Origin of the sequence: Natronobacterium haloterrestre (genome assembly GCF_900112205.1) — an archaeon.
Taxonomy (GTDB): Archaea; Halobacteriota; Halobacteria; order Halobacteriales; family Natrialbaceae; genus Natronobacterium; species Natronobacterium haloterrestre.
This window is the reverse complement of sequence record NZ_FOKW01000006.1, coordinates 169652-225552: the sequence shown is the minus strand read 5'-3', so window position 1 is coordinate 225552 and position 55901 is coordinate 169652. Positions and strand designations below refer to the sequence as shown.

53 protein-coding genes and 1 tRNA gene (2 of these 54 running past the window's edge) are annotated in these 55901 nt (G+C 67.3%); 34 read left to right on the top strand and 20 right to left on the bottom strand.

Annotation, left to right across the window (positions count from 1 at the left end):
- Both BM113_RS13250 and BM113_RS13245 read left to right on the top strand, forming a co-directional pair.
- A protein-coding gene (locus tag BM113_RS13250; protein ID WP_177209168.1) for a SagB/ThcOx family dehydrogenase crosses the window boundary here: on the top strand, positions 1-1586 show its 3' portion. Its footprint begins 100 nt before the window's first position; only the last 1586 of its 1686 coding nucleotides appear in the window; its start codon lies off the left edge, out of view; it ends in the stop codon at positions 1584-1586.
- 124 nt (positions 1587-1710) lie between these two features.
- Positions 1711-1938: a hypothetical protein gene (locus BM113_RS13245; protein WP_089788542.1), complete on the top strand. Its 228-nt coding sequence runs from the start codon at positions 1711-1713 to the stop codon at positions 1936-1938.
- A 387-nt stretch (positions 1939-2325) separates the two neighbouring features.
- Here BM113_RS13245 and BM113_RS13235 read toward each other — a convergent pair whose 3' ends face one another.
- Positions 2326-3870 carry an amidase family protein gene (locus BM113_RS13235; RefSeq protein WP_089788541.1) on the bottom strand — a complete coding sequence of 515 codons (1545 nt, stop codon included), beginning with the start codon at positions 3868-3870 and terminating at the stop codon, positions 2326-2328.
- A 184-nt stretch (positions 3871-4054) separates the two neighbouring features.
- Here BM113_RS13235 and BM113_RS13230 point away from each other — a divergent pair, with 184 nt between their 5' ends.
- From BM113_RS13230 to BM113_RS13215, 4 genes are all read left to right on the top strand, one after another.
- The gene (locus tag BM113_RS13230; RefSeq protein WP_089788540.1) at positions 4055-4405 is read left to right on the top strand and encodes a DUF5789 family protein; all 351 of its coding nucleotides are present in this window, start codon (positions 4055-4057) and stop codon (positions 4403-4405) included.
- Between the two features lie 22 nt (positions 4406-4427).
- Positions 4428-5036, top strand: coding sequence for a YciE/YciF ferroxidase family protein (locus BM113_RS13225; protein ID WP_089788618.1), 609 nt, complete (start codon positions 4428-4430; stop codon positions 5034-5036).
- A 67-nt stretch (positions 5037-5103) separates the two neighbouring features.
- Positions 5104-5619, top strand: a complete 516-nt coding sequence (locus BM113_RS13220; RefSeq protein ID WP_089788539.1) for a YciE/YciF ferroxidase family protein — start codon at positions 5104-5106, stop codon at positions 5617-5619.
- Between the two features lie 123 nt (positions 5620-5742).
- Positions 5743-7017 (top strand): hypothetical protein, encoded by a 1275-nt coding sequence (locus BM113_RS13215; protein ID WP_089788538.1) that lies wholly within the window; start codon positions 5743-5745, stop codon positions 7015-7017.
- Between the two features lie 10 nt (positions 7018-7027).
- On the opposite strand, the gene BM113_RS13210 is transcribed toward BM113_RS13215, so the two are convergent.
- Both BM113_RS13210 and BM113_RS13205 read right to left on the bottom strand, forming a co-directional pair.
- Entirely contained in the window at positions 7028-7870 is an 843-nt protein-coding gene (locus BM113_RS13210) for an ABC transporter permease (RefSeq protein WP_089788537.1), read from the bottom strand.
- A gap of 115 nt (positions 7871-7985) precedes the next feature.
- Positions 7986-8573, bottom strand: coding sequence for a DUF6789 family protein (locus tag BM113_RS13205; protein ID WP_089788536.1), 588 nt, complete (start codon positions 8571-8573; stop codon positions 7986-7988).
- A 149-nt stretch (positions 8574-8722) separates the two neighbouring features.
- On the opposite strand from BM113_RS13205, the gene larE reads away from it, so the two are divergent.
- From larE to BM113_RS13190, 3 genes are all read left to right on the top strand, one after another.
- Positions 8723-9592: an ATP-dependent sacrificial sulfur transferase LarE gene (gene larE, locus BM113_RS13200; RefSeq protein ID WP_177209167.1), complete on the top strand. Its 870-nt coding sequence runs from the start codon at positions 8723-8725 to the stop codon at positions 9590-9592.
- 189 nt (positions 9593-9781) lie between these two features.
- Positions 9782-10144, top strand: a complete 363-nt coding sequence (locus BM113_RS13195) for a hypothetical protein (protein WP_089788617.1) — start codon at positions 9782-9784, stop codon at positions 10142-10144.
- Positions 10145-10254: 110 nt separating this feature from the next.
- Positions 10255-10614: a hypothetical protein gene (locus tag BM113_RS13190; protein WP_089788534.1), complete on the top strand. Its 360-nt coding sequence runs from the start codon at positions 10255-10257 to the stop codon at positions 10612-10614.
- Between the two features lie 211 nt (positions 10615-10825).
- On the opposite strand, the gene BM113_RS13185 is transcribed toward BM113_RS13190, so the two are convergent.
- Positions 10826-11263 carry an SRPBCC family protein gene (locus BM113_RS13185; RefSeq protein WP_089788533.1) on the bottom strand — a complete coding sequence of 146 codons (438 nt, stop codon included), beginning with the start codon at positions 11261-11263 and terminating at the stop codon, positions 10826-10828.
- Positions 11264-11526: 263 nt separating this feature from the next.
- Positions 11527-12480, bottom strand: a complete 954-nt coding sequence (gene tatC / locus BM113_RS13180) for a twin-arginine translocase subunit TatC (RefSeq protein ID WP_089788532.1) — start codon at positions 12478-12480, stop codon at positions 11527-11529.
- Between the two features lie 142 nt (positions 12481-12622).
- On the opposite strand from tatC, the gene BM113_RS13175 reads away from it, so the two are divergent.
- Positions 12623-14968, top strand: a complete 2346-nt coding sequence (locus tag BM113_RS13175; RefSeq protein WP_089788531.1) for a twin-arginine translocase subunit TatC — start codon at positions 12623-12625, stop codon at positions 14966-14968.
- A gap of 169 nt (positions 14969-15137) precedes the next feature.
- A complete protein-coding gene (locus BM113_RS13170; protein ID WP_007141129.1) occupies positions 15138-15314 on the top strand; it encodes a ribbon-helix-helix domain-containing protein in 177 nt (58 codons plus the stop codon).
- 79 nt (positions 15315-15393) lie between these two features.
- On the opposite strand, the gene BM113_RS13165 is transcribed toward BM113_RS13170, so the two are convergent.
- Positions 15394-16170 (bottom strand): 23S rRNA (uridine(2552)-2'-O)-methyltransferase, encoded by a 777-nt coding sequence (locus BM113_RS13165; RefSeq protein WP_089788530.1) that lies wholly within the window; start codon positions 16168-16170, stop codon positions 15394-15396.
- Between the two features lie 286 nt (positions 16171-16456).
- Here BM113_RS13165 and BM113_RS13160 point away from each other — a divergent pair, with 286 nt between their 5' ends.
- The gene (locus BM113_RS13160; RefSeq protein ID WP_245758053.1) at positions 16457-18301 is read left to right on the top strand and encodes a C69 family dipeptidase; all 1845 of its coding nucleotides are present in this window, start codon (positions 16457-16459) and stop codon (positions 18299-18301) included.
- A gap of 138 nt (positions 18302-18439) precedes the next feature.
- Positions 18440-18691 carry a DUF7127 family protein gene (locus BM113_RS13155; RefSeq protein ID WP_089788528.1) on the top strand — a complete coding sequence of 84 codons (252 nt, stop codon included), beginning with the start codon at positions 18440-18442 and terminating at the stop codon, positions 18689-18691.
- Between the two features lie 121 nt (positions 18692-18812).
- Here BM113_RS13155 and BM113_RS13150 read toward each other — a convergent pair whose 3' ends face one another.
- Both BM113_RS13150 and BM113_RS13145 read right to left on the bottom strand, forming a co-directional pair.
- Positions 18813-19625 (bottom strand): hypothetical protein, encoded by an 813-nt coding sequence (locus BM113_RS13150; protein WP_245758052.1) that lies wholly within the window; start codon positions 19623-19625, stop codon positions 18813-18815.
- Between the two features lie 72 nt (positions 19626-19697).
- Positions 19698-20273 (bottom strand): uracil-DNA glycosylase, encoded by a 576-nt coding sequence (locus BM113_RS13145; RefSeq protein ID WP_089788527.1) that lies wholly within the window; start codon positions 20271-20273, stop codon positions 19698-19700.
- Between the two features lie 223 nt (positions 20274-20496).
- Between BM113_RS13145 and BM113_RS13140 the strand changes: the two genes are divergently transcribed.
- Positions 20497-21240, top strand: coding sequence for a DNA polymerase sliding clamp (locus BM113_RS13140; protein ID WP_007141134.1), 744 nt, complete (start codon positions 20497-20499; stop codon positions 21238-21240).
- 195 nt (positions 21241-21435) lie between these two features.
- Positions 21436-21795 carry a HalOD1 output domain-containing protein gene (locus BM113_RS13135; RefSeq protein ID WP_089788526.1) on the top strand — a complete coding sequence of 120 codons (360 nt, stop codon included), beginning with the start codon at positions 21436-21438 and terminating at the stop codon, positions 21793-21795.
- A 107-nt stretch (positions 21796-21902) separates the two neighbouring features.
- Here the strand turns inward: BM113_RS13135 and BM113_RS13130 are convergent, their stop codons facing one another.
- Complete coding sequence (locus BM113_RS13130; protein ID WP_089788525.1) at positions 21903-22766, bottom strand: alpha/beta fold hydrolase; 864 nt, start codon at positions 22764-22766, stop codon at positions 21903-21905.
- Positions 22767-22946: 180 nt separating this feature from the next.
- Between BM113_RS13130 and priL the strand changes: the two genes are divergently transcribed.
- Positions 22947-24059: a DNA primase regulatory subunit PriL gene (priL, locus tag BM113_RS13125; protein ID WP_089788524.1), complete on the top strand. Its 1113-nt coding sequence runs from the start codon at positions 22947-22949 to the stop codon at positions 24057-24059.
- 35 nt (positions 24060-24094) lie between these two features.
- On the opposite strand, the gene BM113_RS13120 is transcribed toward priL, so the two are convergent.
- The 3 genes from BM113_RS13120 to htpX form a co-directional block, all read right to left on the bottom strand.
- A complete protein-coding gene (locus BM113_RS13120) occupies positions 24095-24631 on the bottom strand; it encodes a hypothetical protein (RefSeq protein WP_245758051.1) in 537 nt (178 codons plus the stop codon).
- Positions 24632-24691: 60 nt separating this feature from the next.
- Positions 24692-24946, bottom strand: coding sequence for a DUF7472 family protein (locus BM113_RS13115; protein WP_089788523.1), 255 nt, complete (start codon positions 24944-24946; stop codon positions 24692-24694).
- 105 nt (positions 24947-25051) lie between these two features.
- Positions 25052-25939 (bottom strand): zinc metalloprotease HtpX, encoded by an 888-nt coding sequence (gene htpX, locus BM113_RS13110; RefSeq protein WP_089788522.1) that lies wholly within the window; start codon positions 25937-25939, stop codon positions 25052-25054.
- A 278-nt stretch (positions 25940-26217) separates the two neighbouring features.
- On the opposite strand from htpX, the gene BM113_RS13105 reads away from it, so the two are divergent.
- The 4 genes from BM113_RS13105 to BM113_RS13090 all read left to right on the top strand — a co-directional run bounded on the left by BM113_RS13105 (position 26218) and on the right by BM113_RS13090 (position 33578).
- Positions 26218-27414: a 60S ribosomal export protein NMD3 gene (locus BM113_RS13105; protein ID WP_089788521.1), complete on the top strand. Its 1197-nt coding sequence runs from the start codon at positions 26218-26220 to the stop codon at positions 27412-27414.
- Positions 27407-28606 carry a class I SAM-dependent methyltransferase gene (locus BM113_RS13100; RefSeq protein WP_089788520.1) on the top strand — a complete coding sequence of 400 codons (1200 nt, stop codon included), beginning with the start codon at positions 27407-27409 and terminating at the stop codon, positions 28604-28606. The genes BM113_RS13105 and BM113_RS13100 overlap by 8 nt, the downstream gene beginning before the upstream one ends.
- 396 nt (positions 28607-29002) lie before the next feature.
- A complete protein-coding gene (locus BM113_RS13095; protein WP_089788519.1) occupies positions 29003-32476 on the top strand; it encodes a S8 family serine peptidase in 3474 nt (1157 codons plus the stop codon).
- A gap of 145 nt (positions 32477-32621) precedes the next feature.
- Positions 32622-33578 carry a hypothetical protein gene (locus tag BM113_RS13090; RefSeq protein WP_089788518.1) on the top strand — a complete coding sequence of 319 codons (957 nt, stop codon included), beginning with the start codon at positions 32622-32624 and terminating at the stop codon, positions 33576-33578.
- A gap of 405 nt (positions 33579-33983) precedes the next feature.
- Here BM113_RS13090 and BM113_RS13085 read toward each other — a convergent pair whose 3' ends face one another.
- The gene (locus BM113_RS13085; protein WP_089788517.1) at positions 33984-35942 is read right to left on the bottom strand and encodes an ATP-dependent DNA helicase; all 1959 of its coding nucleotides are present in this window, start codon (positions 35940-35942) and stop codon (positions 33984-33986) included.
- Positions 35943-36164: 222 nt separating this feature from the next.
- Between BM113_RS13085 and BM113_RS13080 the strand changes: the two genes are divergently transcribed.
- Both BM113_RS13080 and BM113_RS13075 read left to right on the top strand, forming a co-directional pair.
- Complete coding sequence (locus tag BM113_RS13080) at positions 36165-37412, top strand: DUF418 domain-containing protein (RefSeq protein WP_089788516.1); 1248 nt, start codon at positions 36165-36167, stop codon at positions 37410-37412.
- A gap of 148 nt (positions 37413-37560) precedes the next feature.
- Positions 37561-37648, top strand: a tRNA-OTHER gene (locus tag BM113_RS13075).
- 298 nt (positions 37649-37946) lie between these two features.
- On the opposite strand, the gene BM113_RS13070 is transcribed toward BM113_RS13075, so the two are convergent.
- Complete coding sequence (locus BM113_RS13070) at positions 37947-38189, bottom strand: DUF7561 family protein (protein ID WP_089788515.1); 243 nt, start codon at positions 38187-38189, stop codon at positions 37947-37949.
- A gap of 104 nt (positions 38190-38293) precedes the next feature.
- Between BM113_RS13070 and BM113_RS13065 the strand changes: the two genes are divergently transcribed.
- Genes BM113_RS13065 through BM113_RS13055 form a run of 3 tightly spaced genes read left to right on the top strand, consistent with a single transcriptional unit; the run spans position 38294 to position 41025 of the window.
- Positions 38294-39274: a YkgJ family cysteine cluster protein gene (locus BM113_RS13065; RefSeq protein ID WP_089788514.1), complete on the top strand. Its 981-nt coding sequence runs from the start codon at positions 38294-38296 to the stop codon at positions 39272-39274.
- Positions 39275-39331: 57 nt separating this feature from the next.
- Complete coding sequence (locus BM113_RS13060) at positions 39332-40315, top strand: NAD(P)H-binding protein (RefSeq protein WP_089788513.1); 984 nt, start codon at positions 39332-39334, stop codon at positions 40313-40315.
- Positions 40312-41025, top strand: a complete 714-nt coding sequence (locus tag BM113_RS13055) for a DUF7530 family protein (protein ID WP_089788512.1) — start codon at positions 40312-40314, stop codon at positions 41023-41025. Before BM113_RS13060 ends, BM113_RS13055 begins: the two co-directional genes overlap by 4 nt.
- Before the next feature lie 23 nt (positions 41026-41048).
- Here BM113_RS13055 and BM113_RS22340 read toward each other — a convergent pair whose 3' ends face one another.
- Positions 41049-41222, bottom strand: coding sequence for a DUF5786 family protein (locus tag BM113_RS22340; RefSeq protein WP_177209166.1), 174 nt, complete (start codon positions 41220-41222; stop codon positions 41049-41051).
- Positions 41223-41339: 117 nt separating this feature from the next.
- Here BM113_RS22340 and BM113_RS13050 point away from each other — a divergent pair, with 117 nt between their 5' ends.
- Together BM113_RS13050 and BM113_RS13045 are read left to right on the top strand one after the other, a co-directional pair.
- A complete protein-coding gene (locus BM113_RS13050) occupies positions 41340-42353 on the top strand; it encodes a DUF5784 family protein (RefSeq protein WP_089788511.1) in 1014 nt (337 codons plus the stop codon).
- A gap of 181 nt (positions 42354-42534) precedes the next feature.
- The gene (locus BM113_RS13045; RefSeq protein ID WP_089788510.1) at positions 42535-43797 is read left to right on the top strand and encodes a chemotaxis protein CheC; all 1263 of its coding nucleotides are present in this window, start codon (positions 42535-42537) and stop codon (positions 43795-43797) included.
- Here BM113_RS13045 and BM113_RS13040 read toward each other — a convergent pair.
- Both BM113_RS13040 and BM113_RS13035 read right to left on the bottom strand, forming a co-directional pair.
- Positions 43794-44279, bottom strand: a complete 486-nt coding sequence (locus BM113_RS13040; protein WP_177209165.1) for a chemotaxis protein CheD — start codon at positions 44277-44279, stop codon at positions 43794-43796. The genes BM113_RS13045 and BM113_RS13040 overlap by 4 nt on opposite strands.
- Before the next feature lie 290 nt (positions 44280-44569).
- Entirely contained in the window at positions 44570-44857 is a 288-nt protein-coding gene (locus BM113_RS13035) for a DUF5789 family protein (RefSeq protein WP_089788509.1), read from the bottom strand.
- A 159-nt stretch (positions 44858-45016) separates the two neighbouring features.
- On the opposite strand from BM113_RS13035, the gene BM113_RS13030 reads away from it, so the two are divergent.
- Complete coding sequence (locus BM113_RS13030) at positions 45017-45877, top strand: PHP domain-containing protein (RefSeq protein ID WP_089788508.1); 861 nt, start codon at positions 45017-45019, stop codon at positions 45875-45877.
- Between the two features lie 37 nt (positions 45878-45914).
- Positions 45915-46079, top strand: coding sequence for a DUF6757 family protein (locus tag BM113_RS22335; protein ID WP_007141157.1), 165 nt, complete (start codon positions 45915-45917; stop codon positions 46077-46079).
- A gap of 151 nt (positions 46080-46230) precedes the next feature.
- Here the strand turns inward: BM113_RS22335 and BM113_RS13025 are convergent, their stop codons facing one another.
- The 3 genes from BM113_RS13025 to BM113_RS13010 form a co-directional block, all read right to left on the bottom strand.
- On the bottom strand, positions 46231-46554 hold the full coding sequence (locus BM113_RS13025) for a 4Fe-4S dicluster domain-containing protein (RefSeq protein WP_007141158.1): 324 nt from the start codon (positions 46552-46554) through the stop codon (positions 46231-46233).
- A 127-nt stretch (positions 46555-46681) separates the two neighbouring features.
- The gene (locus tag BM113_RS13020) at positions 46682-47470 is read right to left on the bottom strand and encodes a TrmB family transcriptional regulator (protein ID WP_089788507.1); all 789 of its coding nucleotides are present in this window, start codon (positions 47468-47470) and stop codon (positions 46682-46684) included.
- Between the two features lie 378 nt (positions 47471-47848).
- Entirely contained in the window at positions 47849-49021 is a 1173-nt protein-coding gene (locus BM113_RS13010) for an MFS transporter (protein ID WP_089788506.1), read from the bottom strand.
- A 303-nt stretch (positions 49022-49324) separates the two neighbouring features.
- On the opposite strand from BM113_RS13010, the gene BM113_RS13005 reads away from it, so the two are divergent.
- From BM113_RS13005 to hemL, 5 genes are all read left to right on the top strand, one after another.
- On the top strand, positions 49325-50773 hold the full coding sequence (locus tag BM113_RS13005) for a sodium:solute symporter family protein (RefSeq protein WP_245758050.1): 1449 nt from the start codon (positions 49325-49327) through the stop codon (positions 50771-50773).
- A gap of 96 nt (positions 50774-50869) precedes the next feature.
- A complete protein-coding gene (gene hemB / locus BM113_RS13000) occupies positions 50870-51958 on the top strand; it encodes a porphobilinogen synthase (RefSeq protein WP_089788504.1) in 1089 nt (362 codons plus the stop codon).
- A 492-nt stretch (positions 51959-52450) separates the two neighbouring features.
- The gene (locus tag BM113_RS12995) at positions 52451-54109 is read left to right on the top strand and encodes an ammonium transporter (protein ID WP_089788503.1); all 1659 of its coding nucleotides are present in this window, start codon (positions 52451-52453) and stop codon (positions 54107-54109) included.
- 110 nt (positions 54110-54219) lie between these two features.
- Positions 54220-54810: a PH domain-containing protein gene (locus tag BM113_RS12990; protein WP_089788502.1), complete on the top strand. Its 591-nt coding sequence runs from the start codon at positions 54220-54222 to the stop codon at positions 54808-54810.
- Between the two features lie 92 nt (positions 54811-54902).
- On the top strand, positions 54903-55901 hold the 5' portion of the coding sequence (hemL, locus tag BM113_RS12985; protein WP_089788501.1) for a glutamate-1-semialdehyde 2,1-aminomutase. It continues 348 nt past the right edge of the window; 999 of the gene's 1347 nt are visible here — the first part of the coding sequence; the start codon lies at positions 54903-54905; its stop codon lies beyond the right edge, outside the window.

Sequence of the window (55901 nt, the reverse complement as noted above, 5' to 3'; positions counted from 1 at the left end):
CGTACAAGGTCTACACGGACCGCCCGACGGAGCCGCTCGCCGAGCGGATTCGACCGCCCCAACAGCCCGCGCTCGCGGCGATCGCGGAGCCGACGCCGGACGGGTGGCGGGCGGTCGTCGACGACCCTGCTGACGACGCTCGAGTCGGCCCGGACCGCGAGACGGTCACGACCTGCTGTTACTACGCGGCCGGGATCACCAAGGAGATCGCGCTCCGCGACCGGACGAAACCCTTCCGCGCGGCGGCGACGACGGGCGCGCTGTATCACGTCGACCTGTACGTCGTCTGTGGCGACCTCGAGGGAACCGGGCGCGCGGGCGCGGTCCCGCGGGGCCTCCCGGCCGGCGTCTACCACTTCGACCCGCGGACGTGCTCGCTGGACGTCCTCCGCGAGGGCGACTATCGGGGCGCCCTCGCCGCGGCGAGCGGGGACGACGCCGTCGCCGACGCCCCGCTGTCGGTCGTCGCGACGTCGACCTGGTGGCGCAACGCCTGGAAGTACGAGGACCGGACCTTCCGCCACGCGTTCTGGGACTCGGGGACGACGCTCGCGAACCTGCTTGCCGTCGCCCACGCGCTGGACTACCGCGCCGAGGTCGTCACGGGCTTCGCCGACCGACCCGTCGCCGAGTTGCTCGGCGTCGATCCGGCCCGGGAGGCACCGCTCGAGATCGTGCCGATCGGAGCCGGCGGCCCCGCGCCCGACGCGCCCGACCTCGAGCCGATCGACCACGAGACGAAACCGCTCTCACCGAACGAGCGGGAGTTCCCGCTGATCCAGGAGGCCTGGCGGGCCGGAACGCTCGAGGACGGCGACGAGGCCCAGGCGTGGCGCAACACCCGGCCAGCGGGGCCGATCGGCACCCGCGACCCCGGCGACGGCGAGCGGGTCCCGCTCGAGCCCGTCGACCCCGAGACGGCCTCGAGCCGGCCCCTCCACCGGACGATCCGCCGGCGCGGCTCCTGTCGCGAGTACGAGCGCGAGCCGATCAGTTTCCGCAAGCTCTCGACGGTCCTCGATCGGGCCGTTCGCGGCGTGCCGATGGACGTGCGCCGCGAGTCCTCGACCCCCCGAGCGGGAACGGCGAGAGCCGAGCGGAGCGAGGATCCCGACGAAGCGAGCGGTGGCACCGCGAGCGGAGAGCGACACGCGCGCCGCGAGGACGAGCCGTCGCTGTCGTTCGTCGACGCCTACCTGGTCGTCAACGCCGTCGACGGCCTCGAGTCCGGCGCGTACCACTACCACCCCGAGGCGGGCGAACTCGAGTCCCTCCGGGCCGGCGAATTCCGCCGAGAGGCGGCCCACCTCGCGCTGGATCAGCCCCTCGGCGGCGACGCCGCGGTCTGTCTCGCCTTCCTGACCGATCTCGAGGCGGTCGTCGACGCCTTCGGGGACCGTGGCTACCGGGTGGCCCAACTCGAGGCCGCCCTGACCGCCGGACGGCTCTACCTCGCTACCTACGCGCATCGCAGCCTCGGCGGAACGGGCCTGACGTTCTACGACGACGTGGTCTCGGACTTCTTCGCGCCGCGGGCGGCGGGACAGACGCCGGCGTTCTTCTACACGATGGGGCGGCCGGCCTGAGCCCGACCGCCTGTCGGACAGTTTTCCCGGCGTTCGGACCGGTGAGGACTCGAGACCCGGCGCACCCGAGCCGCCTTGCGCGCTCCGGGCACGGCGTTATCATCCCGACCCGGCAAGGACGGGTATGCCACTCAAGAAACTCCTCGGTTCGAAAGCGACGCGCTCGCTGACGGTCGTCTCGGTGCTCAACGAGGCCAAACGCGCGTTCACCCGTGGCAATCGAACGCGGGGGATCCTGTTGCTCGGGGTCGCCGTACTCGCCTGGAAGTGGACGATACTCGGCCTGGCGGCCCAGGGGATCATCAAACTGCTCCGGGGCGGAGGCTCCTCGAGCGCGTCACCGGCGTCGTAACGGCGTCAGTCGCCGAACTCCCCGTGGTCGAAGTTTTCGCTGGTGAGGTCGTCGATGAGGTCCTCGACCTCGTCGGCGTCCCCATCGTCCAGACCCTCGAGCGCGCCCGCCGATCTTGACCGTGCGGAGCGTGTCCTGTTCGACCACCGGAAGCATCAGGTCCGTGAAGTTCTCAGTCGGGAACCCCGACGCCGACAGCAGGAAGGGGTCCGTGACTTCGCCCAGGAGGTCCGTGTCGAAGTCCTCGAGTCGTTGATCGTCCCACTCCTCGGTCGTAGTCCCCGAGAACTCGGGGTCGTGGAGTTCGTAGTCGGGCACGGGTGGAGCCAGTACGGCGCGGGAGATTTCGGTTTAGCCTGCGTTCGCAACGGACGATCCGCCAGCAGGTCAGTCCGCCACGGCCGCCTCGAGCGCGGCCGCCCCCTCGAGCACCGTCGCGTCGTCGAACCGCGACCCGACGAGCATGAGGCCGACGGGAAGCCCGTCGACCGTCCCGACCGGCACGCTGATCGCCGGGTGGCCGGACCGGTTGAACGGCGCAGTGTTGGCGACGACGAGGTCCTGGCGCATCCGATCGTACTGGTCGCGGTCCGGATCCAGTTCGGGAGCCGTCCGCAGCGTCGTCGGCATCGCGAGCAGGTCCCGCTCCTCGAGCAGAGCGTCGTACCGCTCGGTGAGTTCCACCGTGAGGTTCATCCCGGCCGCGTAGTACCGCGAGTGGTAGGCGTCGTTGGCGTAGGCACCCATCAGCAGGATGAGCTTCAACTGCGCCGGGAAGTCGTCGGCCTGCGCCCGGCGGAACTTCCCGAAGGCGTCGATCCAGGAGGTGTTGTACCAGCCCTTCCAGCCGTGGCCCAGCCCCTCGCCGATCATCGCGTCGAGCAGCCCCTCGCCCGTACAGACGGTGTGGATGTCGTCGGCGTCGAGGTGCATCGGTTCGGAGACGGTCTCGACGGCGGCCCCCTCGTCCTCGAGCGCGTCGATCCCGGCCCGGACCCGCTCGAGCACGCCCTCGTCGGCTCCGGGGCGGTCGAACCCCTCCTCGAGGACGCCGATCGAGAGGTCCGCGGCGTCGCCGGGAAGCCCCTCGTGGTACTCCTCGACGGGGACCGACGACGGCTCGCGGAGGTGGCTCTCGTTGCTGCCGGCGATGGCCGAGAGCACGCGCGCGACGGTCTCGACGTCCGATCCCATCGGTCCCGGGTGGTCGATCGCGTGCTCGAGGCCGATACACCCCGTGTAAGGGACGAGTTCGTAGGTCGGTTTGTGGCCGACGACGCCACAGAGTGCGGCCGGGATCCGGACGCTGCCGCCCTGGTCGGAGCCGATCGCGGCGTCGGCCTCGCCGGTCGCGACGACGACCGCGCTGCCGCCGCTGGAGCCGCCGGCGAGGTACTTGCCTTCGCCTTCGCCTTCGCCCTCGTCCGCATCCCCGTCGCCGTGCGGATTGGTGATCGGGCCGAAGGTGCTGTGCCCCGTCCGGGTCACGGCCATGTCGTCCATGTTCGTCTTCCCGACGATCGTCGCCCCGGCCTCGAGCAGTCGCGTGACGACGGTCGCGTCGACGTCGGGGACGTAGCCCTCGACGACGGCGGAGCCACAGGTCAGTTCGACGCCCGCGACGCAGACGTTGTCCTTGATCGCGACGTCCAGATCCGACAGCGGGCCGTCCGCGTCGCCGGCGACGTAACAGCGCGTCACCCAGGCGTTGTAGGGGTCCTCCCCGTCTGCCGGTCGCGTCCCCGTCGTCCGCTCGCGACGCTCCTGGCCGCCGAGACGGGGCTCCGGGTCGTACGAGCGTACCGTCTCGTAGGCCTCGACTCGCTTCTCGGTCATCTCCCGGAAAAATTCGAGTTCTTCGTCGGTCAACTCGAGGTGCATGGCGGCACCGAGTTCGCGAAGGTCGTCCGTCGTCGGCGGTCGGATCGGCATGTCGGAACCGTCACGACGTCACGGGAAGTCGTTATTCGACGGAATCGTGACGGTCTCTGCGGTTGATGGGTATTCGAAGACCGGCGTTCCGAACCGAAAGCGCCCGAGTCGGCCGGGATTCCTTATAAACGGTAGTCGACGGCAGGCTCCACCGCTTTGTCGCCCATCGAGGTAGGGTCGGCTGATGAGCCACATCGACGACGCCGAGGCCGACGCTGACGCCGACACCGACGAGATCAGATCCCTCGAGATGCGGGCAGTCACGGACCTCTTCGAGGAGATGGAGTTCCCGGTCGCAACCGAGGACGTGATCGCGGAGTTCGGCGACGTCGAGGTCAGCTATCCGCGTGAATCGGACTCGCTGCGGACGATCCTCGAGACGTCGGGGTTCGAGACCTACGCGACGCCCGACGACCTGCGGCTCGCGGTCCTCAACGGCGTCAGGCGGGACGCGGTCGGGCGACCCCGGTACAGCGACCGCGGCGACAGCCCCCACGACACGGACGAGTTCGTCCGGATGCAACAGTCGTTCTGAACCGAGAGAGACCCGCATGAGCATGAACACGAGCACGACGCCGCACGACGCGCTCGCGACACGCCTCGAACGGCTCTACTACGTCGAACGGACGCTCCGCTCGGAGCTCGAGACGCTGTCGACCGACGTCGCGATCGACTCGCTGGACGACCTGCGCGAGCTGGAGTGTCGCGAGCAACTCCAGTACGCGATCGACCAGCACCGCGAGGAGACCGAGCGCCACATCGATCGGATCGAGCGCGCGTTCGACGCCCTCGGGGTCGAGCCCGACACGCGGCCCGTTCCCGAACTGGACGGCCTGCTCGCGGACAAGGAGAAGTTCAACAACGTCGTCCTGAACGACGAAGTCCGGCCGCTGTACTACGTCGAGACGACGCTGAAACTCGAGGCGATCGAGTGTACCGCCTACGAGTCGGCGCTCGCGGCCGCAAACGCCATCGAGAGCGATGCGGACGGTGAGGGCGACGTCGACGTCGGGGCCATCGTCGACGCGCTCGGGGAGAACTACCGTGACGAGTGCGAGGTCCGCGCGGAGATCGAAGCGATCGCCGAGAGCGACGCCCACGAGGCGCTGCTCGAGGCGAGCGTGATCTCGGGCGGCGATCCGGCCTCGCTCGATCGTCCGCGGTGATCGACGTCGACGACAGCGACGACGACCGCACCACCGAGACCGACCACGTCACGCCACGCGATCCATCATGAACGTCGAGACCATCGAGGACCTGTTCGGATACCAGCTACAGCACGCCTACTACGCCGAGCGGACCCAGCTCGAACTGCTCGAGGAACTCGCCGCCGACTGCGACGGCGACCTCGAGTCGTCCCTCCGCGAGCACCGCGAGGAGACCCGCGACCACGTCGACCGCCTCGAGGGCGTCTTTGCGGCCCTTGGCCGCCAGCCCAGGGCGAGTCGGTCCCGGGCCGTCGACGGGTTCGCGGAGGCCCACCGGAACCGGGGCGACGGGCCGAACGAAGTAGGCGGGCATGGGGACGGATCCGCCCCGTCCGTCCTCGAGACCGCGCTGCTCGCCGAACGGTTCGAGGTCCGGACCTACGAGACGCTGGTGACGCTGGCCGGCCGACTCGCCTACGCGGACGACGTCGTCGAACCCCTCGAGGCGACCCTGGCCGAGGAACGGGAGACGCGACGGACGCTGGAAGAACGCGAGCGGGTACCGTCGGTCGCGGACCCGTCGAGCCCAGAGGAAGCCTGACCAGCGCCGCTGACGGCCCCCACACGCGACGACCGGAGCCGTGGACCGACGGGCGGCGAATCGCCGCCGCAGACGACCGACGAACGAGCCGACCGAACGGCGGTCGGACGCCACATCCCACCGATGAAAACGAGCCTCGAGGCCGAGTACTGGGTCGTCGACGCCGACGGGAACCTCGCGTCGGCCGACGGCCTCGTCGAGTCGCCACGGGAACTGGAACGGGAACGGGGACAGGAGCGGGAGCGCCGCCGATCAGCTGCCAGCGCCAGCGCCGGCGCCGCTGCCGGCGCTGGGGCGCCACGCATCACGGTGACGACGCCCCTCGAGTCGCCGTCGGACCTGGGCGCGACGTTCGCCGCCGAACTCGAGGCCGTCCGTTCGCGCGCCGCCGACCGCGAGCGCCGACTCGTCCCGCTGGGGACGACGATCAACGCCGCGGACGACGCCGTCGGGGAGTCGAGCGAGCGCGACCGGATACGGCGGGCCGTCGCCGGTCGGGACATCTGCGGGAATCGCTGTGCCGGCACACGGGTCCTGATCGACCCCGGGCGGGAACCGGGGCGGGCCGTCGACCGGCTCAACGCGCTCGTCGCCCTCGAGCCGGCGCTGGCGCTGGTCAACTCCGCGCCGTACGTGCGCGGCGAGCGCGTCGCAAGCGGCGCCCGTACCTCCTGTCAGCGGACCGCGTTCTACGACGCGTGGTCGCCGGACGATCCCGAGCGAGAACGGGATCGGAGACGACGGCGAGGACGCCCCTGGGGGTACGTCGACACCCTCGAGGAGTGGCGGGAGCGACTCGAGGGCTGGGGCGACTCCCTCGCGGCCGCGGCGACGGCGAACGGCGTCGACGAACGGACCCTCGGGGCGTACTCCCCGGCCGATCTCCTCCCGTCGCCGATCCGTCTGCGCGACGCTACGGGGCCGCTTGCGCTCCCGCTCTCGGTCCCGCTCCCGCTCCTCGAGTGGCGCGCCCCCGACACCGCGTTGCCGAGCCAGCTCCTCCGGCTGGTTCGCGACCTCGAGGAGGCGATGACACAGGTCGACCGGGCGGCCGTCCGAACCCGCGGCAACCGCGAGATCGCCGACGGTGACGGCCGCGGGTTTGCGGACGACGAGCGGATCGCGCTTCCAGGGCCCAGGACGCTCGCCGACCTCGCGGAGGCGGCGGTCCGGGACGGCCTCGCGAACCGAGGCGTCGCGGACTACCTCGAGTGGGCCGGCTTCTCGGTCGACGACTATCACCCGATCTCGCGTCGCATCGACGGCCGGCAGTACGTGACGGCGGGCGATGCACGGGATCTGCGTCTCGAGTACGCGGCCCGGCTCGAGGAGGATCTCGATAGTCTTCTCGAGTCTGGATCGGGGTCAGGGTCGGGATCGGAGTCGATCGATCCCTGACTCGAGTCGCTCAGACGAGGCCGGTGAGGAAGGCCAGGCCCATCCCGACGAGCGCGACGGCCGTGATCGCCGGCAGGTGCGGCGTGATCCGCTCGACACGCTCGCGGTGGCGTTCGTAGCCGGCGATCAACAGCAGGGTGGGAACGACGATCGCGACGATGACCGCGAGCGAGTAGAGTAGCATCAACTCGAGGCAAAACGGGGTGCCGACACAGATCGCCAGGATCTGGATCGGCTCCTCGTGAGCGAACCCGAGCAAGAGTGCGGTGGTGCCAAGTGCCGCGAGGCCGCGTTCGGCGTGTTCCTCGCTCAGGTGCTGGTGGCCGCCGCCTGGGAAGGGAGCGCGGAGGCGCTCGAGGACGCCGGAGCGGGAAGTGGAGTCGGCTGTGTCCATGGTTGGCGCGTCGCTTCCGCCGTCGGTGTGGTGATCGGTCTCGTGGTCGTGAGTGTGACGGTGGTAGTGCGTGTGATCGTCGCCGTGCGAGTGCTCTCCGTCGTGATCGCCGTGGTCGTGGTCCTCGTGCCCATAGTCCTCGTGGTCGTGGCCGTGCCCACCGTGCCCACCGTGGCGGTACTCGTGAATCCCCAGCAGGATCAGCAACACGCCGGCGACGTGTTCGAGCCACGGCCCCTCGGCAAACGCGGCGAACGAACTGAACCCGTAGTACGCCGCCACGAGGACGACGCTGCTGATCAGGTGGCCGACGCCGAGGACCAGTGCCGCGAGGAGGCCATACAGCAGCCGCCGGTTCCGGTTCAGCGCGTACATCGCCGCGATCGGCCACCCGTGGTCGGGCAACACGCCGTGGACGAAACCGATAGCGATCACGCCGATGACGACGCCGATCTCCATGTTCGTTCGGGAGGACGCCCGCGGTAAACAGGTTGTTATGAACGCACTCGAGCCACCGTATTACTGGTATAGTCCTTACTAGCTCCGGGGTGTGAATTCCTAGCTCCCGCACCGATCAGTTCCCGTCACCGTACTCGTATTCCGCCTCGGGATCGTCGACGCCCTCGGTTCGCGAGCCGACCCAGGCCCCGAGCGCGAGGCCGTAGACGAGATGCCCCGCGTGAAACAGCGCGAGTTCGTCGTTCTCGAGACGGATCTCGAGCAGTTCCCGCAGCATGACCTGCGATCCGAACGCCGACAGGGCCATCCCGTAGACCGACCCCCAGACGATCCCCCGCTGCTCGGGTTCGATCGATCGTTCGGCGTCCTGCAGGGCGAAGAGTCCGCCGAAGAGTGCGCCGGCCTGCATCCCGTAGGCGAAGTGGAGGACGAGCCCGATAACCGGGTGATCGTCGGGATCCTCGCCGGAGACGTACTGTGACCAGAAGTTCGCCGACGGCGGCAGCGACCGCAGGATTGGGAGTCGAAACGCGGTCATGATCAGCGTCGCGACGAACCCCGCCTGGAGGCCGCGCCCGGCAGCGTAGACGGCGTGCTCGAGTCGCGATCGGTCGTCGGTTTCCTCGGTCCGGCCGCTCGTCTCTTCGGCCGGACGGAACTGGCGTATTCGATCGGAGACGGACGACGAAAGGGAACTCGACATAGTGGTCTCGAGGCGGGCTACTATCGGCGGCGACTTAACGGACTGGCAGGAGGGTGACTGCAGTTCGTGACCGGCGCCTCGAGCGGGGCACCGACGTCGGCCACCTCGACGACAACGCGTTTTTGCCCGTCCGGTGCGAACGCGGGGCCATGACACTCGAGGCCGCGGTCGAAGCGAAACTCGAGGCCGCGCGGGACGACCTCGCGAGCCGCGACGGGGTCCTGATCGCCTTCTCGGGCGGCGTCGACTCGAGCGTGGTGGCCGCGATCGCCAACGACGCCGTAGGCGAGGACGCCGTCGCCTGCACCGCCCGCAGCGAAACGCTTCCCGAGGCCGAACTCGAGGAGGCCCGGCGAGTCGCCGACGAGATCGGGATCCGCCACGAGGTCGTCTCCTTCTCGGAACTCGAGAGCGAGGACTTCGTCGAGAACGACGACGACCGGTGCTACCACTGCCGGACGATGCGGCTGGGCGAGATGGAGGCGACGGCCCGGAAACTGGGGCTGGGCACGGTCTGTGACGGCACCAACGCCGACGATCCCGGTGCCGGCCACCGGCCGGGACTGCAGGCCGTGGAAGAACTCGACGTCCACTCCCCCCTGCTGGCACACGACATCGGGAAAGCGGAGGTGCGGGCGATCGCCGACCACTACGGTCTGTCGGTCGCCGACAAGCCCTCGATGGCCTGTCTCTCCTCCCGGATCCCGACCGGCCTCGAGGTCACCGAGGAACGGCTCACCCGGGTCGAGCGGGCCGAGGCCCTGCTGCGACAGTGGGGATTCGAACAGTTCCGCGTGCGCGACCACGACGGCCTCGCCCGGATCGAGGTCTCACCGGACGAACTCGAGCGCGCGCTCACCGTGGAGTTCGCCGAGACCGTCCGCGAGGAACTGTCCGAGATCGGATTCGACCACGTCACGCTCGACCTCCACGGCTACCGGACCGGCAGCGTCAGCCCGGACGGTGACGACCCGGTCGTCGAGGACGTCTTCGCGGCGGAGTCCGAAGGGGACGACTGACCTGCGGGCGGGACGATCCGAGGGTGCTCGCGTCGAATCGGAGGGAACGCGCAGAATAATCGAACGAACGTCTACTAACTCCGGAAGATTGGGCCGAGAAGAACGTAATAACGAGTGTTTTACGATTCCTGTCGGGTAATATTGCGCAATCCGATACGAACGTATCACTATCGCTGGTAGGAGATGTCGATGGACGCCACCGGCGATGCACCGGACGGCTGGACGGTGGAAACCCGACGAACCTACACGCCGGCCGAAACCGACCGCGAACTCACCTACCTGACCTATCGCCACGACTCCGGCGACCTCCGGGTGAAGGTCGCGCCCGCCGCGCTCGACGGCGACGACCACCCCGGCTACGCACTCCGCGCGACGCAGTACCCCGGCCTCGAGTTCGCCGAGACGATGCGCGTCCGGACCGTCCTCACGTTCGACCGCTGTGACCGGATCGCCAGCCAGTTCATGCAACTGTTCTCCGCGCGGTACGACGGCCCGGGAACGCTCGAAGACGCGCTCGAGTACGCGAGCGAACGGACGCGACCCCACCGCTGATCGCCCGGCAGTCGCCACAGTCGAGACAGTCGTCGAACACTGAGAGTCCGGATAACCGTCGGTTTCCAATACCAAGAGGTTTTTACTCGGGGCTGAGTTAAGATTATTCGATGATGTGGCAAGACCTCGTCTTTCTGGCAGGCAGCACGCTCTCGATCGTCTTTCTCGCGCCGACGATCCGCAACGCGACCGCTCGGGTCCCGCTGGGCTCGAGCGTTCCCTCGATGACGATCGGGGCGATCTACGCGGTTACCTACGCGACCATGGGAATGACCTTCTCGGCGGCCGGGTCGATCGGCGTCGCGGTCATGTGGTCACTAATCGCCAGTTACCGCGCCCCCGGCGAGGAGACCGGCCTTCGGAACATCGCGTACTTTTACGCCGGACAGCTCCGGCGAGGGAAGCGACTCGCGAGCGACGCGGTCGATTCGAACGACGCTCGCATCGACTACGAACAGTCGGCCGACTGATTTTCCTCGAGAGGCGACACGGTATCCCTCGAGCGGCAGGACGGTTGCCGTTAGTCCGGGTAACAATTCGTTTCTCGTTTCTCGTTCCCCGTTCCCCGTTCCCCGTTCCATCCCCGATGTCGGTTCTCCGACAGTACGGACCAGTCGAAATCGCCACCGGTTCACCCGCAGGACAGACCGTGACACCCGTCGGTCGGTACGGCAGACCGGATCACCCCTCGAGTTCGAGCCGCGCCTTTACGTTCTCGAGCATCGTTCGCAGTTCGCGTTCGTTGTACCGTCGAACGAACGGTTCGGCGACCTTCGAGAGGACGGCACCCGGAACGTCGTAGCGACCGGTGTAGGTCAACCGCGTCCCGTCCTCCGTCGATTCGAACTCGAGATCGATCTCGCCGTCGAGGGGACCGTGCATGTCGAAGGTCATGCGTTCGTTCCGCTCCGCGACGGTCTGGACCAGTTCGCCGTCGACGCCGACCCCCGCCATCTCGTAGGTGAACGCGAGCCGCTTGCCGCCGTTCTCGAGCGGTTCGACCTCCCGAACGTCCGAGAGGCTCGGCGTTACCTCGGCGTGGTTGTACGGGTCGTCGAGGTAGTCGTACACGCGTTCGACGTCGACTTCGATCTCGATCGAGTCACTCGCCGTGGTCATATGCGTCCGCTCGAGAGCCGGATAGTAAAGAACGAGTCCTACCTAGTTAGCCATCCGACTCGTCGACCGACGTTGGCCCACTCCGCTCCGTTCCGTTCCGTTCCGTTCCGTTCCGTTCCGTTCCGCGTTCGAACCCGTCGCGGTGTCGCCGACGACGACCGTCGTAGAGGACTGCGCGAATTCAGACAAATACTGGCTACGATGGGGTCAGTCGTACCCAACGGCACTCGGGACGGACACGATCCGGGCGAATCGAGGACCGTTCACTCCCGGCCGACCCACTTCAGGATCGCGAGCGTCCCCTCGAACAGCAGGATCATCGTGACGGCCACGAGCACCGGAGCCATCATCGTCGGGTCCACGGTGAACATGAACGAGAGCCCCGCGAACGCCGCCCAGAAGTAGAGACGTTTCTGGGCCAGCCATCGGCGTGTCGTCACGCCCATCATGATCCCGAGCATAATGAACAGGGGGATCTGGAAGACGATCGCGAGGAACCCGGTCAGCGTGATGATCAGGTTGAACGTGTCGCCGAGGGCGTACGCGATGTCCGCGCTCCCCTCGGCGTAGAACGTGAAGTACTCGAACAGGACCGGGAGGACCAGCACGTACGAGAACAACATCCCGACGGCCGCGAGGATGACGCTCGTCGGCACCGCCGCCAGGTAGTACTTGCGCTCGTGGGGGTACAGCCCCGGCTTCATGAACTTGTAGCACTCGTAGACGAAGGCCGGGAGCGCGACCATGATCCCGAGCAGCGCCGACACCTTGATCCGGGTCAGCCACAGCTCGAGCGGGTGGTAGACGTGCGGCGGCGGCACCTGCTCGATCTCGTAGGGGAAGATATTGAACCAGATGTGTTCGATGGCCTGGGAGGCCCACAGGAGCCCGACGGCGGTCCCGGCCGCGCCGAACAGGAGAACGATCGCCAGCCGCAGGATCATCTCCTCGATGTGATCGGCCAGCGGCATCTCCTCGTCGTCCGGCGGGGTCGAGATACCGCCGACGTCGTCGTCCGGGTAGTCCGGGTCGGGATAGGACGGTTCGTGGCGATCCCCGACGACGCCCTCGCCGTCGGTTTCGACCGGCTGCTCGTCGTCGTCCCGGTCGACGATCGGATCGAACTCGGCATCCGAGTCGGGATCGGTTTCGGAACGAGCCTCTGGCTCCGGACCCTCGGACCGGTGAGCGTCGTCGTCCGCCGGCTCCTCCGACATCTAGGGAGATATAGATAGGCCGCCAGTTATAGGCCTTTTTCTTACGTCCATCGAACGAAAGCGATCGAGGCCGAACGCGGGCCCGAACCGATAGCCCACTCGAAAGGTTGATAACTGGATGTAAGTTACCCACAGCCAGCAAATGAGTTCTGCCGTCGACGAGGACACCGCCCGGGCGATCAACTCCGGGCGCGAGACCCTCGGCGCGATGCTCTCGACCGCTCAGACGCACCTCCAGAAGGTGTTCATCGTCTTCGTCGTCGGCTTCATGGGCGCGTTCTACGCCCTCCGGGTCTACATCTGGGACTTCCTCGAGGAAACGGCCCAGGCCGAGATGAGCCCGTACGTCGCCCAGTCGACCGACGTCATTACGCGGACGCCGTTCGAGGTGATACTGTTACAGGCGAAGATCGGCATGTTCGTGGGGGCCATCGTCGCCCTTCCCGCGCTCCTGTACTTCGCGCGCGAACCGCTTCGGGAGCGGGGGTACGACAGCGTCGTCCCGATCTCGAAGGGGTACCTGGCCGGCTTCGGTCTCACCGCCTTCGTCCTGTTCTGGGGCGGCATCTTCTACGCCTACGGCATCTTCTTCCCGTACGCGTTCGACTTCCTCGCGAGCAACGCCGTCAGCGCCGGCGTCAAACCGAGCTTCGGGATCACCGAGTTCACGCAGTTCATGGCGCTGCTGACGCTTTCCTTCGGCCTCGCGGCCCAGCTCCCGCTCTTTATGGGAGTGCTCTCCTACACCGAGATCGTTCCCTACGAGACGTTCCGCGACAAGTGGCGCCACGCTATCGTCGGTGTCACCGTCTTCGGGGCCCTGTTCTCCCCGCCGGACCCGTTCACGCTGATCATGTGGGCGATGCCGATGGTCGGCCTCTACGTCTTCAGTCTCGGGCTCGCGAAGGTCGTCTCGAACGTCCGGCGGCGCGGGGCCGCCGAAGCGCCCGGATCCGGTCGTGGCACCGACCACATCAAGCGAGTCGTCCTCCGGTTCGTCGGCATGCTGGTCGCCCTTGCGATCGCGACGGCCGCCGCAGTGAACCAGGGCGGCTTCGACCTCCTTCGGACGAACGTCTACCCGACCCTGCCGGAGTACCTCCGGCCCGAGAACGGCCAGGTCGGCGCCCTCGAGTCGATCGCCGTCGAGTACGGACTTCTGGGCGACGTCGCGGTCGGACTGATCGTCGCGCTCGTCGTCGGCTTCCTCCTCCTCTTCGGCTACACGCTGAAAGTGCTGCAGGGCCCGGTCTATCCCCGCGAGGACGACCTCCGGAACGCAGACGATCCCGACGACGTCGACTTCGAGACGCTCGAGGCGGCGGACATCGAGGACGTCCCCCCGCAGGTGTTCCTCGCGATGTCCGAAGACGACGCCCTGGAGTACTCCCGACAGGCGATGTACGACGACGACCGGGAGAAGGCCGAGGCGATCCTGAACCGGTTCGACAACCTCGAGGGGGCAAGCGACGGAACGGCCGACGGTGACGCCGCCGAGAGCGGTTCGTCCGGGGCGGCCGGCGGTGCGGACGCCGGCGCGGGCGACGGACAGGAGGAAAGCGTCGTCGCAAGCACCGCCGCCGGCATGCTCGACCCGTTCACGGAAGACGAGACGACCGAGGACGACATCGGCGGCTACGCCTACGACATCGCCTTCGTCCTGAACAGCCTCACCTCGAAGATGTTCCGTATCGTGGCCGTGTTCATGCTCGTCATGGGCGGGACCTTCTTCTGGCTCTACCAGGGCGGCCTCGGCGGGGTGCTCGCGACGTTCCTCGACCGCGTGCCCGAAGAAGTCCTCCAGGAGGTGGCCGTCCGCAACGACGTCGATCCGAGCGGGATGCCCCTCGAGCAACTCATCACCCAGATGGACATCGTCATCGCGCTTCACCCCGTCGAAGTGCTGATCTTCGAAGTGAAAGTGAGCGTGCTGGCGGCGGCCGTCGCCGTGCTCCCGATGGTGCTGTACTACGCCTGGCCCGCCCTGAAAGAGCGCGGTCTGGTCTACGGCGACCGGCGCGTGTTCATCCTTTGGGGTGGCGGCCTGGCCGGCGGGTTCGCCCTCGGTACCTACCTCGGGTTCTTCTGGGTCGCGCCGGCTGTCATCTCGTACCTGGTCTCGGACGCCATCACCAACGGGATGGTCGTCTCCTACCGGATCAGCAGCTTCTTCTGGCTGGTGATCTTCACGACCCTCGGCATCGGCTTCCTGTTCAACATCGTCGTCACGATGGCGCTGTTCCACGTCGGCGGGATCGTCAGCTACCGGACGATGCTGCGGGGCTGGCGGCCGGTCGTCGTCGGCATCTTCGCCGTCGCCGCCATCGCGAGCCCGAAGGGGATCCTCACCATGTTGATGGTCGCGATCCCGATCGCGCTCACGTACATGCTCGGACTCGCCGTCCTCTATCTCCTGACCGGCGGCGGACGGCTGTTCGGCGGCGAAGGCGGCGGTCCAGACCTCGAGACGGGGCTTCTCGGCCGGTAACGTCCCTCGGCACTCGCACTCTCACCCGTACTCGTACTCGTACTTGTACCCGTACCCGTACTCGCACCCGCATCCGTCCCCCTCCGCTCGCTGTTCGTCTGACCGATAGCCAGCGGCGACCCACGAGAAACACCCAACGTATATTGGCCGGCTATTCGCTAGCGAGGATATGCCGAAGATCAGCGTCGAAATCCCGGAGGAACTGCTCGAGGACCTCGACGATCACGTCGGCGACGACGGGAAGTTCGTCAATCGCAGCGACGCGATCCGGGCGTCGATCCGCAAAACCCTCGACATCCTGGACGAGATCGACGAGCGACACGATCGACTCGAGACCGACGAATAGGTATCCGGATCGCCGAAACGGCTTCGGTCGATCGCGATCTCGCTGCGATCGACCGGACGACGACCTTCGGCGATCCGTATCACTCGCGCTCGAGCGGCTGAGCGAACCCGAAGTTCGGCTTGACGTCGTCGACTCGCACCGTCACGACGTCGCCCGGCTCCGTCGACGGGACGAACAGCCGGTAGCCGTCGACGGAGGCGATCCCGTCGCCCTCGCCCCCGACGTCCTCGATCTCGACCTCGAGTTCGTCGCCCGGCCGGACGGGGGCGGTGATCCGACCCTTCCCGATGAAGTAGATCTCCGAGGATTCGTCGCGGGAGGCCTTCGGACTCGTCGCGCGGACGTACTGGAACTCCTCTTCGACCTCCGCGCGGAAGTCGTCGACGTCGGGCCCCTCGAAGACCTTCACGACGAAGTCCCCGCCGGCGTCGAGCAGTTCGAGCGCCGTCTCGAACGCCTGCCGGGCGAGATGCAGCGAGCGGGCCTGGTCGAGCGAGTACTCGCCGGACATGTTGGGTGCCATGTCGGATACCACGGCGTCGACCTCGCCGCCTGCGGCGTCGATGACCCGCTCCCGCGTTCGGTCTTCGGTCATGTCGCCGCGGATCGTCTCGACGTTGTCGTGGTCCTCGAGGTCGTCGATCCGCTGGAGGTCGACGCCGATAACTTTCCCTTCGGGGCCGACCGTCTCGGCGGCGACCTGCAGCCAGCCGCCCGGCGCAGCGCCGAGGTCGACGACGGTGTCGCCCCGAGAGATGACGCCCTCGAGTTCGTCGAGCTGTTTGAGCTTGTACGCCGCGCGACTCCGGTAACCTTCCTGTTTCGCCTTGTTGTAGTAGTGATCGCGTCCTGTCATGGTCTTTTCACCGAGTTCTCCACAGTCTCCCGAACGGGGAACGCGGACAGGTCGTCATTCATACGGGGAGAAGGCGACCGACTCGGAAAGGGTCATCGGATAGGGCCGCTCGAAAGAGCGATTCCGCTCGGACGGTTGAGTGCGACAGGAGCCTATCGGGTCGGTCGTCGTGACGCCGGTCAGTCGAGCGATTTCGGGTGGGACATCGCCGAAAGCCGCTCGGAAAAGGGCATGAACTTCATAATTAAGAACAATATTTTCTCCGACTTTGAACGACGTATGACGTGTGAGACATAAGACAATCACCGTGCTGATGGCAGTGGTAATGGTGGCATCGGTACTCGTTCCGATCACTGCAGCTACGCCGGGCGCTGCAGCGGAATCCACAGGGGACGCCCCATCGGCAACGGAGCCAGCGGCGGAGGCCCCTCCACACGTCCACCCCGATCACGACGAGGATCGCGGGTGTACGATGATACTCGTCGGTAAAGACGCCAGTGCGAGCGATTCGGTATTCATGGCCAGAACCGAAGACTACGACGGCAACTGGGCGAAGCACCTACAGCACGTCCCCGCCCAAACGCACGAGGACGGAGAGACATACGAGGCGTTCAACGGTCTCGAGTGGCCGCTCCCTGAAGAGACGTACTCGTACAATTCCGCGAAGGACTGGAACACCGAGTACGGTCAGTTCGAACAGTTCGCCATTAATTCTCAGGGTGTCGGCGTAACCGCGACGACGACGCTCAGCCTGAACAAGGACGCCGAGGAAGCCGACCCGCTCGTCGACGCCGGCATTCACGAGGCGAGCGTAGCCACGCTCGTAGCCCAGCAGGCCGATACGCCTGAAGAGGGTGTCGAACTGGTCGGCGATATCATCGAAGAAGAGGGCGTCTCGCAGCCGTTCGGGATGGCGATCGGGAACGGAACGGAAGTCTGGCTCCTCGAAACCGCGAGCGGACACCACTGGGCCGCGCACAAGATTCCCGACGACGAGTACTTCGTCGGGGCCAACGCGATGCGGATCGGCGAAGTCGACCTCGACAGTCCGAACTACAAGGGATCCGATGGATTGATCGAGTTCGCGGCGGAGAACGACCTCTACGATCCGGAAACTGAAGAATTCCACCTCGCCAAGGCGTATGGGACGGCAGACGACTACGCCTCCTATAATTACAACCGCGTCTGGGGCGGCCTCAATTACTTCGGCGTCGCCGACGCGGCGTGGGACACCGACGACGTTCCCGGTCCGGACGGGCGGGATTACCCGCTGACGGCCGAGCCGGAGACAGAGATCGCCGTCGAAGACGTCATGGAGTTTACCCGGTACCGGTACCAGGGTACTGACCAGGATCCGATGGAGATGGACGAGCCGCCGCTGCCACGAACGGTCGGGACGACTGCGACGATCGAGTCCCATGTGCTCCAGCTGACCGACGACGGCCCAACGCCGATTTCCGACGTCGCGTGGGTCTCGATGGGGACGCCGCTTGCCAGTCCGTACGTGCCGTACTATCCCGCGCTCGAAGAGTTCCCCGAGCCGTATACGAAGGGGACGGACACGTACAGCGAGGACTCCGCGTTCTGGCAGTTCAAGTCCCTCAGTAACCTGCAGTTCCTCGCGTACGACCACGTCGCACCGATGATGTCCGAAGAGATCGAGTCGTTCGAAGACGCGGCGCTGGAACGCCAGGCCGAGAAAGAGCAGACGGCCGCCGAGCTGTGGGAAGAAAACGAAACGGAGGCCAGAGAGTACCTCGCTAACTACTCGGAAACGCAGGCTCTGGAGGCCCTGGAGCTCGCGTCCGATCTCGAGAAGGAGATCCACACGACCCTCGCAAACACCGAGGGCTGGGAACTTGCGAACCCCGCGGTCGATGCCGAGCCGGAAGGCTGGGAGCTGCCTGACGAGGGCGACGAGGCAACCGAAAGCGAGAACGAAGCCGAAAACGACGAAGGCGGCGAAACCGACGCCGAAAGCGCAGAAAGTGCCGAAACAGAAACGAACGCTGGAAGCGGCAGCGAAGAGGACGGCGACGCGACAGGCCCCGTGATCGGCGTCAGTAGTATCGTGACGCTCGCCGCGCTGGTCGCCCTCGCTGTCCTGGCAGTCCGCCGCCGAGACAACTAACCCGACGGTCCCTCGACGAACCTGGCCGCGAAGCGTTCGGTTCCACGACCGACGCCGCGGACCCTCCGTCACACCGCCGCCGACCGGGCGGCAGTTTCGTGCACACCCCTTACGGGCAGCGGCCCCCGACCCTCGAGTATGGAAACGCCACCCGAACTCGAGGACGCGGCCGGCGACCGCTCGGACGTTACGATCACCGACCGCGAGTACGACGAGGAGTACGTGATCGCCGTCGACTTCGGCCGTGACACCGGCGAGGTGTCGCTCGACGTCGTCGACGACACGGCGATCGTCGTCGCGGACGACGACCAGTTCGAGTTCGACGTGCCGGCCGACGCGAGCGAGGTGACGGTCAACGACGGTATCCTCACGATTCGCGAGGAACTGTAGCGGACGCGTTTCCCGTTTCGCCCGTTTTGCTACTCCTTCTCGATCCGTTCAGTCCCGGCATTCCCCATGAACCGAATCGCAGGCGACCTGGAGCACCACCGCGCCCGCACCGCCTCGACGGTTACCGGCCCTCGTCGAGGTCGTGATCCTCGCCGCCGGAATCGGTCGCCCCGGGCTCGTCGGTTTCCGTCCCGTCACCCTCCGTTTCGTCGACTTCTCCGGTTTCCTCGCCCGCCTCGCCGTCCCCGGGGCCGCGTTCGGACGCCGCCGGCATCTCGGCGTCGATGTTCCCCGCGTCCCCGGTCGTCGATCCCGAATGCTCGTCGGCTCCGTCGGTCCCCCCGGTCCCTCCGGTCCCGCCGTCCTCCGGCCGAGCGCCCCCCGCGTTCGCGTCTGCGTCTGTTCGATCGCCGACGTCTTCGCCCGCCCGAATGGTGGGTTCGGGATCTCCATCCGTCAGTTCGGTCGGGTCGACCTCGAGCTCGCGGCTCGCCGCCGTTTCGACCGCATCACGGTCGGCCTCGATCGGGGTTCGGTCGACCCTTTCTCGGTCGTCGGGTTCCTCCATCCGGTCCGACGGGTCCACCCGCGGCCCCTCGGCCGGGTCGTCGTAGAACCCGTCGTCTGCCCTCGTCGGCTCCGACGCGTCCGGATCGTCGATCCCGCCCCCCGCGTCCGTCGGCTCGAGGCTCCCTTCCGGGAACGATGCCTCGAGCCGGACCGCGTCTGCGGTGATCTCCGTGACGGCGGAGTCGGCAAGCGGGATCGGTTCGTGGCTGCCCTCCCAGTCGAGGGCGGCCTTCAGCGAGTCCGTTACGTCGGGGTCGGGTTCGACGTACGCGGTCTCGTCGTCGACCTCGACGATCGCCCCGAGCGGGTCGCCGCTCGCGCTCTCGACGGTCTTGCCGACGTCGTCGGTCGTGAAGGTCGTCATACGCCGCGGTAGCGTCGGCGTCGGGAAGCCCTCGGTGCCTGCACAACCCGGGGGCTTCTGACACGCGGCGGACTATGCCCGCTCGAGCGCCGCTTCCAGATCCGACTCGATCGCGTCGACCTTGCTCCGGTCGTACAGCGCCGCAGCGGGGTGGAAGACGGGGACGACGGTCCGCCCCTCGCGTTCGAACTCCCGGCCGTGGAGGTCGGTGATCGTCTCGTCCGTCTCGAGGAGTTGCGTCGTCGCGAAGCTCCCCATCGGGACGACGACGGCGGGGTCGACGCGCTCGAGTTCCGCCTCGAGCACCGGCCACCAGGCCTCGATCTCGGCGACGTGCGGGTCCCGGTTCTCGGGCGGCCGCACCTTGACGAGGTTGGTGATGTAGCAGTCCCGCCGGTCGTAGCCGATCGCCTCGAGGGCACGATCCAGCTGGCTCCCGGCCTGGCCGACGAACGGTTCGCCCTGCTGTACCTCCTGTGTGCCGGGTGCCTCGCCCACGAGGACGACGTCGGCCGAGAGCGGTCCGACGCCGGGGACGAACCGCTCCCTGTCGACGTGTTCGTCGGGGACCAACTCGAGGGCGTCGGCGAAGACGTCGGTGAACTCCCAGTCGGGATCCGACGACGGCGACGGGTCGGAGTCGCTCATGGGCATGGCTACGGGTGCGACGGAAAACGTCGTTGCCTTGCGTACGCACCGCCTCCACGGGGAGTGCGCCGAACGACTCGGGAGGTCACCGGCGGACTCGAGAGCCGACCGTGCGAAGAATACGCACAGGGCCGCCGGAGCCGGCTACGATCCGTGACCGATTCGCCTCCCGCCCGCGCGTAAAGGGTGGCTTTTTATGTCGACCGTTCGTACCTCGGCGTATATGTTCAAGGCCATCGTGAGCGCGGAAACGCTCACCAGCGCGCTCGACTCGGTGAGCGTGCTGGTCGACGAGTGTAAAATCCACCTCGAGGAAGACGGGCTCGAAATCCGGGCCGTCGACCCCGCCAACGTCGGGATGGTCGACCTCTCGCTCGACGCGGCCGCGTTCGAATCCTACGAGGCCGACGGCGGGCTGATCGGCGTCGACCTCTCCCGGCTCGAGGACATCGCGGGCATGGCCGAATCCGGCCAGCTCATCCAGCTCGAACTCGACGAGGAGACCCGGAAGCTGCAGATCCAGATCGACGGGCTCGAGTACACGCTCGCGCTGATCGACCCCGACTCGATCCGCCAGGAACCCGACATCCCGGACCTCGACCTGCCGGCGGAGGTCGTCCTCGAGGGGAAAGACGTCAACCGCTCGGTGACCGCCGCGGACATGGTCTCCGACCACATCGCGCTGGGCGTCGAGGAAGGCGACGAGTACTTTTACGTCGACGCGGAGGGTGACACCGACGACGTCCACCTCGAACTCACCGGGGAGGACCTGATCGACCTGCAGGTCGGCCCGGCCCACTCGCTGTTCTCGCTGGACTACCTCAAGGACATGAACAAGGCGATCCCGAAAGACACCGAGGTCACGCTGCACCTCGGCGAGGAGTTCCCCGTCAAGATCTACTTCGGGTTCGCCGAAGGCCAGGGACAGGTTACCTACATGCTCGCGCCGCGGATCCAGAGCGAGTAATCGACGCGAGCCAACCCGCGCTTTCCTCGCTTCTCGGTCCGCCGGACCGACGGTTACCGGATCTTCTCTTCCTCGAGTCCCCGCCGTCTACCGACGCCGCGACCGGCACCCGTTGCGGTCGACGATCCCGTCGAATACTTAAAACTGACATATGGGAAGGGGAGTGCCTACCCCCACGTCGCCTGTAGTGAGTGTATGCCCTCCAGCGACGAATCGACCGATCCCGCCGAGTCGGACGCCAGTTACGCGACGACGTTCGATCCCCACGCCGGCGACGGACCGAGCGAGCGGATTATCGACGCGGTCGCCGCGCTCACGAACGAGGACCCGCTCGAGTTGACCCCCCTGTACGAGGCCGTGGATCCGGACGCACTCGACGCACTGTTCGTCCACAGTCGCGGCCGGAGCGGGCTGTCCGCCGCCAGCGGGGACCCGGACGTCGACGGCGGCATCGACGAACTGTGGTTCACTTACGAAGGGTTCGACGTCGGCGTCCACAGCGACGGCGAGATTCTGATCCAGGAGGCCACGCAGGGATCGAGCGCGAGCGCCTGATACGGATTGCGGGCACAGCACAACCGTCGCCGGATCGCGGTTGTGCGGGAACTGACGGCCAGTAACCCGTGGAGTTCCGGCCCCTCCGCCCCGGCCACAGCGGCCGGTCAGCCCCGTTCCTCGAGGAATTCGAGCAACGCCCCGTTGACGCGTTCGGCCGCTTCGATGAAAAAGCAGTGTGACCCGCCCTCGACGAGTTCGAGTCGGGCGTCCGGAAGCCTCTCCGCCAGTAGTTCGCCGTTCGCGGCCGGGACGACCCGGTCGTCGGTGCCGTGCATGACCAGCGTCGGCACGCGGAGCCGTTCGAGGCGGTCGCTGACGTCGAACCCCAGGACGGCCGCGGCCTGGGCCTCGCGGGCCGGCTCGTCGGCGTCCTGCTCGAGTCGCCACTCGATGATCCGGTCCATCAGGTGCGGGTTCCGGTTGGTGAACCGTTCGGTGAAAGCGGGTCGCATCCGGTGGCGGATCGTCTCGCGCTCGTTCGCCCCGTCGGGAACGTCGAAGATGTGTTCCTGGGTTTCCTCCGGAACGGGGACCGCGTCCGGCCCGCCGTGACTCGTACAGCACAGGGTCAGCGTCTTCGTCCGGGAGTAGTCGAGTGCGTACTGCTGGGCGATCATCCCGCCCATGCTCGCCCCGACGAGGTGGACGTCGTAGAGGCCGGCGTCGTCGAGCACCGCCTCGAGGTCGGCGGCCAGCCCTTCGATCGAGTAGCCCGCCAGTTTGCTGAGGATCGGCGCGCGCAAGAGCCGAGGGAGTCGGGGAACGAGCGGCGGCAGGCCGGCGTCCGAGCGGCCGGTACCGCGGTTGTCGGGCGCGATCACCTGGTACTCGTCGGCGACTGCCTCGCGTTGCCAGCGCCACATCCAGCGACCGTACCCCAGTCCCTGGAGGAAGACGACCGGATCGCCGTTCTCCGCTCCGTCGCGCTCGTAGTAGATCGACACGCCGTCCCGCGTCGCCCGTGGCATACCCGAAATGACGTATCGGATCCCCTTTAAATCGATCCTCGACGTCGCCGTTCGAATCCGGGACGGGGCTCCGGGACCTGTCGAAGTAATCCAGTTTTACCCCGCCCAAAACGGGTTTACCGCCCCGGGCGACAATCAGGGCGTTTATCCCGACGCAGTAATATCCTTTTACCGATCACGATGCAGGCACTGCACGCCCGGTACCCGTTCCTCGAGGCCGCCCGCGAGACCGTCGCCACGGAGGCGGTCGACCTCGCTACCGTCGTCGAACGGGACCGGGCGGTCGTCGAGCGCGCTACCCAACGCGTGATTACCGCGCTCGAGGACGGCGAGGTCGGGGACTCCCACCGCGATACCCGCACCGAGTTGCTCTCCTACCCGGTCGCGCGGGTCCTGGTTTCGATGGTCGACGAGCGCGTCCTCGTCCGCAAATACGCCCGTGCGGAGGCCGCGACGGCCTACGAGCGGTTCACCGAGGACATGGCAGACACGACCGAACTGAAAAGCGTCGAGTCGACCGGCCTCGACCTCGAGGAGTTGCTCGACGAGTTCGATCTCGCAGCGGCGGTCCGGGAGACCGGCGCGGACGGACGCGGCGAGTACCGGATCGACGTCGGGACCTACCTCCCGCTGGCCGAGGACCTCTGGGACGACGAGTGGCGGCTGGTTAATCGGTCGTTGGCGAACAGGGAAGTCCCCCTCTCGGAGGAGGAACTGCTGACGCTCGTCCGGGAGGCGATCCGGAACCGCATCGACGAGGGGCTCCCGTTCGACGTCCCCGACGCGATCGCGACCGAACTCGAGGCCGAGGCCGACGAGATCAGGCGGGTGCTCGCCGATCTCGATCTCACACGCGAGATCGATACCGTCGTCCCCGAACTGTTCCCGCCGTGTATGAAGGCGCTGCTGGACGACGTCCAGAAGGGCGAACACCTGCCTCACCACTCCCGCTTTGCCATCACTTCCTTCCTGACGAGCATCGGGATGACGACCGACGAGATCGTCGACCTCTACCGGGTGAACTCCTCGTTCGGCGAGGAGATGACGCGCTACCAGACCGAACACATCCGCGGGGAAACGTCGCCGACGGAGTACTCGCCGCCCTCCTGTGCGACGATGCAGTCCTACGGGGACTGCGTGAACAAGGACGACCTCTGTGAGCGCATCCCCCACCCGATGGCCTACTACGAGGAGCGAATCGACGACGCCGACGACGAGGAACTGGAGGACTGGCGGGGACGGGAGGACGACTCGGAGGCCGAAGCCAGTAGCGAAGCGGCAAGCGCCGAGTAGCGGCCGAACCGCGGTCGCGGCGACCGACTCCCTTCTTACTCGAGGGGCCGTTCGGCCGTGCTCTCCTCGCGCCGACGCGTGACGGTCCGTAGCGTCGGCTCCCGGTCGCCTCGCCGGTCGAGGTCCGGGGCGGATTCGGGAGCGGACGCCGATTCGGACTCGAGGACGGGTTCGGGTTCGGATTCGGGTTCGGATTCAGATTCGGGTTCGGATTCGGAGCCGGAGCCAGGGGCTCGCTCGGGTAGGTGGTCGGCTCCGGACTCGCACTCGAAATCGGAGTTGGAGCCGAGGCTGGAGCCGGAGTCAGAGTCGGAGTCAGAGTCGGAGTCGGGTCCACGAAGCGACTCCCTCGTCACGAGTCCGACCGCGAGCGCCACGAGAACGGCGAGGGTCCCGGCGGCACCCGCCGGACTGAGCATCGCCGACGGCCGCAGGACCAGCGCCGACCCGAGCACCGCCAACGCAATGCCGACGACGAGCGGCCACAGCAACGGCGACGACAACGAGAGCGGTACCGGTCGCAGTGACCGACCGTGACCGTCGGCTGTCGACCCGTCATCGGACTCGTTCACACAACGTGTCACTCACACTATGTGTAAAAAGCTGCCGGCTGTGTGGGCTTCGGCAGCCGATCAGACCGCGCTCTGGGCGTCCGCATCGTCGAGACCGTCGTCGGGGTCGTTCAGGATGTACGCCAGGCCGATCCCGACCGCGGTCAGCAGAACGATGAAGCCGATGATCGCGCCGACGAGCAGTTCCGCGCCGTCCTGGGAGAGCACACCGCCGTCAGCGCCGTAGGTGTACCCGATACCGATCATGGTCCCCAGCATCAACAGGACCGCAGAGACGGCGAGGACGATTTCGATGATTCGCTCACGCTCGAGCATTATACGACCGATTTCTTCGGCCGGATCAAAAGCGCTTCGAAGGCCTCGGGCGTCGGAGAACCGAACGCCAATCGACGTTACGGCAAAGGACCGAGCAAGCGCCGTTCAGACGGTCATTTCCCGCTCGAGTTCGCGCAGTTGCTCGATGCGGCGTTCCGTCGGCGGATGCGTGCTGAACAGGCGGCCGACGACGCCGGACTTGATCGGGATGATGAAGAAGGCGTTCATCTCGGCCTCCTCGCGCAGGTCGTCTTTGGGCACCTTGTCCATCTCCCCCGAGATCTTCAGCAGGGCCGAGGCCAGCGCCGACGGGTTGCCGGTGATCGCGGCCGCGCCCCGGTCGGCGGCGTACTCGCGGTACCGAGAGAGCGCCCGGATCAGCAGGTAGCTGATGATCCAGACGATCAGCGAGACGAGGATGGCGACGACGACGCCACCGCCTCCCTGACGGCCACGGCCGTGACCGCCGCCGAAGAACGCTCCCCAGCGGACGATCATGAACGCGATCGTCGAGAGGAACGAGGCGATGGTCATCACCATCATGTCGCGGTTCTTGACGTGGGCGAGTTCGTGTGCGAGGACGCCGTCGACCTCCTCCTGATCGAGCGACCGCAGGAGGCCGGTCGTCACCGCGACGGCCGCGTTCTTCTGGTTTCGGCCGGTCGCGAAGGCGTTGGGGACGTCCGAGTCGATCACCGCGACCTTCGGTTTGGGGAGGTCGGCCTGCTGGGAGAGCCGCTCGATCGAGGCGTGAAGCTGTGGGTACTCGTCGGCCGATACCTTCCGCGCGCCCATGCTCCGGAGCGTGAGCGTGTCGCTGAAGTAGTACTGGACCAGGGACATCCCGCCGAACAGCATCCCGAAGACGAGCAGGTTCGCGCCGCCCGCGAGGTAGGCGGTGAGCACGCCCGCGAAGACGATATACAGCGCGAACAACAGGAACATCGTCAGGAACATTCGGAACCGAAGGCCCCAGTCCGCCTGCCAGTTCATACTCGAAAGTAGGGCTCGAGGCGAATAAGTGTCACCGACCGTACCTGGCCGTCGTCCCCGGGTGTCCCCGGCTGACCGAGGGCCGAGGGCAGAGGGCAGAGAGCCGAGAGCCGACGGGGAGTCGAGAACCCCTTCGTTTCGCATGGAACCCCCTCGTTTCGTGTGGAGTTTTCACATTCTGAAGACGGCGGGAAGCGGCCGGCATCGGCGCTCGGGGCCACGGCAACGCCGCGGGGGAGAGCGCGCCGCTTAACTTTCGCAGTCCCCAAGCGGGAACAATGAGTCAGTCGCGCGCGTTCTGTCCCCGGTGTGGGGATCCGGTACCCGAACGATCGACCGAGGAGGGGGACGGAGCCGCCGACCCCCTCCGGCCGGGCGCGGAGGTCGAACTCTGCGATTCGTGTTACTTCGACGAGTTCGACTTCGTCGACGCGCCCGATCGGATCGAGGTCCGGGTCTGTTCCCAGTGTGGCGCGGTCCATCGGGGCAACCGGTGGGTCGACGTCGACGCCAGGGACTACACCGACATCGCGATCGAGGAGGTCAGCGAGGCTCTGGCCGTCCACGTCGACGTCTCCGACGTCGCCTGGCAGGTCGAGCCCGAACAGGTCGACGAGAACACGATCCGGATGCACGCCTACTTCACGGGGGTCGTCCGGGGAACGCCGGTCGAGGAGACGGTCACGGTGCCGGTCAAGATCTCCCGCGAGACCTGTGACCGGTGTGGCCGGATCGCGGGCGACTACTACGCCAGCATCGTCCAGATCCGCGCGGAGGGACGGACGCCGACGGGCGAGGAGACCGACCGCGCCGAGGAGATCGCCCACGAGATCGTCGCCGACATGGAGGCGACGGGCGACCGGAACGCCTTCGTCACCGAGATCGGCGAGACCGACGACGGGTTGAACATCAAGGTCTCGACCAACAAGATCGGCAAAAAGATCGCCAACAAGACCGTCGAGGAGTTCGGCGGCACCGTCAACGACGCCGAGACGCTCGTGACCGAGGACGAGGACGGCAACGAGGTCTACCGGGTCACCTTCGCCGTCCGCCTGCCGCCGTACACGCCCGGCGACGTCATCGACCTCGAGGACGACGACGAGGGGCCGGTGCTGGTCCGCAGCGCCCACGGCAACCTCAAGGGCGTTCGGGTGACCACCGGCGAACGGTACGAGGCCAGCCACGAGGACGGTGCGTCCCCCGACGCGCGCAAACTGGGCGAACACGACGACGCCGAGCGGACGACCGTCGTCACGGTCGAGGACGAGAACGCCGTGCAGGTGCTCGATCCCGAGACCTACCAGGCGACGACCGTCGCCCGCCCGGACTACTTCGATCCCGACGCGGAGACGGTTCCCGTGCTGAAGAGTCGCGCTGGGGTGCACGTCCTCCCGGATCCCGACCCGGACGCCGACGAGGAGAACGACGAGGGGTACTACGACCCGTACGAACACGACCCCAATACCGATGTGTAACGGTGACGAGCCGACCGACCCCGGGACCGAACGGCACGAGGCGACTGTCGAGGACGAGGCCATCGCTCGAGCGGACACGCCCCTCGCCGCGGTCGTCGAGAAACCCCGCGCGGAGACCGCGATCGAGTCGCTGCGCGCAGAGGGAGTCTACGACGACTCCCGGCGCGTGCGCGAGGCCCGGGGGCGACACGACGCGAGGCCCGTAGACGGTACGGCCGAGTCGACGGCGGCGGCCGATGATCCCGGCCGAGTGGCGCTTCCCGTTACCGAACCGCCGACCGAAACCCGGGTCCTCGAAGTCGTCCGGCAGCTCGAGCCCGAGTTCAGGACCCGGGATCTCGCGGACCTGCTGGCGGAACGGGGCTGGAGCGACGACGACCTCGAGCGGGCCCCGGGCTCGTGGGCGGTCGTCGGCTCGGTCGTCCTCGTGTCGATCCCCGAGAACTGTCCAGACGAGACCGAAGTCGCCGAGGCGCTGCTGGAGTTACACGGCGAGGCCGACAGCGTGCTCGCGGACGAGGGGATCGAAAACGACGGCGCGGCCGGCACCTACCGCGAGCCCCGTACCCGGCTGCTCGCGGGCGAGTCGGACACGGAGACGATCCACACCGAGCACGGTACCCGATACGGACTCGATCCCGCGACGGTGATGTTCTCGCCGGGCAACCAGGCCGAGCGGGCGCGCATGGGCGAGATCTGTACCGAGGGCGAACGCGTATTCGACATGTTCGCCGGCATCGGCTACTTCACTCTGCCGATGGCCAGAAGCGGTGCGCAGGTGACCGCGACCGAGATCAACCCGACCGCGTTCCGCTACCTGCTCGAGAACGCCGTGCTCAACGACGTCTCGGATCGCGTCGACGCCTACATGACCGACTGTCGCGACCTCGCGGGCGAGGTCGAGGCCGATCGAGTCGTAATGGGCTACTACGGGAGCGACGATGATGACGGAGAGACGAGAGCCGACGAAGCCCACGAGTTCCTCGACGACGCCCTCGAGGCACTCGTCCCCGGCGGCGTCGTCCATTACCACGAGGCGACCCCCGAATCGCGGCTCTGGGAGCGCCCGGAGAAGCGACTCGAGCGGGCCGTCGCCGCCGCCGATCGCTCGCTCGAGATCCGCGACCGCCGCCGGGTAAAAAGCCACAGCGCAGGGGTCGAGCACGTCGTGCTAGACGTACAGGTGTACTGACGATCCCGACGGCCGCAGTTCCGACTCGGCCGGGGTACTGTGAGTCGGTTCCGGCACAACCGCGACCAGGGCGACGGTTGCGCCGGTACATCGGGACAGCGATCCGTACCACGCACCGACATCGAAAGTCGTGAGCGATTTCTGACGGAATCGATGACAGTACTCTCGAGCGTTCAGTACATCTAATTGTTAAATCTTGTGGCCGATTTCCAATGCGAATAACGCTCATAGTAACTAATCAAACTCACCGTGGGATCAAGTCCCAGGCGCGAAATTTGAACGATTCCGCGCCCTGAATAAGACATGAGCGACACACCACGGTTCCAATCGAAATCGACTATATCACGCAGCATAGCGATCGTATTCGCGCTCCTGATGGTGACATCGGCACCCGCGATGGCGTTTGCGGGAGCCACCGGGGGAACCCAGACGGGAGCCGCGATCAACGACGAACGGACGAACGTCTCGCCGGCGGTAGACGAGACGGTGCTGGACCGGGACGAACCGTTCGAGATGGTTCTCCGATTCGAATCCGCGGACGTCTCCGACTCGATGACGGAGGCCGAGGCGGTCAGCGCGTTGCAGGCCCACGCCGAGCGGACCCAGTCGGACGCGCTCTCCTGGATCGAACGCACCGACGGGGTCGAGTACCGGAACGACTTCTGGCTCGCGAACGCGGTCCTCGTCGAGGTCGAACCGTCGACGGTCGGCCCGAAGCGAATCGCCGAGGCGACCGGTGCGGAGAGCGTCCACGCCAATTTCGAGGTCGGCACGTTCGACGGCGAGAACGCGTCCGAAAGCGACGCGGAGGCAGACGGTACGGCCGACGGCGACGCCGAGGCGGACACGGCCGGATCGATCGACGCCGCCGAAAACGTCACCTACGGCCTCGAGATGATCAACGCGCCCGACGTCTGGGAGGAGCACGATACCAAGGGCGACGGCGCCGGCGTTGCCGTTCTCGACACGGGGCTCGACGCCGACCACCCCGACCACGAGATCGCACCGGAGAACTGGCAGCAGTTCGACGGCTCGGGGGATCCGATCGAGACCGAGCCGAACGACGGCAACGGCCACGGGACCCACGTGAGCGGAACCGTCGTCGGCCCCGCGGAACCGGCCGGTGACGTCCCCGCGTACGGCGTCGCCCCCGAAGCGGAGCTCTACCACGGGAAAGTTCTCGAGGACGACGGCAGCGGGACGTTCGCACAGATCGTCGCTGGCATGGAGTGGGCCGTCGACGACACCGACGCCGACGTCGTGACGATGAGTCTCGGCGTCGACGGCTACGAGAGCGAAATGGTCGAACCCTCCGAGAACGCGCGCGATGCCGGCGTCGTACTCGTCGCCTCGGCCGGTAACTCCGGACAGGGCGTAAGCGGCTCGCCCGGGAACGTGTACCCGAACTTCGCGAGCGGCGCGGTCGACGAGAACGGCGAAGTCGCTGGCTTCTCGAGCGGCGAACTGATCGAAACCGACGGGGCGTACCCGGACGCGCCAGAGTACTGGCCCGACGAGTACGTCGTGCCGAACGCGGCCGCGCCGGGCGTCGACGTCTTGAGTTCGGTCCCCGGCGGCGGGTACGACGGGACCTTCTCGGGAACGTCGATGTCCGCCCCGCACAAGGCAGGTACGTTCGCGCTGCTGGTGTCGGCCTCCGACGGCGAGGCCGACCGGGAACTGCTGTACGAGGCAGTCGAGACCACCGCCTGGCAGCCCGACGGCGTCGAGGAGGAACCAAACACCGAGTACGGACACGGTATCATCGACGCCGCGGCCGCGGCCGACCTGGTCGCGCTCGATAGCGGCGTCGAGGGGACCGTCACCGACGCCGACGGGGCCCCCATCGAGGGAGCCGTCGTCGAACTCGACGATAGAACCGCCGAAACCGACGACACCGGCACGTACAGCCACATCGCTGCGCCGGGAGAGTACACGGTGACCGCGGACGCGTTCGGCTACGAGAGCGCGAGCGCGGACGTGACCGTCGTGGAGAACGAAACGACGGAACAGGACTTCGAGTTAGGTGACGCGCTCGACGTCGAACTGGCGAGCGGCCAGCCCGACGGCGTCGAGGGCGGTCAGACCATCGAAGCGACCGTCACGGCTGCGAACGCGGAGTCGATCACCGTCGACCTCGCGGGCGACTACGACGAGGCGGACGCGACCCTCTTCGTCGACGGCGAGGAAGCCGCCTTCGGCGAGGAGGTCGACCTCGGCGGTCCCGTCTCGGGCGACCTGACCGTCGCCGTCGAGACGACCGAGGACACCGAAGGAGAGCTCTCGCTCGAGCACACGATCGCCGGTCTGAGCGACGAGATTACGGTGACGACCGGCCCGACGACGGTGTTCGAGGACTTCGTCCCAGTCGCCGTCGTCGACGACGCCGGTGCACACGGCAGCGATGTCGCGGACGTACTCGATGCGACGCTCTCGCCGATGTACAACCCCGAAGTGACCACGTCCGAGGAGGCCATGGATGGATACGACGTCGTCGTCGTCCAGAACATCGACCCAACCGCTGCGGAAGCGTTCGCCGAGGCGACCGGCGACCGCGACACCGGCGTCGTCTACCTCGACCAGTGGGGGGTAGACAGCAACGGCATCCCCGAACACTCCGAGGCGACCGGTGAACCGGACGCGACCTACCAGGACGATCTCGCCGCACCGCCGATCGGTTACGAACTGACCGCGGATCACGAGATCTTCGAGGGCATCGGTGAGGCGGGCGAAACGGTCGAACTGCACGACGCCCTCTTCGGCGACCACACCTGGTTCGAGGGAACCGAGTACGACGTACTCGCCGAGACGACCACCGGCGACGGCGTGACGGCCGGCAGCGGCTTCGCCGTCGACGACCGGAGCGCGACGGTGTTCGCCTCGAGCCTCGGCTACTCGACGTTCGTCGGCGGCGACGACTACACCGACGAGGCCGACGCGATCCTCGCAAACGCCGTCGAGTACGTCGTTCCGGAACCCGCACCGAACTTCCAGCTCGAGGTGCTCGAGACGAACGAACCGATCATCGAGGGCGAGAACCTGACCGTCGACGTCGCCGTCGAGAACGACGGCGTCGAACCCGGAACCCAGACCGTCACGCTCGCGAACTTCGACGGTGACGTCGTCGACGACGCGACGGTCGAGCTCGAGGACGGCGAGTCGACCGTCGTCTCGCTGACCTGGGAGACCGACGAGACCGACGTCGGTACCGGAAACGTGACCGTCGCGAGCGAGGACGACGCGATCGACTACGAACTGACGGTCCACGAGGAGCCCGACGGGCTGGTCACCTTCGGCGACGGCGACCACGTCGGGACCGTCGAAGGGACGGTCGACGTCGAGATCGCCACGACGGCTGACGCCGTTGCCGGCTACGAAACCCAGGTTCGCTTCGACCCGGACGTGCTGCAAGTCGAGCGCGTCGAGGGCGGTGATCTGGGCGAGCCGATGACGGGGGTCGACAACGAAAACGGGACGCTCTCGCTCGCACAGGCACAGGGCCAGGACACCAACGCGTCCACGCTCGCCGTCGTCGAATTCGCGATCGTCGACGACGCGCCCGAGGGCGGCACCGACCTGGTGTTCGACGAGGAGAACACCTACTTCAACGCCGAGGACGGCGACCTCGATATCCTGCCGGTCGACGGCACCGTCGAGACCGCCTGGCTCGGTGACGTCAACGCCGATGGCGAACTCAACACCTACGACGCGACGCTCACCCAGCAGTTCATCGCCGGCGAAGAGCCGACCGACACGTTCCACGCGGAACTCGCGGACATGAACGGGAACGAACAGGTCGATGCCGGCGACGTCACGATGATGCTCGAGGAGATCGTCGCCAGCCACGGCGCTGACGCGCTCGAGGCCTGACGACCGATAGCCGATAGCGGACTCGGCAGCGAATCGAAATCGCCCCGCGGCGATTTCTTCGTCCTCGAGTCGATGGCGACGATGACGGGACGGTGATACGAGCGTACCTGCACGCGACGGAGACGATATTTCGAACATTACGACAATGAGAGAGACACAGAGACAGAATCCGAATCGATTTGCAACCCGGACTCGATCGCTCGTCCTCGCCCTCGTCGTCCTCCTCGCGGTGGCGACGGCTGCCGCGGGCGCACAGGCGGCAGTCGCGTCCACGACGGCGACCGGCGACGGAACGATCTCGCTCGAGACGGTGACGGAGGACGACGGGACACTCACCGTCGCGATCACCTCCGAGGAGGCGGACGTCGCCGGCTTCGAGGCGAACGTGAGCTACCCGGCGGACGACGCCACGGTGGAAGACGTCGAGTTCGGCGACATAGACGGGATGAACAACGAGAATACCGATCCGGAGAACGGTTACGTGGCGGTCACGGAGTCGACCGTCGGCGAGAACAGCGTCGACGAACCGACGCTTGCGACCGTCACCTTCGCGACCGACGGCAGCGCGGACGACCTCGATGTCGACCTCGTCGAGGCGGACTCGTCGGTGACGGACGGTGATGGACAGCCGATCACCGGCGGTGATGCGGGCGACGGGGACGATGGGAACGACGGGAACGACGGGAACGACGGGAACGACGGCGGTTCGTCACCGGGCAGTGGCGATAGCGGTGACAACGGCGACGGAGGGGGGACCGGAACCGACGGGGATGACGATAGCGACGAAAAGAGCACCGACGGAAAGGAAAGCAACGGAGAGAGCGACGATCCGGACGAGGACGGAGAAAGCAACGACGGATCGGAGACGACCGACGACGGGTCCGACGGTGATGAATCGGCCTCGAGCGACGACTCTGCCAGCGGCGACGAAGAGGACGAAAGAGAGGGCGACGACGCTGACGGTGACCGTGACCGTGACGGCAACGGAGACGAAGCCAGTGACAGCGACGACATTCCCGGATTCACACCCGTTGGAACGGTCGTCGCAGTACTGATCGGCCTGCTCGGTATCGGTCTGTCGACCCGACGTCGATCCGACTGATACGGGTTACTGTCCGTCGGTTCCGGCGCAACCGCCGCTCGGGTCGCGATTGTGCCGATACATCGTGACAGCAAGCCGTATGAGACGGACTGCCCGCCATCGCCGGTAGGACCGGGACCGGGGCCGGGGCCGGGGTCGGGACCGTAGAGCGTACTACGGTTCCACCAGTGTACCGGTCCGGAAGGCCGTCCGAGACGCCTGTCGGCCGCCGAGCGGCCGACGCGGGCGATCCGGTCGGTCGTGACATTCATGACGCTCCCGACAGTACCGGGCGGTATGGACAGGAGTCAACTCTTCGCGGTGCTGTTTGCGGTTCTCATGGTGACCTCGATGATCGCGTGGGGAGCGCTCGCAGCACTGTAGTCGAGGAGGCTCGCTGATCGAGCCCGGCCGAACGAGGCTTTTCTAGCGCTCCGTATCCCAGACGTCGGCCAGGGGACTCGATTTCGACCCCGTGCCCGAACGCGACCCCGATCCAGAGCGCGACCTCGAGTGCGAACGGGAGGCCGATCCCGATCCCGATCCCGATCCCGATCCCGAGTTCGAGTTCGAGGACGCAGTCGTCGAATCGTCGTCCCGACGCGACGGACTCCCGGGAGACGACCGGGCGCCAGTACCCCGCCCGCGAGACACCCCGCTCGAGTCACCGACCGCGGCCCGGGGTTCGAACTCGGGCAGGTCCGGCCGGTCCATCCGATCGACCTGGGCCGCGAACCAGTCGGGCATGTCGGTCCTGGCACGTTCGAACAGATCCACCAGGCTCGAGTCCGCCAGATAGGTCGCCCCGTAGTCGTCGGGCGCGCGAACGACCCGACCACAGGCCTGGATGACCGTCCGCAGGGCGGTCCGGTAGTACCAGGCCCACTGACCCTCCTCGAGGCGGTGGGCGACCCGCGAGTCGCTCGTGTTGAGGAAGGGGGCCTTGCAGAGCACCTGAAACCGACAGAGGTCGCCTTTCAGGTCCAGCGCTTCCTCCATCTTCACGGAGATGAAAACGTCGGGGTCGTCGGTCGCCTTCCAGGCCTCGAGGTCGGCGTCGCGGTCATCGCGGTCGTGAGTCCGGATCCGGTCGCCGACGCCGAAGTCCCGCAGGAGGTCGGCGAGCCGTTCCTGGATGTCGTAGGAGTGGGCGTGGATCAGCCCCTTCTCGTCGGGGTGTTCCTGCATGATCCGAACGATGGTGCGGGCGATCTTCGGCGTCGTCTCCGACCGGTGCTCGTAGGTCATCTTCCCCTGCGTGACGTCGTACAGCGGCCGGTTCTCGACGGGGAACGTGTGGCCGACGTCGACGAGGGCGACGTTGTCGGGGTCGAGCCCGACCTGCCGGCAGAACGCCGCCTTGTTCAGAATGGTCGCCGACAGGAGCGCGAACTTGTTGCCCCGGTCCCAGACGGTGTGCTGGAGGTACTTCTCGGGGCTCATCGGTTTGATCGTGAGGGGGCCGCCATCCTCGTCGCCCCCGCCCCCGCCCCCGTCCCCGTCCACGCCCCCGTCTCCATCGCCGTCGCCTACACTCGAGCCCCCGGACGGCTCGGACTGATCGACTAACCACGTCGTCGGACTCCCCGGGTCGCGGTAGTCCGAGACGAACCAGTCGAGTTCGCCGATGAGTTCCTGCAGCCGATCGCGCTCGCGGACCTCCGCAGGGGAGAGCGTCTCCTGGGCCAGCAGATCGTCCTTCCGCCGGGTACACTTCTCGGCGAGGTTCTCGCAGTAGCGGACCGCGCGCTCGAGGTCGCCGTCGATGGCGGGGACCCGAAGGTCGTCCCAGAAGGGGACCGTCCGCGGACCCAATTGGATCGTCGCGTACATTTCGGCCCACTCGGCGAGTCCGTGGGCCTCGTCGACAACCACGACGTCCCGTTTGCGAAAGACCTCGCTCCCGGCGGTCTGCATGAAATAGGCGAGCGTCATCGCCGCAATCGACCGGTTCGAGGCGATCGCTCGGTCGGAGAAGTACGGACAGCGGTGTTTCACCGAACAGTCGTACCCGCGCTCACGAACGCAGGGGGCCTGATTTACGGGCGTGTTCCGCTCGTCTGGCAGGATACAGGTGTAGTTCGACTTCCCCCGGATCACGTTCAGGTCCGCGAGCAGGTCGTCGGCGGCGACGTCGTCGAGTTGCGAGACCTGCGGGGTGGTGTAGTACGCACCCGTGGCGTCGCTGGGATCGGCCTCGCCGGCGGGACGGGCACAGCCGGCGACCGAGCGCGCGAGCAGGGACTTGCCGCTCCCGGTCGGAGCGCGAACGAGAACGACGTCGTTGCCGGCCGCGAAGGCGTCGCGAATGTCGCGGAGGGCCTGCTTCTGGTTCCCGCGGTAACTGGGCGCGGGAAACTCCTCGAAGATCCGGTCGGGGTTCACCGTTCGACTCACGGACCGGACGTTCCCTAAAGGCTACGGACCGTCGCGCAGGCTGTAACTGACGCTCGAGCCTGGAGCGTGGGTCGAGGACGGGCGGTCGCCGTCGCCGACCGGGGCGGCCGACGGAGGGAACGCATTTGTATCGGCTACACGACGTGACGAACGAGCGATGGTTCACCGACGTACCGACCCGAAGACGCGCCGCCTCGAGACCCAGGGACGATGAGTTCCGCGAGCGAGACCGAGAAGACCGGTCCAACCGCCCCCTCGGACCGCATCGTCGGCCTCGACGCGCTCCGGGGGTTCGCGCTGCTTGGCATCCTCCTGATCAACGTCTGGGTCTTCTCGATGCCCGAGACGACCCTGTCGAACCCGACGATCTACGGCGATTTCAGCGGCGGCAACTACTGGGCCTGGTTCGTCGGGCACGTCTTCGCCCAGCAGAAGTTCATCACGATCTTCACGCTCCTGTTCGGCGGCGGCGTCGTCCTCTTTACCCGCAACGTCGAGCGCCGCGACGGGCCGGTGTTCGAGCTGTACGTCAGACGCTCCGGGTGGCTCGTCGCCTTCGGGCTCGCACACGCCTACCTGCTGTGGTACGGCGACATCCTCGTCGCCTACGGCGTCTGTGCGTTCGTCGTGGTCCTGTTTCGCGATCACGACCCGCGGACGCTCGCGATCGCCGGCGTCGCGTTGCTCTCGGTCCCGCCGCTCATCGAGGTGATCGCGGCAGCCACTGCGGAGCCGGCGACGGTCGCGAGTTCGTGGCAACCGGCGGAATCCGCCCTGCGTGCCGAGGTCGAGACCTACCGGAGCGGGTGGCTGACTCAGATGGAACACCGCGTGCCGGCCGCGTTGCGACGGCAGACGACCGGGCTCCTCGGCTACACCGGCTGGCGGGTGAGCGGGTCGATGCTGCTCGGAATGGCGCTTTTCAAGTGGGGCGTGCTGACGAACGAACGCTCCGCGCAGTTCTACCGTCGGCTGGTCGCGATCGGCGGCGCGATCGGGCTCGCCGCCGTCCTCGGGGGCGTCCGGTACATACAGGCCAACGACTGGAGCGTCGAGGCGGCGCTGTTCTGGCGACAGTTCAACTACTGGGGGAGCGTCCCGCTCGCGCTCGCGTACGTCGGGATCGTCATGCTGTACTGTAAGCGACGGCCCGACGGCGTCGTCACGCGATCGCTCGCGGCGGTCGGCCGAACGGCCTTCAGCAACTACATTCTGCAGACGGTACTCGCCACGTCGCTCTTCTACGGCCACGGGCTCGGGCTGTTCGGCCGGATGAACCGGCTCGAGCTGTACGGGCTCGTCGTCGCCATCTGGGCGGTACAGGTGCCGCTGTCGGTGCTCTGGCTCCGGTACTTCCGGTACGGCCCGCTGGAGTGGATCTGGCGAGTGCTCACGTACGAGTCGATGCAGCCGCTGCGGGCGGCCGGTGCCGACCGAACGGACGAGACCGACGAGTGACGCTGTAGACTGGACCTGTGGTGATGTATCGCAAGTGGGGCGAAATAGACGAACGAAAGTCGGCCGACGAAAACAGCCGGGTAGGCGGCAGCTACCCCGGGGTAACCGGTCGATTACAAATACGGAATCCGCCGTCGGATCGACGTGCGGAAGGGTCGCTCAGCGGTAGAGCACCGCGGTGCCCTTTGGCCCGCGGCGGCGTTAAGCCTCGTGGCGTTCAAATCCCACCCCTTCCGCTTGCGGTGCGGTTGCGGTACGGTTGCGGTGCGGTTGCGGTGCGACTGCTGTGCGACCGCTGTGCGGTCTCGGTGTGTCGCAGTACGGTTCGCTTCCAGCACGGTCGCAGCACGACCGACCGTCGGTGTGGTTGCCATACGGCTTCGATCGCATCCCCGCGCGGCCGTCACGCCGCGTGGGACTCCGGTCCCCGTCGACAGGGACGATCGCCCGACCCCGGGCAGCCGTGTCAGGGCGGCTCCGGCCCCTCTTCCGCGTCGGCGATCGTCCCCACGCTCACGCGCACTACCGCCATTTTTACGGCCCCGCGTGCCGGGACGTCGTCTCGTCGACCTCCTCGAGTCGATCGACGTCCGCCGCGGACGGGTTGTCCGGTAGAGCCTCGATACAGGGGTAACAGAGCAGGTGCTCGGTCCCGTCCTCGAACTCCAGAGTCATCGCGGTGCCCTTGCCGGCGTCCTCGCCGAACGTCCAGATGTTGGCGATACCGCCGGCCACGGTCACCGTTCGGCCACAGCCGTCACAGGAGTCCTTTGCCATACTCGAGGGTGGGAGCCGAACGGTGAAAGTGGTTCGCCTGGGTAGGGGGTCGACAGTCGATAGTCGACAGTACCGTTTTGCTCGCCGAGCGGGTACCGACGGGTATGGAGTTGAACTGCGAGGGCTGTGCGGCCTGTTGTATGGACTGGCGGCCGCTGCTCGAGGAGTTCGACGAAGGCGACGGGGTCGACCGCGAGCGACGCGACCGATCCGGACGCCGCCCGTTTCGTGACAGCGACGGCGACGGCGACGGTCGGGACCCACTCGACGACGACCCCAACTTCGTCCCGCTCACCCGCGACGAAGTCCGGGGCTTCCTCGATGACGGGATGGCCGGTGCCCTGACGCCGCGGTTCTGGCACGCCCGGGAGGGCGACGAGGGCGTGGAGATCGACGGCCACACCCTCGCCGCGGTCGCGGGCCGGCCGGCCTTCTTCGTCGGCCTGCGGAAGCCGCCCAAGCCCGTCGCGCCCTTCGGCCGGGAGCCGACCTGGCTGCCGGCCTGCGTCTTCCTCGATCCGGAGACCCTGCAGTGTCGGATCCACGACGACGACCGCTACCCCGCGGAGTGTCGTGCCTACCCGGCGCACAACTTCGCGCTCGAGCACGAAACCGAGTGCGAACGGGTCGAGGCGACCGTCGACCGCGGCACGGAGCGGCTGGTCTCGGACGAGGTCGACGTCGACACGGATTCCGGCGGCCTCCTCCTCGGGACCCAGGCCATCGGTGAGAAACTGTTCTGTCACCCCCGACCCGACGCGCTCGAGGGGACGATCCGCCGGATCGCCGCGGGCGAACCGACCGCCGCCGACCGGGCGGAGTGTCTCGCGGTCGCGGCCGCCTCGAGTCCGGGCACGCTCGCCACGTCGGACTACCACTACGAGGAGGCGAAAGAACGGGCGCTCGAGTCGGTGCCCGACGCCGACGGGAACGCGTCGTGGGTCGGCCCCGCGATCCGGGAGTGGCACCGGCGGGCGGACGACGTCGGGGAGCGAGAAACCGAGGAGGGGCGAGCGGATCTCGCCGCCGCGGTCGAACTGAGCCGTGACGCCCCGGAGACGCCGGGCTGGGACGCGCTCGAGTGACGGCGAAAACGTTCAGGGGCCAACGACTGTTAAGGTCGTCCCACCCGAAGAACGGGCATGCACGTTCTCGTCACGGGCGCGACCGGGTTCGTCGGGGGGCGACTCGTGGACGCCTTGCGTTCGACGACCGACCACGACGTAACCGTTCTCGTCAGGGACGCCGACGCGTACGATCCGCCCGACGGCGTCGCCGTGGTCGAAGGTGACGTCCTCGAACCGGGGAGTTTCGAGTCGGCGCTTGCAGACGTCGACGCCGCCTACTACCTGATCCACGCGATGGGGGCGGCCGGGAACTTCGTCGAACGGGACCGCCGCGCCGCGCGGAACTTCGAACGGGCCGCCAGCGACGCCGGCGTCGAGCGGGTGATCTACCTCAGCGGCCTCGGCAGCGAGTCGGAGACGCTCTCGAGTCACCTCGAGTCCCGCCGAGAGGTCGAGACGCTGCTCGCCGCCGGGACGCCGGACGTGACCGTCCTTCGAGCGGCGATCATCGTCGGCGACGGCAGCGCGAGTTTCCGTCTCGTCCGACAGCTCGCGACCCGACTCCCCGTGATGATCACGCCCCAGTGGGTCCAGACCGACTGCCAGCCAATCGCGATCGACGACGTCGTCGCGTACTGTCTCGCCGTCCTCGAGCGCCCGGAGACGGCCGGCGAGACCTACGAGATCGGCGGCCCCGACGTGGTGACCTACCGGGAGCTGCTGACGACGACCGCCGAACTCGCGACCGGCCGGCCGCCGCGTATCGTCGCCGTTCCGGTCCTGAGTCCGCGACTCTCGGCGTACTGGGTCGGGCTGGTCACCGACGTCCCGTCGGCGGTCGCCCGCCCGCTCATCGAGGGAGTCCGGAATCGCGTCGTCGTCACCGACGACCGCCTCCAGGAACTCGTCGGCCTCGAGCGAACGCCCCTCGAGGAGGCCGTCGCGCGGGCGCTCGAGGGGGACAGGGACGCGGTCGATCCGGGTCCCCAGCCGGACCACAACGCCGCTCGAGGGGGGACCGCGGCGTCCGGGACGTCGCCCGAACGGGGCGATCGATGACCGACGCCGCGGAGCCGTCCGACCTCGACTACGGGGAGACGTGGGTCTACGAGAGTCTGCTCGGAACCGTTCCGGGACTGAACGTCTCCGGCCGGACGGCGATCGGCCTCCAGTTCGTCGGCTTCGAAGTCGCAATTCTCCTCGTCGCCGCGGCCTACGACCTCCGGGCCGCGGTCGTGCCCGGCACGGTCGCCGTCCTCGTCGCGACGATCGGGAGCTGGCTCATGCTGCGGTTCAGCCACATGGTCCGCGATCTCCCGACGCCGCGGGAGTACCGGCGGCTCCTGTTCGGCTCGAGCATCGACGTCGTCCTCGGTGTCCTGGCGTTCGTCGCGCTCGTGACCTACCTGTTCGTGGTCGATCCGCGCGGCGCCGGGTTCGAGCGAACCTTGCTCGTCGACCTGTTCGGGACCGACCCGCCGCCGATCGCGGTCGCACTCGCGTTGCTGGTGCTGTGGGACGTCGTCTATCGGATCGGGACGTGCTGGTGGGCGAGCGTCGTCGGCCTGTGGCGATCGCTCGTCTACGAGTTCGAGCCGAGCGTGAGTCGTCGCTACCGGCGCGTCGACGCGATAAACGTCGCGTTCGCCGCGGTACAGTTGCTGCTGGTCCCGTTCGTCCTGGAACAGCCGGCGCTCCTCGTCGTTCTCGTCGGTCACGTCGTCGCGGTCGCGGTCGTTACACTGCTGGCGATCGGAGTCCAGCGGTGACACAGAAAAGGCGTGTCACCGCGTCAGTTCGACTTGATCTCCTCGAACTGGTCTAGAAGCTCCTCCGCAGACGAGCCCGCGTCGTACTCGACCTCGCCGTGATAGATCGTGCGCTCGTCGTCGAAGTCGGCGTCGACCCGCGAAGACTGCTGCTCGCGTCGCTCGTGTTCGTCCTCGTCATAGGCACCCATTGACATGGTAGGTATACACACATAGGTGGCTCGAACACATCAATGTAACGGTGGTTCGAGACACCCATCATCTCGTGTCCCGGCTCTCGTAACACGTAAGCGCGCTCGAGCCGAAATAAGGGTGTGGCACAGCCGCTTCGCTTTCGTTACTCGCCCCAGTCGTGGAGCGAGCAACGAGTCCGGCAGGATATTCTACAGCCGCTCCGCTCGAATATCGGTGCCCGGGCCGTCTCCCCGCGGTTCGACATCGGTGCCGACTGGAGTACTCACCGTTTCGAAATGCAAAACGGCGACCTCGCCCTGTTTGCGCGCAACGACTCCGAGGCCTACTGGATGGGCAACACGGAGACGCCGTCGTCGCTGTGGCGGACCGACAAGTTCGGCTGGGACGAGGTGCCCTATCACGTCGCTCGCTGGACCCAGCGGGAACTGCTCGCGACGCTCCACGAGGAGGATCCGTGGCTCGCCGACTACCCCTACATCTCCTGGTTTTTCCTCCCCGTGTTCATGTCCAAGGACGGCCGGGAGTCGACCCGCGCGTTCTTCCGGGAACACGCCGCCGGCTTCCCCGACGCCGGCCGCCGGGAGACCACGCGCTTCTTCGAGGAGTTCCTGAAGACCGGCGTGTTCGACGACTACCGACACGTGATGGCGGGCAAACTCGGTACCAGCAACCACGTCGACCGCGTCCGCATGAGCGCGACGATGGCCGAGTTCATCGCCGCGAAGATCCTCACCGACGCCGGCTACGAGGTCGTCCCCGAGATCGAGGTGACGACCGGCCACTCCCTCGACTTCCGCGCCGAGGACGGGGAGACGAACGCCCTGGTCGAGGTGACTCGCCCACAGCCGCCGACGAACCGCAGCGCCGCCGGCCCCGTCGCCGCGGTCCGTGACACCGCCGAGACGAAGACCAACGGACAGCTCGCCAAACACGGCGGCGGCGCGGTCCTGTTCGTCGACTGCTCGAGTTTCCGTGACGATAGCTGGGCCGCCGTCCGCGACGAACGACCGGACGTCCGCCACCGGCCCGCCGTCGTCTACCGCGCCCGGCCCGACGGCCACGTCGAAGGGTACCGCAAGGGGTCGGTGCCGCTCGACCTCGAGGCGAACGACGCGGTCGAGTTCGTCGACTGAGCGGCCGTCGACGGTCGATCGCCGAAAAATAAATTACGTGATTCGTTCAGGTACAGAACGTGTTACGAACAGCGATCGGGACCGAGGTGGGGACAGTGACGGGCGCGAGCCCGACCCTCGAGGGCTCGAACGCCGGGACGGGCGCGTCCGCGCGCCAGCGCCAGCCTGCGAGGAACTAACGATGGAGATCGACGTCCAATCGCTGAAGACCTACAACGAACTGGCCCGCGACGGCGGCGAGTCGGCAGCGGAGGCGCTTGCCGAACTGACCGGGATCGAGACACGCGTCGAAGTGACCGACGTCTCGTTGCTGTCGACCGCCGACCTCGAGTACGAGTTCGACGGCCGGGAATTCGCCGGGATCGACGTCTCGCTCGGTGACCCGCTGTCGGGAACGACCGTGCTCGCGTTCGACGCCGAGGGGCGCGAGACCATCGCGCGCGAACTGGTTCCGAACGCCGGCCGCGACGGTCCCGCCGATCCGGAACTGACCGAGAGCGCGATCGTCGAGGCCGGGAACATCATGGTCAACGGGTTCGTCGGTGGGTGGGCCGACCACCTCGAGACGAAAGTCGAGGTCTCGCCGCCGGAGTACGTCGAGGGGACGGGCGTCGCGGTGTTCCCGGAGGACCTGACCGACGACGAATACGTCGTCGTCTTCCGGAGCCGGGTCGACGCCGTCGGCGAGGACGTCTCCTTCCGAATGCTGCTGTTCCCGGAACTCGAGTCGCTCGAGCGGTTGCTGGACACCCGGGTCGACGACTCGGGCGCCGTCCCGACCGGTCGCGGGCGGATCCCCTTCGAGAAACTCGAAGTGTTCTCGGAGATGACCGAGCACGGGTCGACGAAGGCCGCGGACAACGTCAGCGATATGACACAGCTTTCGACGGCCGTCGAGGTCAATCGGCTACGGTTCGTCCCGCTTTCCGACGTCCCGACCCACGTCAGCGATCGGCGGCGTGTCGGCACCGTCGTCCAGTTCGACGGGACCCCCAGCGGCCACCTGGCGATCCTGTTCGACCCCGGCGCGGCCCGGACCGCCGTCGGCGCGTTGCCGTTCGTCGACCTGGAAAGCGACCGGGCGGATGGCGCGGAAATCGAGTGGGCCGGCCGAAGACGGGAGGCCCTCGAGGAGCTCGGGAACGTGATCGCCAGCGGCTTCATCGACGGCTGGGCGAACGTCCTCGAGACGTCGATCGAACACTCGCCGCCAGCGTTCGTCGACGACATGGGGTCGTCGATCGTGAGCCCGATCATCGCGGACGTCGGCCGCGAGGAGAACTACGCGTTCCTGCTCGATTCCGCGATCCGGATCGGCGACAGCGATGCCCTGCAGTGCCAGTTGTTCGCCGTCCCCCGACCCGCGGAACTCGAGTCCGCACTGGACGATCTGCTCGTCGAACGCGCCGACGAGACCGACGCCGACCCCGACGACCTCTTCTAGAGCCGCCGCGTCTTCCCGGCAGCAGTCTTGACGATCATCCCGCCGGAGGCCGGCTCGAACGTGACCTGTCGCCCCTCGCTGCCGCCGACGTCGGATCCCCGGATCGAGATGTTCCGGGACTCGAGACCGTCGCGTGCGGCCGCGACGTTCTGCTCACCGATCGGCGTGTCGAAGCTATCGAATTCGAACATCCGGGCACCGCCCGCGAGTTTCGCCCACGCCCGCCGCGTCCGCCCACCGTTGGACTCGAAGGCCGAGACCAGCACCTCGAGTCCGGTATCGGCGAACTTTTCGTCGGGATCCGCCGGCGACGGGGACTCGCGTTCGGGGAGCATGAAATGGAGCATCGCGCTGACCCCGGCGGTGTCGTCGTGGAGGATGACCACGCCGCAGGAGCCGACCCCATTCGTCACTAACGGACGGCCGTCAGTCGAGAGTCCGTGTTCGGAGATTCCGACGCGTATTGGGGCTGTTTCGGCCATTCGGTACTCGTTCCGTTTCGGTCCGTTTCGGTCCGTTTCGGTCCGTTTCGTCCCGGCCGCTCCGGGCTTACGTTCCCGGACGAAGGCAGGACGGGGCGACGACCGGACGCGCAACGACGCCAACTCGTGGCTTCTGGGTAGTAGTGTTTCCGGCCATCGAACCGACCGACGGACGGCCCGAGACCACGGGGCGTACCGCTGTTGGGGACTGACGATCGGAAAAGTACGATGGGATGGGACGAGACGGGACGGGACGGGATAGGACGAGCCGGATTCCGGGCCCGAAACGGCTAGAACGACACCGCGTCGGGGCTGTACGGGCTGCCGACCGGCGTCGGATCACGGTCGCTGTAGCCGACTCGACCGACCGCCTTCTCGCTCACGGCGGCGTAGATGGCGAAACGGGCGTCCTCCGGCGTCTCGAAGGTCTCGGACTCGAGGCGTGCGAGTACCTCCTCGACCCGTTCGGAGCCGTTCGGGAGTTCGAGGGTTCGGTCGCCGTGGGCATCGATCAGTTCCTCGGTGGTCGCGGGGTACTCGTAATCGTCGATGAGTTCGCCGGTGCCGTTGAGCAGCATTACGTCGTATTCTGAGTGAACGATGATTATAAACATTGTCCATAAACGATCTCTAGGCCGATACTACACCTTATACAGCTAGAGGGACCTTCATGGGCGGGCGGATCGACAGCTCCGGGACTGAAAACGACTTTAGGCCCGGCCGCGCTCGGGTGGAGTATGCCATACGCCGATCTGCACGTCCACACCACCCGCTCGGACGGCAGCCTCGAGCGGGAGGCGGTGCCGGCCGCGGCGAAGCGCCACGGCGTGGACGTCGTTGGACTCACCGACCACGACCGGCTCCAGCCCGTCGAGGAACCGGTCGTCGAGCGCGACGGCGTGACGGTCGTCAACGGAATCGAACTTCGCGTCGAAATCGATGGCATCGACGAGGTTCGGCCGCCGGGCGACCGGCCCGATCCCGGCCAGCGCGTCGACCTGCTGGGATACGCGGTCGAGCGAACGGCCGAACTCGAGACCCTGACCGAGCGAATCCAGCGGGACCGGATCGAACGCGGGCAGGCGATCGTCGACCGCGTGGAGGATCGGCTCGGCGTCGACCTCGGCGTCACCGTCACCGACGGCTTCGGCCGCCCCCACGTCGCCCGTGCGATCGACGACCACCCCGACGTCGACTACGACTACGAGGACGCGTTCGACGGGCTCATCGGCGGTGGTGACCCCTGTTTCGTACCGCGGAACGTCCCCTCGTTCGAGCGCGGCCGGGCGGTGCTCGCGGAAGCGTGTTCGGTCGTCGCGCTCGCCCACCCGCTTCGATATCGCGACCCCGAAAGCGCCCTCGAGCGGGCTGCGGCGTTAGACGCCGTCGAACTCCACTATCCGTACGGCCGCGACGTCGATCTGACGCCCGTCCGGCGAACGATCGATCGCCACGACCTGCTCGTGACGGGCGGGACCGACGCACATGGAGACGAACTCGGCGTCGCCGGCCTCTCGCGGGACGAGTACGAGCGACTGGGACTGCCAGCACCCGACGGGGACCGGTACGGTAGCGGTAGCGGGAACACCGGCCGATAGCGGAGGGTTCAATGTCTCGGGGGTCGTACCCGCGTTCATGAACTGCCACTACTGTGACCGCGAAGCCGCCTTCGCAGCGGAATCCGACGGGCTGAAAGTCGGCCTCTGTGAAGAACACTTCCGGGAGCGGTTACAGGAACTCGCCGAGGCAGACGGACTCGAGACGCTCAAGGAACAGGTCGACGTCGACCGCGCCGAGTAACGGGAAGGGACTCGCCGTTTTCGGGCTCTCCGTTCGCGACGATCGCCAGTCTCGGGAGCGGGAGCAGGGCGAACAAAATCGCGGAGGTCGTCAATCGGTAGCCGTTAGCCGACGGCAGTTACTCGAACCGCAGCAAGAGTGTCGGACCGTATCAGGCCGTCCGCCCCGCATCGACGTCGATGGCGTCTACCGGGCAGACGTCGACACAGAGCATGCAGTCGATACACTGGGCCTCGTTGGCCGGATCGGCTTTCTTCTCGCTTTCGGGATGGCCCGGCGTGTCGACCCACTCGAAGACGTCGACCGGGCAGTCCTCGAGACAGGCCCCGTCCGCGATACAGAGGTCGAAGTCGACCGCCACGTGGGTCCCGTGGATGCCCAGTTCCTCGGGTTCGTCCACCGGTCCCCAGACGGCGTGGCCCTCGTGTTCGTCCACCTTCTCGCGGTTTTCGTTGAACTGCGGATCTATGGCCATTGCTAACAGGTCAAACGTCGGACGATCACTTAAAAGTACGGACTCGAAGTCGGCCACACCGACGCCCGGCCGTATTCCGGGCCGGCGATTCGCCGGCGTCGCGGTTCGTCTCGAGGTCGCCTCTGTGTCAGCGATCGACGTCGCGGCGCTCGAGTCTGTCGTCGAGCAGTTCGCGCATCCAGGCGGCGAACCCGTGATCCCGGCCGTAGGTCCAGACCGCCGTCTCGTGGACGACGTCCGGGAGGTCGCTCTCCTTGAGCCCCGAGGCGACCACCGCCTCGCCGTCGACGAGCAACAGTTTCGCCGGCCGTTCCTCGTTGACGGCGGTCGTCGTCTGCAACTCCTCGGCGACGACCACCGTCGCCTCCGGCACCTCCTCGTGGAACGCCTCGCGGTCGTCCTCGGTCGGTACTTCGACGACGACCTCGGGCTCCCCTTCGGCGACGTCACACAGGTCGGCGTAGACCTCCCGGTCGATCGAATCCGGGGCGGCGGCGACCAGATGGATCGAGTCGTCGGCCTCCTCGAGAAACGTGACGATCCGGTCGGTGACGTACTCCGGGCGCGAGATGGCCCAGGTTCCCTCGTTCTCCCTGGAGTCGGGCCGCTCGAGTTGTTGCAGCGCGTTCTCGGCGGCGTTGATTCGGGAATCGTAGTCGTCGCGGATCCGCTCGATGGCCAGGTCGATCGAGATGGCCCGGTACTCCCGCGGGTCGGACTGCTGGACGGTGACCAGTCCCTTCCGGTCGAGGCGTTCGATCGTGTCGTACACGCGCGAGCGCGGAACCTCGGCGACGTCGCTGATCTCCTTGGCCGTTCCGGAGGAAATACGAGCGAGCGCGACGAAACACCGGGCCTCGTACTCCGTGAGCCCGAGTTCGGTCAGCGATCTGACGGCCTCCTCGCTGTTTGACACGGATCGGCTACGTTCTGGGGCGGCTAAAGGTCGGAGCTTTCGACTGACGTGTGCCGAGCTGCGGCCCGCTCGCGGTCGTCTCCGGGCGTCGGCGCGGGTCCGTCCCCGAGCAGCCGGAACTCGGTCCCGCCGCAGGGACAGCCGTCGGTACTCCCGATCGGGTGCAGAACGTCTGTCCCAGAGATCCGGACCGCCAGGGCCCGTCCACAGTCGACACACGTGGCCGCGCCTCGAGTCCTGTTCTTCGCGGTCATCGACGCTCGGTATTCGGCCGCCACGTATAACACGTCCGGGAGTTCGACGGGGGTACCAGCCCTCGTGTTCCGGACGTAACAACGAGGTCGTGGTCGCCCCGATAGACCGGTACAGCAATCCGTATCAGTACCCGAGCGAGAGCGCCCGGTTGACCACCAGCGCGACGAACACGAGCGCCAGCAGTCCGCCGAGTACGGCGAAGGAGACCCCCCAGCCGAAGAGATCGGCCAGGATCCCCGTACAGACCGAGCCGAGCGCGCCGACGAACCCGTAGACGGTCCGGACGAGGCCGAAGCCCGCACCTCGCTCCTCCTCGCCGAGGACGTCCATGAACCGCGGCAACAGCGCGGCCCCCCAGCCGAGCCCCGTTCCGATCAGGAGGACCGCCCCGCCGAGCGCGATCCGGCCCGGAACGGCCACCAGCAGGCCGAACCCGGTCGACGCGAGGACCATACAGCCGGCCGTCGCCAGGTCCCGGCCGTACCGGTCCGAGACCGCCCCGACGCCGACCTGCGTGATCGCCTGCACGACGAAGTAACTCGCGAACACCACCCCCGCGAACTCCGTCGACTGGCCGCGGTGCTCGACGAGGAAGGTCGGCAGGAACGAGGAGGTCGCCTGCCAGACGAACGCCGCGAGGATCGCGAGCACGACCGGGAACGCGATCTCCGGCCGCGAGAGCAACTCGAGGATGGGTTCTAGCTCGAGGCGGTCGCGGACGGGTTCGTCCGGCCGGCGCGGCTCGGTGGGGCGAACTCGCCACGCGAACAGCACGAAGACGGGGACGGCGGCCGCGGCGCCGATCGCGACGGCGGGCCGCCAGCCGTAGCGGACCCCGATCCAGGCGGCGATCGGCGGCGCGATCAGTCCCGCGAGGGGGCCGCCGCTGTTGTGGACGCCGATCGCGGTGCCGATCTCGTCGTAGGTCCGCGTGAGCAGCGTCGTCGCGACGCTGTAGTGGAGTCCGGCGACGGCCCCCAGGAGGAGCGTCCCGAGCAGGAAGATCCCGAACAGCGGCGCGACGGCGAGGAAGACGCTCGCGACGGCGGTTCCGCCGACGGCGACGAGGATGACAGGTCGTTCGCCGTGGCGATCGGCGAACAGGCCGCTGGGGAACTGCGAGAGGAAGTAGGTCATCCACATCCCCGTCAGCGCGATCCCGATCACCGAGTTCGAGACGCCGAAGTCCTCGGTGACCATCGGGACGACCGGACTGATCGCCAGCCGACCGACCATCGTCGCGAAGAACGCGAGCGTGCTCAACACGAGCACCGTCTCTCGGTAGCGCCACCTCATTCACATGGCCTCCGTCTCGTCGTCATCGATGCCGATCGTGTGACCGTCGCTTCCCTCCGCAAATGAGGGTGTTGATCTCGGCAACGGGGCGGCCTTTCGAAGGACGGAACCCGTGGGCTCGGGGCCCCAGGGGTGGCTCGGCCTCGAGTCGCCTGTTATGTGGCATTTGCGAGCAAGGCGTGGGCCTAATCCCCACCCCGTGAAACCGTATAGCATGTTTCACAGCGGCGATAACAGGGCGGCGAGTCGCGCCGACGTGGTACCGTGATCGACGGCGTGTCTAGCGATCCGGTAGTGGTGGCGATGGTGCTCTATTTCGCGGTGACGCTCGCCGTCGGCCTGTGGTACGGCCGCGGGGCTGGCGAGGGGTACGTCGAGTTCACGCTCGCCGGGCGAAACCTGAGCCTCCCGGTCTACCTGATGACCTACTTCGCGACGTTTACCGGGGGCGGGCTGACGATGGGGATCGCCCAGCAGGCGTTCGTCGAGGGGATCAGCGCGCAGTGGTACGCGATGACCCAGGGGCTGGCCTGGATGACGATGGCGCTGTTTATCGGGTTCATCTACTCGTTCGAGGTCGTGAGCGTCCCCGAACTGCTCGGGCGCGTCTACGGCGAGTACACCAAGTACTTCGCCGGGCTGTTTACCGTCGTCGGGCAGGTCGCACTCACGGCCGGACAGACGATCGGCATGGCGTCCGTTCTCTCGGTCGTCACGGGACTCGACCTCTCGACGGCGTTCTGGGTCAGCGTGGCGGTGTTCGTCGGCCTCACCGCGTACGGCGGGATGAACACGGTCGCGTACACCGACACGCTCCACGGCGTCGTCATAATCGTCGGGATGATCGTCGCGATCCCGCTGGCGCTCTCGAACGCCGGGGGCGTCGGCGCGGTCACCGCGGAGGTCTCCCAGGGTCACCAGAACTGGTTCGGCGTCGGCCTCGTCCAGATCGGCACCTGGTACCTGATGTACATCACCGTTGCCGGCGCACAACAGCAGATGCTCCAGCGCACGTGGTCCGCCCGGAGCCGAAAGGTCGCGATGTTCGGCACCTTCCTCGCCGGCACCATCATCACGGGCTACGGGATCCTCACCGCGACGGCGGGGATGATCGCCAACGCACAGGGGGCCGAGATCGAGTCGTCGATGGCGTTCGCCTGGACGATCACGAACACCCTCCCCGACGCCTTCGCGGGCCTGTTGCTCGCCGCCGCCGTCTCCTCGGTCATCACGGGGGCGGACTCGTTTCTGCTCGCCGGCGCGACGAGTTTCATCAACGACCTCTACATCCCGTTCCGCGGCGGGCGCGACGAACTCTCGGACGCCCACCTCGTCGTCGTCACCCGGCTGACGATCGTCGCGTTCGGGGTCGGGGCCGCGCTGATCGCCTTCAGCGGGATCGAAATCATCGTCATCAACACGCTCGGGATGGGCATCATGTCCGTGCTGTTCGCCGGCCTGGTGATGATGCTCTGGGACGGCACCGTCCGCGAGGCGGGCCTGCCCGGCTTCGTCGTCGGCGGACTCGTCTTCGTCGGCTGGGAGTTCGGACTGGGCTCTCCCGAACTCTTCGGCCAGGGCCAGGTCGAACCAGCGGTCCCCGCGACGGCCGCGGCGATCCTCACCATCTGGGCCATCAGCGTGGCCTACGACGGGGAGCGGTTCAACAACGAGACGATCCGGGAACACGCGAGCCGGGACATGAACCGGCTGAACGCCGGTGAAGTGACCGACGTCGCGGACGACGACTGAACGTCGATCGGTCGAGGGGCGCAGCGCAGCGCTCGTCGACCCTCGAGACCTACCGAGAGCGCGCCGTTTTTGACCCGGCCGTCTGTAGGATCCCGCATGGACCTCACCCATCGCCCCCGACGGCTCCGCCAGGACGGCGTCCGCGGGCTCGTCAGCGAGACGAGCCTCGAGCCCACCGACCTCATCGCCCCGGTGTTCGTCGACGCGACGACCGACGAGCGCCGGCCGATCGAGTCGATGCCGGGCCACGAACGCGTCCCGCTCGAGGCGGCCGTCGACCGCGTCGAGGAAGTCCTGGAGACGGGCGTCGAGGCTGTCATGCTGTTCGGCGTCCCCGAATCCAAAGACTCCGAGGGGACTCGCGCGTGGGCCGACGACGGCGTCGTCCAGGAGGCGACCCGCCGGATCACCGCCGAGACGGACGCTTACGTCGTCACCGACGTCTGCCTCTGTGAGTACACCGACCACGGCCACTGCGGGACCCTGGAGGGGAGGCTCCGGGACGGTTCGGACGACGGAACCGAGGGCAGCCTCCAGGACGGCTCGAGCGACGGAACCGGAGACGGTCACGTTCCCGGCGAGGGCCACTCGCTCCCCGAGGACCCGTCGATCACCGTCGACAACGACGCCACCCTCGAGTCGCTCCGGAAGATCGCGGTCTCACACGCCGACGCCGGCGCGGACATGGTCGCGCCGAGCGGGATGATGGACGGGATGGTCGGCGCGATCCGGGAGGCCTTAGACGCCGCCGACCACGAACACGTCCCGATCATGAGCTACGCCGCCAAGTACGAGAGCGCCTTCTATGGCCCCTTCCGGGACGCCGCCGACGGCGCGCCCGCCTTCGGCGACCGCCGCCACTACCAGATGGACCCCGCGAACGCCCGCGAGGCCGTCCGCGAGGTCGCACTGGACGTCGAACAGGGCGCGGACGTCCTGATGGTCAAACCCGCCCTCCCCTACCTCGACATCGTCGCCGACGTCCGCCGGGAGTTCGATCATCCCGTCGCCGCGTACAACGTCTCCGGCGAGTACGCGATGCTACACGCCGCCGCCGAGAAGGGCTGGCTGGATCTCGAGGCAGTCGCGCTCGAGTCGCTGCTGTCGATCAAGCGGGCGGGCGCGGACCTGATCCTGACCTACTTCACCGAGGACGTCGCATCGCGATTGACCGAGGACGACTGATACGGATTGCTGTAACTGTTTACCGGTGCAACCGCAGGGCGGTCGCGGTTGCGCCGGTAATGACTTACAGCAGTCCGTATGACCCCACAGCCCCCATCATTCTGACGAACGTCCATTCGGATCGACGGCCCCTCGAGTCCGTGGCAACATCTGCCGCGCACGAGCGTGACGTGCTCGCACGGACCGACGATACGACCGAATCCCCTCCGAGTACCCCGTGATAGCCCGCTCGACGGGTTGACGAACGTCGAAACCCGGCCGCGAAAGCGACCGAACCGCGGCGGAAATACCCTTATACACATTAGATCGCCTTTAGATTTGGTCGTTCGTCCCTATTACACCAGCGTAATTCGACGGACGTTAACGCTAACCCTTATATTCAACTCTACCATCCACCACAATCGTGATTCGAAATACGATCGTGCGGAAGAATAGCGTAGAAATAGACGTCCGTATACAAACTGACGGCTGCTCCGGAGAGGTGGTCGCCTGATGGAGCCGACGATCCTGCAGACCGACGCCGAGGTGTTGATGGAGTCGCTCAACGCCACGTGGATCCTGGTCGTCACGTTCCTCATCTTCTTCATGCACGCCGGCTTCGCCATGCTCGAGGCGGGACAGGTGCGCTCGAAGAACGTGGCGAACCAGCTGACGAAGAACTTGCTGACCTGGAGCGTCGGCGTGACGGTCTTCTTCCTGATCGGCGTCGGGATAGAGGGCGTCGTCGCCGGAAGCGGCTTCGAACCGGCCTTTACCGCCGAGGCGAGTAGCTGGATCGACTGGCTGTACGGCGCGGTCTTCGCCATGACCGCGGCGACGATCGTCTCCGGCGCGGTCGCGGGCCGCGCGAAACTGCGTGCGTACGTCGGCTACACCTTCCTGCTGGCGGCGGTCATCTACCCCGTGGTCACGGGCCTGACCTGGGCCGGCGGCCACATCGGGGCGGTCACCGGAACGCCGTTCGCCGACTTCGCGGGCGGGATGATCGTCCACGGGATGGGCGGCATCGCCGGGCTCACCGCCGCGTGGGTGCTGGGCCCGCGCATGGACCGGTACAACGAGGACGGCACCGCGAACGTCATTCCCGGCCACTCGCTGACGTTCGCCGTGCTCGGCACGCTGATCCTCGCGTTCGGCTGGTACGGGTTCAACGTCGGGACGTCGGCCATCTTCGGTGACGGCGCGTTCCTCGGCGACCAGCTCGGGCGCGTCGCCATGACGACCACGATCTCGATGGCCTGCGGCGCGATGGGTGCCGGCCTGGTCGCCTGGCTCAAGACGGGCAAGGTCGACACGCTGTACGTCGCCAACGGCCTGCTCGCCGGCCTCGTCGGCATCACGGCGATCCCCGACACCACCGCGTGGTGGGGCGCGTTCGTCGTCGGCGGCCTCGCCGGAGCGCAGTTGCCGCTCGTCTTCGAGTTCGTCGAACAGTACCTGAAGATCGACGACGTCTGTGCGGTCTTCCCGGTCCACGGATCGGCCGGCGTCCTGGGCACCCTGCTGTTCCCCTTCGTCGCCGCGCCGGGCGTCGTCGAGAGCGTCGGCACCGCCTTCGCGACGCAGGTGCTCGGCGTCGTCGTCATCACCGCCTGGACGGTCGGCGCGACCGCCGTCATCTGGTTCGCGTTCAAGGCTATCGGTCAGGCCCGCGTCTCGCCCGAACACGAACGCGACGGGCTCGACGTCTCCGAACACGGCGTCGACACCTACCCCGAGTTCGGCAAGCCCGAGGTCGCGACCGACGGGGGCGCCGTCGACGACGACTCGACGGTCGTCCGCGCGGACGGCGGCAACCCGAACGACGGTGAGATCAAACTGGTCACCGCGATCATCCGCCCCGACCGACTGGGCGAGGTCAAGACGGCGCTTGCGGACGTCGGTGCCCCCTCGCTGACGGTCACCGACGTCTCCGGCCGCGGCTCACAGCCCGCGAAGAAGGGCCAGTGGCGCGGCGAGGAGTACACGGTCGACCTCCACCAGAAGGCCAAAGTCGAGTGCGTCGTCTCGGACGTCCCCGCCGAGGAGGTCGTCGAGGCCATCGGCGAGGCCGCGAACACCGGCGAACCGGGCGACGGCAAGATCTTCGTCCACCCCGTCGAGGACGCCTACCAGATCCGGACCGGCAAGAGCGGATCCGAAGCGGTCTGATCGACGGAGAAACGGAGAATACGTCTTTTCCTGCGGAGCACCCCGTTCGGTCCGAACGAAACTCGAGACGCCACCACGCTTATCAACCCGAGTTATCTGTTAGCGAACGAATGAGTGGGCGGAGCGATCGATCGACGGTGTCGTACGACGAGAGCGAGGCGGCCGACGACTCGAGTCCGTCGGAGGAAACCGGGTCGTCGGGGCCCGCCTCGAGGACGCACCCGCCGCTTCTGGACGACGAGACGATCCTCGTCGACGAGCGGCCGACGTGGTGGGCCTGGGCCGGACACCTCGCTCTCGCGGTGGTGTTCGTACTCGGTGGGCTCGCTATCGCCACGCAGGAGGCAGCGTTCGGACTGCTGGGAGTCGTCGCGGGCCTGGCCGTCGCGGGCTACGCCTGGTACCGGCGCAACCGCGTCCGCTACCTCGTGACGGATCGCCGGATCGTGGTCGTCGCCGGGTTCTCGGCCAGGACGACGACCGAGGCGTGGATCGAGGACGTAAACGGCCTCGAGACGAAGACGACCGCGTTCAGCCGCAACCGGGGGTACGGGACGGTGACGGTCTCGCGTGTCTTTTCTACGGGCAGTTTCGGCCGGAAGGGGCTCCGGCTCCGGGGGCTGCCGGCGTTCGAGCGAGCGACGGAGACGATCCGACGGCGCAAGTCCGCCCTCGCCAACGAGGGCGGGGACGGTCGCTGACCCGGGGCCAGCGCCGGTCGAGGGATTCGCGTCCTCGAGAGCGCCGGCCGAACCTCGGTACTACTTTGGCGTCCGCCCCCCAAGCCCCGCGTATGAACGACGACAACTCGCGGGAGTTGTACGACAGGGCGCTGTCGGTCATGCCCGGCGGCGTCAACTCGGCGGTTCGAGCGGCGATCGAACCCTACCCGTTCTTCGTCCGGAAGGGCGACGGCGGCCACGTCGTCGACGCCGACGGTAACCGCTACGTCGACTGGGTGATGGGGCTCGGTCCCCTCCTCCTGGGGCACGACCTCCCCGATCCCGTACAGGCGGGGATCCAGCAGCGAGCAAGCGAAGGACCGATGTACGGCGCGCCGACCGAGATCGAGGTCGACCTCGCGGAGTTCGTCGTCCGCCACGTCCCGTCGGTCGAGAAGATCCGGTTCGTCAACTCGGGGACGGAGGCGACCACCTCGGCCGTTCGGCTGGCCCGGGGCTACACCGGCCGGAACAAGATCGTCGTCAACCAGGGCGGCTACCACGGCGCACAGGAGTCGACGCTCGTCGAAGGCGATCACGAGAACCCCGCGCCCTCCTCGGCCGGCGTGCCGCAGGCGTTCGCCGAGCACACCCTGCCGGTCCCGTTCAACGACGAGGAGGCCGTCCGCGAGGTCTTCGAGGAACACGGCGACGACATCGCGGCGGTCATGACCGAACCCATCCTGGGGAACTACGGGATCGTCCACCCCGAGGAGGGATACCACGAGTTCCTCCGGGAGATCACCGACGAGCACGGCTCGCTGCTGATCTTCGACGAGGTCATCACCGGCTTCCGCGTCGGCGGCCTCGGCTGTGCACAGAGCGAGTTCGGCGTCACGCCGGACCTGACCACCTTCGGAAAGATCGTCGGCGGCGGCTTCCCCGTCGGCGCGATCGGCGGCCGCGCCGAGATCGTCGAACAGTTTACTCCCTCGGGCGACGTCTTCCAGGCCGGCACCTTCTCCGGCCATCCGGTCACGATGGCCGCCGGCCTCGAGACGCTCAAGTTCGCGGCCGAGAACGACGTCTACGACCACGTCAACGAACTGGGCGACCGGCTCCGTCGCGGC

Excerpts from the sequence above, each read along its gene's own strand:
- BM113_RS13145 (WP_089788527.1), bottom strand. The coding sequence starts at position 20,273 with ATGAGCGACTCCGACCCGTCGCCGTCGTCGGATCCCGACTGGGAGTTC.
- priL (WP_089788524.1), top strand. The coding sequence starts at position 22,947 with ATGCAGGCACTGCACGCCCGGTACCCGTTCCTCGAGGCCGCCCGCGAG.
- BM113_RS12990 (WP_089788502.1), top strand. The coding sequence starts at position 54,220 with ATGAGTGGGCGGAGCGATCGATCGACGGTGTCGTACGACGAGAGCGAG.
- BM113_RS13065 (WP_089788514.1), top strand. The coding sequence starts at position 38,294 with ATGGAGTTGAACTGCGAGGGCTGTGCGGCCTGTTGTATGGACTGGCGG.
- BM113_RS13170 (WP_007141129.1), top strand. The coding sequence starts at position 15,138 with ATGCCGAAGATCAGCGTCGAAATCCCGGAGGAACTGCTCGAGGACCTC.
- BM113_RS13030 (WP_089788508.1), top strand. The coding sequence starts at position 45,017 with ATGCCATACGCCGATCTGCACGTCCACACCACCCGCTCGGACGGCAGC.
- BM113_RS13035 (WP_089788509.1), bottom strand. The coding sequence starts at position 44,857 with ATGCTGCTCAACGGCACCGGCGAACTCATCGACGATTACGAGTACCCC.
- BM113_RS13090 (WP_089788518.1), top strand. The coding sequence starts at position 32,622 with ATGAGAGAGACACAGAGACAGAATCCGAATCGATTTGCAACCCGGACT.
- BM113_RS13225 (WP_089788618.1), top strand. The coding sequence starts at position 4,428 with ATGAACACGAGCACGACGCCGCACGACGCGCTCGCGACACGCCTCGAA.
- BM113_RS13010 (WP_089788506.1), bottom strand. The coding sequence starts at position 49,021 with ATGAGGTGGCGCTACCGAGAGACGGTGCTCGTGTTGAGCACGCTCGCG.
- BM113_RS13045 (WP_089788510.1), top strand. The coding sequence starts at position 42,535 with ATGGAGATCGACGTCCAATCGCTGAAGACCTACAACGAACTGGCCCGC.
- BM113_RS13040 (WP_177209165.1), bottom strand. The coding sequence starts at position 44,279 with ATGGCCGAAACAGCCCCAATACGCGTCGGAATCTCCGAACACGGACTC.
- BM113_RS13185 (WP_089788533.1), bottom strand. The coding sequence starts at position 11,263 with ATGACCACGGCGAGTGACTCGATCGAGATCGAAGTCGACGTCGAACGC.
- BM113_RS13235 (WP_089788541.1), bottom strand. The coding sequence starts at position 3,870 with ATGCCGATCCGACCGCCGACGACGGACGACCTTCGCGAACTCGGTGCC.
- larE (WP_177209167.1), top strand. The coding sequence starts at position 8,723 with ATGACACTCGAGGCCGCGGTCGAAGCGAAACTCGAGGCCGCGCGGGAC.
- BM113_RS13025 (WP_007141158.1), bottom strand. The coding sequence starts at position 46,554 with ATGGCCATAGATCCGCAGTTCAACGAAAACCGCGAGAAGGTGGACGAA.
- BM113_RS13215 (WP_089788538.1), top strand. The coding sequence starts at position 5,743 with ATGAAAACGAGCCTCGAGGCCGAGTACTGGGTCGTCGACGCCGACGGG.
- BM113_RS13175 (WP_089788531.1), top strand. The coding sequence starts at position 12,623 with ATGAGTTCTGCCGTCGACGAGGACACCGCCCGGGCGATCAACTCCGGG.
- BM113_RS13005 (WP_245758050.1), top strand. The coding sequence starts at position 49,325 with ATGGTGCTCTATTTCGCGGTGACGCTCGCCGTCGGCCTGTGGTACGGC.
- BM113_RS13060 (WP_089788513.1), top strand. The coding sequence starts at position 39,332 with ATGCACGTTCTCGTCACGGGCGCGACCGGGTTCGTCGGGGGGCGACTC.
- BM113_RS13140 (WP_007141134.1), top strand. The coding sequence starts at position 20,497 with ATGTTCAAGGCCATCGTGAGCGCGGAAACGCTCACCAGCGCGCTCGAC.
- htpX (WP_089788522.1), bottom strand. The coding sequence starts at position 25,939 with ATGAACTGGCAGGCGGACTGGGGCCTTCGGTTCCGAATGTTCCTGACG.
- BM113_RS13205 (WP_089788536.1), bottom strand. The coding sequence starts at position 8,573 with ATGTCGAGTTCCCTTTCGTCGTCCGTCTCCGATCGAATACGCCAGTTC.
- BM113_RS13130 (WP_089788525.1), bottom strand. The coding sequence starts at position 22,766 with ATGCCACGGGCGACGCGGGACGGCGTGTCGATCTACTACGAGCGCGAC.
- BM113_RS13220 (WP_089788539.1), top strand. The coding sequence starts at position 5,104 with ATGAACGTCGAGACCATCGAGGACCTGTTCGGATACCAGCTACAGCAC.
- BM113_RS13055 (WP_089788512.1), top strand. The coding sequence starts at position 40,312 with ATGACCGACGCCGCGGAGCCGTCCGACCTCGACTACGGGGAGACGTGG.
- BM113_RS13135 (WP_089788526.1), top strand. The coding sequence starts at position 21,436 with ATGCCCTCCAGCGACGAATCGACCGATCCCGCCGAGTCGGACGCCAGT.
- BM113_RS13095 (WP_089788519.1), top strand. The coding sequence starts at position 29,003 with ATGGCGTTTGCGGGAGCCACCGGGGGAACCCAGACGGGAGCCGCGATC.
- BM113_RS13195 (WP_089788617.1), top strand. The coding sequence starts at position 9,782 with ATGGACGCCACCGGCGATGCACCGGACGGCTGGACGGTGGAAACCCGA.
- BM113_RS13230 (WP_089788540.1), top strand. The coding sequence starts at position 4,055 with ATGAGCCACATCGACGACGCCGAGGCCGACGCTGACGCCGACACCGAC.
- BM113_RS13190 (WP_089788534.1), top strand. The coding sequence starts at position 10,255 with ATGATGTGGCAAGACCTCGTCTTTCTGGCAGGCAGCACGCTCTCGATC.
- BM113_RS13100 (WP_089788520.1), top strand. The coding sequence starts at position 27,407 with ATGTGTAACGGTGACGAGCCGACCGACCCCGGGACCGAACGGCACGAG.
- BM113_RS13105 (WP_089788521.1), top strand. The coding sequence starts at position 26,218 with ATGAGTCAGTCGCGCGCGTTCTGTCCCCGGTGTGGGGATCCGGTACCC.
- BM113_RS13070 (WP_089788515.1), bottom strand. The coding sequence starts at position 38,189 with ATGGCAAAGGACTCCTGTGACGGCTGTGGCCGAACGGTGACCGTGGCC.
- tatC (WP_089788532.1), bottom strand. The coding sequence starts at position 12,480 with ATGTCGGAGGAGCCGGCGGACGACGACGCTCACCGGTCCGAGGGTCCG.
- BM113_RS13210 (WP_089788537.1), bottom strand. The coding sequence starts at position 7,870 with ATGGAGATCGGCGTCGTCATCGGCGTGATCGCTATCGGTTTCGTCCAC.
- BM113_RS22340 (WP_177209166.1), bottom strand. The coding sequence starts at position 41,222 with ATGTCAATGGGTGCCTATGACGAGGACGAACACGAGCGACGCGAGCAG.
- BM113_RS12995 (WP_089788503.1), top strand. The coding sequence starts at position 52,451 with ATGGAGCCGACGATCCTGCAGACCGACGCCGAGGTGTTGATGGAGTCG.
- BM113_RS13115 (WP_089788523.1), bottom strand. The coding sequence starts at position 24,946 with ATGCTCGAGCGTGAGCGAATCATCGAAATCGTCCTCGCCGTCTCTGCG.
- hemB (WP_089788504.1), top strand. The coding sequence starts at position 50,870 with ATGGACCTCACCCATCGCCCCCGACGGCTCCGCCAGGACGGCGTCCGC.
- BM113_RS13080 (WP_089788516.1), top strand. The coding sequence starts at position 36,165 with ATGAGTTCCGCGAGCGAGACCGAGAAGACCGGTCCAACCGCCCCCTCG.
- BM113_RS13245 (WP_089788542.1), top strand. The coding sequence starts at position 1,711 with ATGCCACTCAAGAAACTCCTCGGTTCGAAAGCGACGCGCTCGCTGACG.
- BM113_RS22335 (WP_007141157.1), top strand. The coding sequence starts at position 45,915 with ATGAACTGCCACTACTGTGACCGCGAAGCCGCCTTCGCAGCGGAATCC.
- BM113_RS13165 (WP_089788530.1), bottom strand. The coding sequence starts at position 16,170 with ATGACAGGACGCGATCACTACTACAACAAGGCGAAACAGGAAGGTTAC.
- BM113_RS13155 (WP_089788528.1), top strand. The coding sequence starts at position 18,440 with ATGGAAACGCCACCCGAACTCGAGGACGCGGCCGGCGACCGCTCGGAC.
- BM113_RS13150 (WP_245758052.1), bottom strand. The coding sequence starts at position 19,625 with ATGACGACCTTCACGACCGACGACGTCGGCAAGACCGTCGAGAGCGCG.